33 protein-coding genes, 1 tRNA gene and 7 pseudogenes (1 of these 41 cut by a window edge) are annotated in these 42,993 nt (G+C 71.7%); 22 read left to right on the forward strand and 19 right to left on the reverse strand.

Going from position 1 to position 42,993, the window contains the following annotated elements:
- From WBK50_RS32530 to WBK50_RS32550, 5 genes and pseudogenes are all read left to right on the forward strand, one after another.
- Positions 1-104, forward strand: partial view of a phosphatase PAP2 family protein gene (locus WBK50_RS32530; protein WP_341339580.1) — the final stretch only. Its footprint begins 442 nt before the window's first position; the window shows 104 of its 546 coding nt (coding positions 443-546); its start codon lies beyond the left edge, outside the window; its stop codon occupies positions 102-104.
- A gap of 22 nt (positions 105-126) precedes the next feature.
- Positions 127-1,026 (forward strand): annotated as a pseudogene (locus tag WBK50_RS32535) (decaprenyl-phosphate phosphoribosyltransferase); the annotation flags it as partial.
- 74 nt (positions 1,027-1,100) lie between these two features.
- The gene (locus WBK50_RS32540; RefSeq protein ID WP_341339207.1) at positions 1,101-1,682 is read left to right on the forward strand and encodes a class I SAM-dependent methyltransferase; all 582 of its coding nucleotides are present in this window, start codon (positions 1,101-1,103) and stop codon (positions 1,680-1,682) included.
- 85 nt (positions 1,683-1,767) lie between these two features.
- Positions 1,768-2,499 (forward strand): glycosyltransferase family 2 protein, encoded by a 732-nt coding sequence (locus WBK50_RS32545; RefSeq protein ID WP_341339581.1) that lies wholly within the window; start codon positions 1,768-1,770, stop codon positions 2,497-2,499.
- A complete protein-coding gene (locus WBK50_RS32550) occupies positions 2,499-2,984 on the forward strand; it encodes a DUF2304 domain-containing protein (protein ID WP_341339208.1) in 486 nt (161 codons plus the stop codon). The genes WBK50_RS32545 and WBK50_RS32550 overlap by 1 nt, the downstream gene beginning before the upstream one ends.
- On the opposite strand, the gene WBK50_RS32555 is transcribed toward WBK50_RS32550, so the two are convergent.
- Genes WBK50_RS32555 through WBK50_RS32565 form a run of 3 tightly spaced genes read right to left on the reverse strand, consistent with a single transcriptional unit; the run spans position 2,954 to position 7,258 of the window.
- Positions 2,954-3,964: a glycosyltransferase family 2 protein gene (locus WBK50_RS32555; RefSeq protein WP_341339209.1), complete on the reverse strand. Its 1,011-nt coding sequence runs from the start codon at positions 3,962-3,964 to the stop codon at positions 2,954-2,956. The genes WBK50_RS32550 and WBK50_RS32555 overlap by 31 nt on opposite strands.
- Entirely contained in the window at positions 3,961-5,247 is a 1,287-nt protein-coding gene (locus WBK50_RS32560) for a hypothetical protein (RefSeq protein ID WP_341339210.1), read from the reverse strand. Before WBK50_RS32560 ends, WBK50_RS32555 begins: the two co-directional genes overlap by 4 nt.
- A gap of 31 nt (positions 5,248-5,278) precedes the next feature.
- The gene (locus WBK50_RS32565) at positions 5,279-7,258 is read right to left on the reverse strand and encodes a DUF6541 family protein (protein WP_341339211.1); all 1,980 of its coding nucleotides are present in this window, start codon (positions 7,256-7,258) and stop codon (positions 5,279-5,281) included.
- 337 nt (positions 7,259-7,595) lie between these two features.
- Between WBK50_RS32565 and glf the strand changes: the two are divergent.
- Both glf and WBK50_RS32575 read left to right on the forward strand, forming a co-directional pair.
- A pseudogene (gene glf, locus WBK50_RS32570) lies at positions 7,596-8,787 on the forward strand (UDP-galactopyranose mutase).
- Between the two features lie 134 nt (positions 8,788-8,921).
- A complete protein-coding gene (locus tag WBK50_RS32575) occupies positions 8,922-10,910 on the forward strand; it encodes a glycosyltransferase (RefSeq protein ID WP_341339212.1) in 1,989 nt (662 codons plus the stop codon).
- Here WBK50_RS32575 and WBK50_RS35535 read toward each other — a convergent pair.
- From WBK50_RS35535 to WBK50_RS32590, 4 genes and pseudogenes are all read right to left on the reverse strand, one after another.
- Positions 10,907-11,296, reverse strand: a complete 390-nt coding sequence (locus WBK50_RS35535; RefSeq protein ID WP_445942418.1) for an arabinosyltransferase C-terminal domain-containing protein — start codon at positions 11,294-11,296, stop codon at positions 10,907-10,909. The two genes, WBK50_RS32575 and WBK50_RS35535, sit on opposite strands and share 4 nt — an antisense overlap.
- A 703-nt stretch (positions 11,297-11,999) precedes the next feature.
- Positions 12,000-13,973 (reverse strand): annotated as a pseudogene (locus WBK50_RS32580) (arabinosyltransferase domain-containing protein); the annotation flags it as partial.
- A 51-nt stretch (positions 13,974-14,024) separates the two neighbouring features.
- Positions 14,025-14,342, reverse strand: a complete 318-nt coding sequence (locus WBK50_RS32585) for a hypothetical protein (RefSeq protein WP_341339582.1) — start codon at positions 14,340-14,342, stop codon at positions 14,025-14,027.
- A 370-nt stretch (positions 14,343-14,712) separates the two neighbouring features.
- A pseudogene (locus tag WBK50_RS32590) lies at positions 14,713-16,119 on the reverse strand (glycosyltransferase); the annotation flags it as partial.
- 95 nt (positions 16,120-16,214) lie between these two features.
- Between WBK50_RS32590 and WBK50_RS32595 the strand changes: the two are divergent.
- Positions 16,215-18,008 (forward strand): hypothetical protein, encoded by a 1,794-nt coding sequence (locus WBK50_RS32595; RefSeq protein ID WP_341339214.1) that lies wholly within the window; start codon positions 16,215-16,217, stop codon positions 18,006-18,008.
- Positions 18,009-18,026: 18 nt separating this feature from the next.
- Here the strand turns inward: WBK50_RS32595 and WBK50_RS32600 are convergent, their stop codons facing one another.
- On the reverse strand, positions 18,027-21,230 hold the full coding sequence (locus WBK50_RS32600) for an arabinosyltransferase domain-containing protein (protein WP_341339215.1): 3,204 nt from the start codon (positions 21,228-21,230) through the stop codon (positions 18,027-18,029).
- Positions 21,231-21,466: 236 nt separating this feature from the next.
- Here WBK50_RS32600 and WBK50_RS32605 point away from each other — a divergent pair, with 236 nt between their 5' ends.
- The 6 genes from WBK50_RS32605 (at position 21,467) to WBK50_RS32630 (ending at position 27,238) form a co-directional block, all read left to right on the forward strand.
- Positions 21,467-23,128 carry an acyltransferase family protein gene (locus WBK50_RS32605; protein WP_341339216.1) on the forward strand — a complete coding sequence of 554 codons (1,662 nt, stop codon included), beginning with the start codon at positions 21,467-21,469 and terminating at the stop codon, positions 23,126-23,128.
- A 73-nt stretch (positions 23,129-23,201) separates the two neighbouring features.
- Positions 23,202-23,882: a methyltransferase domain-containing protein gene (locus tag WBK50_RS32610; protein WP_341339217.1), complete on the forward strand. Its 681-nt coding sequence runs from the start codon at positions 23,202-23,204 to the stop codon at positions 23,880-23,882.
- A 72-nt stretch (positions 23,883-23,954) separates the two neighbouring features.
- Positions 23,955-25,169: a hypothetical protein gene (locus tag WBK50_RS32615; protein ID WP_341339218.1), complete on the forward strand. Its 1,215-nt coding sequence runs from the start codon at positions 23,955-23,957 to the stop codon at positions 25,167-25,169.
- Positions 25,150-25,443 carry a hypothetical protein gene (locus WBK50_RS32620; RefSeq protein WP_341339219.1) on the forward strand — a complete coding sequence of 98 codons (294 nt, stop codon included), beginning with the start codon at positions 25,150-25,152 and terminating at the stop codon, positions 25,441-25,443. The genes WBK50_RS32615 and WBK50_RS32620 overlap by 20 nt, the downstream gene beginning before the upstream one ends.
- 10 nt (positions 25,444-25,453) lie before the next feature.
- Positions 25,454-26,104 (forward strand): nitroreductase family protein, encoded by a 651-nt coding sequence (locus WBK50_RS32625; protein WP_341339220.1) that lies wholly within the window; start codon positions 25,454-25,456, stop codon positions 26,102-26,104.
- Between the two features lie 150 nt (positions 26,105-26,254).
- Complete coding sequence (locus tag WBK50_RS32630) at positions 26,255-27,238, forward strand: hypothetical protein (RefSeq protein WP_341339221.1); 984 nt, start codon at positions 26,255-26,257, stop codon at positions 27,236-27,238.
- 21 nt (positions 27,239-27,259) lie between these two features.
- On the opposite strand, the gene WBK50_RS32635 is transcribed toward WBK50_RS32630, so the two are convergent.
- Together WBK50_RS32635 and WBK50_RS32640 are read right to left on the reverse strand one after the other, a co-directional pair.
- The gene (locus tag WBK50_RS32635) at positions 27,260-28,015 is read right to left on the reverse strand and encodes a decaprenylphospho-beta-D-erythro-pentofuranosid-2-ulose 2-reductase (protein WP_341339222.1); all 756 of its coding nucleotides are present in this window, start codon (positions 28,013-28,015) and stop codon (positions 27,260-27,262) included.
- On the reverse strand, positions 28,015-29,379 hold the full coding sequence (locus WBK50_RS32640; protein WP_341339223.1) for an FAD-binding oxidoreductase: 1,365 nt from the start codon (positions 29,377-29,379) through the stop codon (positions 28,015-28,017). The genes WBK50_RS32635 and WBK50_RS32640 overlap by 1 nt, the downstream gene beginning before the upstream one ends.
- Positions 29,380-29,484: 105 nt before the next feature.
- On the opposite strand from WBK50_RS32640, the gene WBK50_RS32645 reads away from it, so the two are divergent.
- The 3 genes and pseudogenes from WBK50_RS32645 to WBK50_RS32655 all read left to right on the forward strand — a co-directional run bounded on the left by WBK50_RS32645 (position 29,485) and on the right by WBK50_RS32655 (position 31,860).
- Positions 29,485-31,212: a hypothetical protein gene (locus WBK50_RS32645; RefSeq protein WP_341339224.1), complete on the forward strand. Its 1,728-nt coding sequence runs from the start codon at positions 29,485-29,487 to the stop codon at positions 31,210-31,212.
- Positions 31,213-31,340: 128 nt separating this feature from the next.
- A pseudogene (locus WBK50_RS32650) lies at positions 31,341-31,385 on the forward strand (hypothetical protein); the annotation flags it as partial.
- A 343-nt stretch (positions 31,386-31,728) separates the two neighbouring features.
- Positions 31,729-31,860: a hypothetical protein gene (locus WBK50_RS32655; RefSeq protein WP_341339608.1), complete on the forward strand. Its 132-nt coding sequence runs from the start codon at positions 31,729-31,731 to the stop codon at positions 31,858-31,860.
- Between the two features lie 198 nt (positions 31,861-32,058).
- Here WBK50_RS32655 and WBK50_RS32660 read toward each other — a convergent pair whose 3' ends face one another.
- From WBK50_RS32660 to WBK50_RS32680, 5 genes and pseudogenes are all read right to left on the reverse strand, one after another.
- Entirely contained in the window at positions 32,059-32,475 is a 417-nt protein-coding gene (locus tag WBK50_RS32660) for a GtrA family protein (protein ID WP_341339225.1), read from the reverse strand.
- Positions 32,476-32,588: 113 nt separating this feature from the next.
- Positions 32,589-33,503, reverse strand: a pseudogene (glfT1, locus tag WBK50_RS32665) (galactofuranosyltransferase GlfT1); the annotation flags it as partial.
- Between the two features lie 4 nt (positions 33,504-33,507).
- Entirely contained in the window at positions 33,508-34,287 is a 780-nt protein-coding gene (gene wzt / locus WBK50_RS32670; RefSeq protein ID WP_341339583.1) for a galactan export ABC transporter ATP-binding subunit Wzt/RfbE, read from the reverse strand.
- Between the two features lie 34 nt (positions 34,288-34,321).
- Positions 34,322-35,194 carry a galactan export ABC transporter permease subunit Wzm/RfbD gene (gene wzm / locus WBK50_RS32675; RefSeq protein WP_341339226.1) on the reverse strand — a complete coding sequence of 291 codons (873 nt, stop codon included), beginning with the start codon at positions 35,192-35,194 and terminating at the stop codon, positions 34,322-34,324.
- A gap of 121 nt (positions 35,195-35,315) precedes the next feature.
- Positions 35,316-35,792 (reverse strand): bacterial proteasome activator family protein, encoded by a 477-nt coding sequence (locus tag WBK50_RS32680; protein ID WP_341339584.1) that lies wholly within the window; start codon positions 35,790-35,792, stop codon positions 35,316-35,318.
- Between the two features lie 223 nt (positions 35,793-36,015).
- Here WBK50_RS32680 and WBK50_RS32685 point away from each other — a divergent pair.
- Positions 36,016-37,225 (forward strand): annotated as a pseudogene (locus WBK50_RS32685) (aminotransferase class V-fold PLP-dependent enzyme).
- Between the two features lie 27 nt (positions 37,226-37,252).
- Here WBK50_RS32685 and WBK50_RS32690 read toward each other — a convergent pair.
- On the reverse strand, positions 37,253-38,239 hold the full coding sequence (locus WBK50_RS32690) for an NAD(P)H-quinone oxidoreductase (RefSeq protein WP_341339227.1): 987 nt from the start codon (positions 38,237-38,239) through the stop codon (positions 37,253-37,255).
- Between the two features lie 55 nt (positions 38,240-38,294).
- Here WBK50_RS32690 and WBK50_RS32695 point away from each other — a divergent pair, with 55 nt between their 5' ends.
- Positions 38,295-38,951, forward strand: coding sequence for a GNAT family N-acetyltransferase (locus WBK50_RS32695; RefSeq protein WP_341339228.1), 657 nt, complete (start codon positions 38,295-38,297; stop codon positions 38,949-38,951).
- Positions 38,952-39,013: 62 nt separating this feature from the next.
- Here the strand turns inward: WBK50_RS32695 and ypfJ are convergent, their stop codons facing one another.
- Positions 39,014-39,964, reverse strand: coding sequence for a KPN_02809 family neutral zinc metallopeptidase (gene ypfJ / locus WBK50_RS32700; protein WP_341339229.1), 951 nt, complete (start codon positions 39,962-39,964; stop codon positions 39,014-39,016).
- Between the two features lie 100 nt (positions 39,965-40,064).
- Between ypfJ and WBK50_RS32705 the strand changes: the two genes are divergently transcribed.
- The 3 genes from WBK50_RS32705 to WBK50_RS32715 all read left to right on the forward strand — a co-directional run bounded on the left by WBK50_RS32705 (position 40,065) and on the right by WBK50_RS32715 (position 41,441).
- Positions 40,065-40,556 carry a MarR family winged helix-turn-helix transcriptional regulator gene (locus WBK50_RS32705; protein ID WP_341339230.1) on the forward strand — a complete coding sequence of 164 codons (492 nt, stop codon included), beginning with the start codon at positions 40,065-40,067 and terminating at the stop codon, positions 40,554-40,556.
- A 10-nt stretch (positions 40,557-40,566) separates the two neighbouring features.
- Positions 40,567-40,654, forward strand: a tRNA-Ser gene (locus tag WBK50_RS32710).
- 379 nt (positions 40,655-41,033) lie between these two features.
- Entirely contained in the window at positions 41,034-41,441 is a 408-nt protein-coding gene (locus tag WBK50_RS32715) for a hypothetical protein (protein ID WP_341339231.1), read from the forward strand.
- A 104-nt stretch (positions 41,442-41,545) separates the two neighbouring features.
- Here the strand turns inward: WBK50_RS32715 and WBK50_RS32720 are convergent, their stop codons facing one another.
- Positions 41,546-42,751: a tyrosine-type recombinase/integrase gene (locus tag WBK50_RS32720; RefSeq protein ID WP_341339232.1), complete on the reverse strand. Its 1,206-nt coding sequence runs from the start codon at positions 42,749-42,751 to the stop codon at positions 41,546-41,548.
- Positions 42,751-42,993, reverse strand: a 243-nt coding sequence (locus WBK50_RS32725) for an excisionase family DNA-binding protein (protein WP_341339233.1), incomplete at its 5' end; no start/stop codon positions are given. The genes WBK50_RS32725 and WBK50_RS32720, both read right to left, overlap by 1 nt.

Below are 42,993 nucleotides of genomic sequence, written 5' to 3' on the forward strand. Positions count from 1 at the left end.
ACCCCAGCGACGTCGCCGCGGGTTCCGCGCTCGGCGCCGGCGTCGCCCTCGTCTACCGGCGCGTGCTGCGCCGTCGTACCGCCCGGAGGAAGATCCGCTCATGACCAGCACCGACGTCACCCCGAAGGTGGGGGCAGCCCCGCCGGATCCCCGAGGGACCTGGTCGCCGGCGTGGTCCGGACGATGCGCCCGCGGCAATGGGTGAAGAACGTCCTGGTGCTGGCCGCACCGTTCAGCTCGGGTGATCTGTTCCAGGGGCCGATCGCGCTCAAGCTGCTGATCGCCTTCGTCGCGTTCTCCCTGGCCGCGTCGGGCGTCTACCTGGTCAACGACGCGAAGGACGTCCTGGCCGACCGCGCGCACCCGACGAAGAAGGACCGGCCCATCGCAGCCGGGATCGTGCCGGTGAAGGTGGCCTACGCCGTCGCGGTGGTGTTGTTCGCCGCCTCGATCGCCCTGAGCCTGCTGGCGTCGGTCCAGCTGCTGATCGTGCTGGGCGTGTACATGGTGGTGCAGCTGGCGTACTGCTTCTGGCTCAAGCACCAGCCGGTGCTGGACATCTGCATCGTGGCGTCCGGCTTCCTGATCCGCGCGATCGCCGGCGGCGTGGCCGCGGCGATCCCGCTGTCCCAGTGGTTCCTGCTGGCCGCCGGCTTCGGCTCGCTGTTCATGGTCGCGGGCAAGCGGTACGCGGAGATGATGCTCGCCGAGAAGACCGGCGCAAAGATCCGGAAGTCCCTGGAGAGCTATTCCCCGTCCTACCTGCGGTTCGTGTGGGCGCTCTCGGCCACGACCCTGATCATGACCTACTGCCTGTGGGCCTTCGAGATCCGCGCCGCACACCACAACTCGGTGTGGTCGGTGATCTCGATCGTCCCGTTCGTCGTCGCGGTGCTGCGGTACTCGGTCGACGTGGACAACGGCAACGGCGGGGAGCCCGAGGAGATCGCGCTCGGGGACCGGGTGCTGCAGGTGCTGGCGCTGGTGTGGGTGGCGACGCTGACTTTGGCGGTCTACACGGGCTGACCGGCGCGTGTCACACAGCTGTCACCCGCACGTCGTCGCGAGGGTCGCCCACTGTGCGCGGTAGGGTCCGCTCCGTGGTGGGATCGGCAGATACGGCATCGGCGGCGTACTCAGAGCGGTTGGCCGACCTGTCGGGCGCGCGCTGGAAGCAGGTCCTGGACGTGCAGCGGCCCTACCGCTGGAACCTTCGCCGGCTGCTCGGTGAGCGCCGAACCCTGGATGTCGGGTGCGGCATCGGCCGCAACCTCGTGAATCTCCCGCGCGGCAGTGTGGGCGTGGACCACAACGCCAAGTCCGTCGCGATCTGCAACGAGAATGGCCTCGAAGCCCGTACCGTCGACGATTTCCTCGCCCTGCCGGTCGATGAGCGTGGCCGGTTCGACGGCATGCTCGCCGCCCACCTCATCGAGCATCTCCCCGAGGGCGCAGGCCCGGAGGTGCTGCGCCCCTACCTTCCGTCGCTTCGGCCGGGGGCTCGGGTCGTGCTGATCTGCCCTCAGGAGCGAGGCTTCGCGTCTGACGAGACGCACACCGTTTTCACCGACCACGCGATCCTGCGCTCCGTCTGTGAGGAGGTCGGCCTGGAGGTCGAGCGGGAGTTCTCCTTCCCGTTCCCCGGGCTACCGGCAAGGTCTTCACCTACAACGAGTTCGTGACCGTTGCACGAGTGGCGCAAAGATCATGACCACCGAGAATCTGGAGCGCAGGCACGTGGTCGTCCCGTCGTCCCCTGCGGCTGGGATGCCGTCTGCACAGGTGCCTCCCACGGCTCGGTTGCTGGTGGTCCTGCCCGCTCTGAACGAGCAGGAATCCGTCGCGCGAGTGATCAACGAGGTCCATGCCGCGTGTCCCGGTGTGGATGTCCTGGTGGTCGACGACGGTTCGACGGACCTGACGGCGGAGCGCGCTGAGCGTTCCGGCGCGATGGTGATGCGGCTACCGTTCAATCTCGGGGTCGGAGGAGCGATGCGAGCGGCGTACCGCTACGCCGTATCCGCCGGCTTCACCTCGGTGATCCAGGTCGACGCCGACGGTCAGCACGATCCGCGCGAGATCGCGCACCTCATGGCCGTCGAAGGCTGTGACGTGGTGATCGGCGCACGGTTTGCCGGCCGCGGGCAGTACGCCGTCCGTGGGCCCCGTCGGTGGGCCATGCGCTTGCTCTCCGCGGTGCTCAGCAGCATCGTCCGGAGCCCGATCAGCGACCCGACTTCTGGGTTCCGACTCGTGCACGGTCGGGCGCTGGCACTGTTCGCCGAGCACTATCCGGAGGAGTACCTCGGGGACACGGTCGAGTCCCTGGTAATCGCGCACCGCGCGGGTATGCGAATCGCGCAGGTTCCCGTCGTGATGCGCCGCCGTGAGACCGGTGTCGCGAGCACGAACCCGATTCGCTCCGCCGTCTACCTGCTCCGTGTCGTCGTGGCGATCGGGCTGGCGCTCGTCCGACGTCGTCCCGAGAGTGTCGGCTGATGCCCAGCATCAGACTGACGATCTTCTCGGTCGTCGTGGCGATCGCGGCACTCGTGTTCGTCGTCGAGATGCTTCGGCGGCGCCGGCTGCGTGAGAAGTACGCCGTGATCTGGGTGATCATCTCGATCGGCACGTTGGTCGTCGCGATCTTCCCGGGGTTGCTGGGCGGTATCGCGCAACTGATCGGCATCCAGACCCCGAGCAACCTGCTGTTCTTCGCCTCGCTGATCGTCTTGTTCGCGGTGTCCCTGCAGCTCTCCCGGGAGGTCGGGCTGCTCGAGGAGCAGAGCCGTCGCCTCGCCGAGGAGGTCGGTGCACTACGGCTCCGGCTGGGCGCGGTTGAGAGCACCCTCGCGAGCCGCGCCGAAGCGCCCGCCACGGCGGCCCCCGCGGTCACGGATGCGGCCGAGCCGGGCGAGGTGTCGTCGGCCGCCGAGTTTCCGACGGCCAAGGGTCAGAGCAGCCGCCGCACCGCCCCCCAGTAGGCCCGGAAGAACACGTTCGCCACCGGAGTGACCGGGCCGAACGCCTGCGCGTCCAGCTCCGGAGTCAGGCGCAGCATCCATTCCGAGTCGGGCCGCAGCTTCTCGGCCTGCACCGCCCGGCGCCGCTCCGCGACGTGTGCGCGGTGATGCCACATCCACACCCATCCGCGGAGCTTCCCGGCGCCCCAGCCCGAGGCCAGCGCGTAGACAAGCAGCAGCACCTCGGTCGCCAGCAGCACCGGTGCGAGCACGAGCAGGGAGCGTCGTCCCCAGAGGGTGGCCAGCATCTGCAGGCGGTTACGTTCCAGCAGATACATCTTGTGCGCGTTGCGGGAGAACTCGTAATGGTGCAGCGCGACCGCGGTGGGGACACAACGTGCCGAGAGGCCTAGGCGCCAGCAACGCAGGCTGAGCTCTGTGTCCTCGAGGTAGGCGAAGTATTCCTCGTCGAAGCCACCCAACTCGGTCCAGAGCGCCCGTCGTAGCAGAAGGCAGGCCCCGCTCGCACCCGTCACGTCGAAGGGCTCGGTGCGTCGTTCCGGCATGTTCATCTCGCCGGCCCAGGAGAGGCCGACGAGATGCACGGGATTCCCCGCGCTGTTGAGCAGGTCGGGAGAGTCCGCGAGTCGGATGCTCGCCATCACGGGGCCGACGCTCTCGTCTTCGGCCTCGGCCGCCAGCAGCTCGAGGGCGTCCGGCGCGACGATGCAGTCCGAGTTCACCAGGGCGAGGAAATCGGTCTCCAGCTTTTCGGCACCCAGGTTGCAGCCACCGGCGAATCCGGTGTTCGTTCCCGGGACGACAATCTCCACTCGGGGGTCCGGTCCGACGGCGTCGAGGTCCGCCGGGCGGCAGCCGTTGTCCACCAGGACGACCCGCACGTCGACCCCGGTCGAGGCGAGGACGGCGTCTATGCAGTCGGCCAGGTACGGCTCGTCCTGCCAGGCCAGGACGACGACTCCGACGGTCGGCAGGCTCACGGCTTCGCTCCTGTCGTGGGTTCTTCGGGGGTTTCGGCCGGTCGACGGCGCACTATCGTCAGGACTATCAGCACGACGATGGCGCCGATCAGTTGCCCCAATGTGGCCGCAGTCAGTGGTGGCACCAGCAGCAGCCCCAGGAGGACCAAGACCCCGAGCCCGGCGATCCAGGCGGCCGCCGCGGCAGCGGGCCGACGCGCGGCGACCAGGTGTGTCTGACCGATCTGCGCCCCGGCGCCCACGACCGTCGACACCGCGAGCAGGCCGAGCACCCAGAGGGGTGGGGTGACCGTCGCGCCGAAAACCAGGTGCGACACGAACGGCACGAGCACTACGCCCACGAGCACCCAGACGACGCCGGCACCGATCATCAAGAGGCCGAGGCGTCGCGTCGTCCGGCGGACGGCTGCGTCGTCGCCGGTGCTGACCATCGCGGTGAAGGCGGGCAGCAGCAGGGCCTGGACGGACGGGAACAGCAGCACCGGCGCGCGTAGCAGCACCGCCACTGTCACGAACCCGGCTGCCAGTGCGGGCTGGTCCGTGAGCCGGGACGTGACGAGGACGGGCGCCAGGTTCCAGACGCCCTGTCCAGCGAGAAGCAGAGCGGCGGACCAGTAGACGCCACCCCGTGCTCCGGAGCCCGGATCCACGAGGTCCGCCGTCGTCGGAGTGGCCGCTTTCGGGCTACGGACCTGGCTCGCGGCGCGGCCCAGAACCGCAGCGGCGACGAGTGGCGCGGCGGCGAGCGCGGCGATCCACGCTGTCGTCTCGGACACCCCGTTGACTGCGAGTAACACCGCCGCGACAAGACCGGCCGCGGACTCGAGCCAGAATGTGCTCGCGTAGAGACCGTAGCAACGGTGTCCGGCCAGCGGCCCCCGCAAAAGGTAGGAAGCGGCCATAGCGACTGCACCGGTCGCGAGGAGCCCTGCCGCCCCGGTTCCGGAACCCAGCGCTTTGCTCAGGAGCGGGGTGCTGCCGCCGACGAGCACCAGCGCCCCGGCTAGTAGCACCAGCGTGTGTCGGACGGACGCGCGGCGGGCCGGGCCGTCGGTCCTGCCGAACACGTCCGCCTCGGCGACCGCTCGCGTCGTCTCTAGTTCGACGGCGGAGAAGAGCCCGCGGCCGAACGTGTTGACCAGAAGGTAAAACGAGCTCAGCGCTGCAAAACCCGCCGGGTCCAGATTGCGCGCCGCGATCGCGAGCACGAGGTAGTTCGATCCTGCGAGCGCGATTTGGCTGCTTGCGACCTGAGCGGCGGTTCCGGTCGTCCGGCGGTTCATAGCAATGGTTTCGGATTTACTTTCGTGACCATCAGCCATTATGGGCCGCCGGCTCACCTATCTCGTAGATGCGAGCGTCGTTGTTTTCGAATACGAGTCGGAGCGATGTGGCTGCCTCGATGTTCTGCATCCCGGGAGCATGCCCCCTCGCCGGTCCGATGAAGCCGTCGCACACGATCACGTAGCGAATCCCTAGCTGTTTCACGGCCCCTTGCACCGCCGGCATCGTGTCGATCTGGTCAAACGAATCGAAGAGGACCCGACGTTCGGTAGCCATCGTGACGAGCTCTTGGGGGGCGATAACCGGCGAGGCGAAAACCGGTCGGACATCGTCAAGTGCCCACATCAGCGCAGACCCGTCATAGGAGTCGTTCATCACCAATTGGCCCTTCGGCACCAGTCGGGCAAGCTGCTCGAAGGCGAGACGCTCCTCGGTGCTGACCGTCGGACCGTCCGTGAATGCCGCCGCCAACCTGGTTTGGTTGCGTTCCTGGTACAGGCCGCCGGTCACGGTCCAGATTCCGATAAAGAGAACCGCCAGAACTGCACTGGAGACGACGAGATGTCCTCGGCTTCCTGGGGCGACGGGACGAAACCTGCTCCGGCTGAGAAGGTTGAGTACCCCGTCATGGATCTCGACCGCTCCGGCACCGGCTAAGAATAGCGCCGCTACTGACCAGAGAGCGGCGAACCGCCATCGATCGTTCCACCAGGCGCGGGTCAGGAGGCTGACGATCTCACCCTCGTAGGCAGCCGCCAACACGAACAGTCCGCCGAAGAAGATGCCGGCGACGACCAGCCAGATCATCGGGCGGATGACGCGGCGACTGACCAGCCCGACAGCTACGAGGAGCACGAGCCAGTACTGAGGAAAGCGCTGATCATGGGAGAGGAAGAAGAGTTGCCCCAGCGCGTCCGCCGGGCTGAATACGGCCGGCCAGTCGTAATCGGCGCTCGATGAGGCGCCGAACGAGGCCAGGAGCAGGGGCAGGCCGAGCAGGCCGGCGGCCGCGACGGTCACGACCACGGCCGTGAGATCCCGGATGCTCGGCCGCCGCTGAAGCCAGGTCTGGATCACGAGGGCCACGCCGCAGATCACCACTGCCACCGCAACGCTCGGATGCAGTGCCAGGAGTCCGATCCCGCCGAGACCGAGCGCGATCGGCAGCACGATCGAGTACTGCTCGCGGCGAAGGATCGTGGCGGCGATGGCGAGGAACGCAGCCATCAGCGTCAGCGCCGTGATGAAGGGGAGGAGTGTTCCCCACGGCAGTAGGTCCCACGGGAACGCCGTGAAGGCGCATGACAGCACCGCGGTGGCGAACGCGAAGGCGGGTCGGCCGCCGCAGCTTCGGATCAATGCCACCGCACCGACCGCGAGCATCGGGACGAACAGCGCGACGCCGGTGGTGATGACCGTCGGTACGTCGGCGCCCGTCACCATGACGACAGTCGCCGCGAGCACGTGAAAGGCGTTGGGGTAGTAGTAGGAGGCGACGACGGGATCGTTGAGATTGCGAAGGGCGTCAGGGTTGGACTGCCCGGAGTCTGCGATGTAGCGGATCGCGTTCGAGTGGAACACCGAGTCCCACACCTGAGGTACCGCGGTGAACTCACGCGTCGCCTGAACAGTGACGACGAACCCGACGGCTGCGGCAAGGAGGACTGCTGCCGCGATTCCGGCGTGATGGGTTGCAGCCCAGTGGTTCGGGCTGCGATCGACTACCGGGGCGGCTGACCGGTCGCGGTGAACCCGACGAACTCCGAGTCGCGCCCCCGCGACGACCGCGGAGAAGGCGAGGCTGACCGCGGCGAAGGCGGCGGGGGACCACAAGATTCCGATCGCCGGGAGTACCGGTCCCGCGGCCCCGACGATCCCGTAGGTGAGGAGCGGCGCAGTGGCAGCGGCGAGCCAGCCTCGGAGCCCGAACGCTGCTGCGGTCAGCAACCCGGGCAGCACGAGCATCAGCAGCGAGACAACGAGGACGACGAGAGCCGTGGTCGCGGGCATCGATGTCCTCTCGTCTGACGGACACGGAACTGTCCAGCACGGACGTGCGTGTAGTGACTGATGCTCCGCACCGCGGCAACGTACTGCGCGAGACGAGGAGAACCGCTCCGATGGAGCCGCATGCTATCCGTGCAGCGGGCGGCACCCGGACGTGACGTGCCTGTAGGCATCCCCGAGCACCCCATCGGCGCCGGCCGGATGCCAGCGTCGGAAGGTTGCCTGGACGACGGCCACGTCCGGAAATGCAGGAACGCTGCAGCTCACGCCGCGCCATCCCTCCCGGCGTTCGTCCGTCCCCGTGCGGGTGACGCCTGACGCATCGCTACCCTCGACCCCCGTGGACTACGCAGGGTTCGATCTGGTCGTCGTCGGCTCCGGGTTCTTCGGGCTGACCGTCGCCGAACGCGCGGCGGCCGAGCTGGACAAGAAGGTCCTCGTCCTGGACCGGCGCTCGCACATCGGCGGCAACGCCTACTCCGAAGCCGAGCCCGAGACCGGCATCGAGATCCACCGCTACGGCGCGCACCTCTTCCACACCTCCAACGAACGGGTCTGGAAGTACGTCAACCGGTTCACCGACTTCACCGGCTACCAGCACCGGGTGTTCGCCCGGGTCGGCGAGCAGGTCTACACGTTCCCGATGAACCTGGCGCTGATCAACCAGTTCTTCGGCAAGTCCCACACCCCGGACGAGGCCCGCGCCCTGATCGCGGAGCAGGCCCGCGAGGTCGAGACCAGCGAGGCGTCGAACCTCGAGGAGAAGGCGATCTCGCTGATCGGCCGCCCGCTCTACGAGGCCTTCGTCAAGGGCTACACCGCGAAGCAGTGGCAGACGGACCCGACGAAGCTCGCGGCGTCCATCATCAGCCGGCTCCCGGTCCGCTACACCTTCGACAACCGCTACTTCAACGACACCTACGAGGGTCTGCCGGTCGACGGCTACACCGCGTGGCTGGAGAAGATGGCGGACCACCCCAACATCACGGTCCAGCTCGACGTCGACTACTTCGACGTCCGGGACCAGCTCCCCCGGCGTCCCGACCGTCTACACCGGGCCCCTGGACCGCTACTTCGACTTCGCCGAGGGCGAGCTCTCCTGGCGCACGCTGGACTTCGAGACCGAGGTCCGCCGCGACACCGGTGACTTCCAGGGCACCCCCGTCATGAACTACAACGACCAGGACGTCCCGTTCACCCGGATCCACGAGTTCCGCCACTTCCACCCCGAGCGGGACTACCCGAAGGACAAGACGGTGATCGTCCGCGAGTACTCCCGCTTCGCCGAGTTCGGCGACGAGCCGTACTACCCGGTCGGCACCCCGGAGGACCGGGCGAAGCTGGAGCGGTACCGGGAGCTGGCGCGCAAGGAGACCGCGGACCGCAACATCCTGTTCGGCGGTCGTCTGGGCACCTACAAGTACCTGGACATGCACATGGCGATCGGGTCGGCGCTGACGATGTTCGACAACCGGATCACGCCGTTCTTCACCGACGGCAAGGCGCTGTCGGGCACCGAGGCCGAGGACTGATCCGTGACGGCGTCGCATCGCCCGCCTCCCGGACCGGTCTGTCCTCGCCGATACCCTGCTCAGGCCGCAGGAGATGTCACCCGGGCGCGCCGTGCCGCGCCCCGCACCCGTCGAGGACCGAGGCCAAGCTGAAGATGACCACCGCCCCCACCGCCGAGAAGCGCCGCACGTCGGACGAGGCCGCGCAGGCGGACACGCTCCTGCAGCGCGTCATCCTGCCCCGGCCCTCCGACCCGACCGCCGTGCGTGCGCTCTACGTCGACGAACGCGCGGGGGTGAAGCTGGAGCCGACCACGCCGGTGCCGGGCGAGAAGTCCACGCCGATGACCCTGACGGTGTCCGGGACGTCCGGCCGCCGGCTGCGGGTCACGTCCCGTACCTCCGCGGTGGTGCCGGAACAGAGCGAGGTCAGCTTCGGGGCGTACTTCAACGGCCTCGCCGCCGGCTACTGGCGGGCGTGGTCCACGCTCGACGAGGTCCGGCTGCGGCTGCGGCTCGAGGGCGCCGGCCGGGTGGACGTCTACCGCTCCAAGGCGGACGGCTCGCAGATCTACGTGCGGGGCGAGGTCGTGGACCGGCCCGGCGTGCACGATCTGGAGTTCGCGCTGGACCTGCACCCCTTCGAGGACGGCGGCTGGTACTGGTTCGACCTGACGACGGACGCCGGCGAGCTCGTCCTGCACGAGGGCGGCTGGCACGCCCCCACCGCGGCGCCCGGCCGCGCCGCCGTCGCCGTCGGGATGCCCACGTTCAACCGCCCCGCGGACTGCGTCGCGACGCTCGCCGCGATCGGTGAGGACCCGGCGGTGCTCGCCGCCGTCACCGCGGTGATCCTGCCGGACCAGGGCACGAAGAAGGTCCGGGACCAGGCGGGGTACGAGCAGGCCGCGGCCGTCCTCGGGGACAAGCTGCGGATCATCGACCAGCCCAACCTCGGCGGCTCCGGCGGCTACGCCCGGGTGATGTACGAGGCGCTCGGGTCGACGGACTGCGAGCAGATCCTCTACATGGACGACGACATCCTGCTCGAGCCGGACTCGATCCTGCGGGCCGTCGCCTTCTCCCGGTTCGCCCGAGAGCCGATGCTGGTCGGCGGGCAGATGCTGTCGCTGCAGGCCCGTTCGCAGCTCTCGACCATGGGCGAGGTCGTCGACCGCAACCAGTTCCTGTGGCGGGTCGCGCCGGACACCCACCCGCACCACGACCTGGCCGAGCAGACCCTGCGCCAGACGCCCTGGCTGCACCACCGCGTGGACGTGGACTACAACGCCTGGTGGATGTGCCTGATCCCGCGGGCCGTCGCCGAGGACCTGGGCCTGCCGCTGCCGCTGTTCATCAAGTGGGACGACGCCGAGTACGGACTGCGCGCCCGCAGCCGCGGCTATCGCACGGCCACCGTCCCCGGGATCGCGATCTGGCACATGTCCTTCATCGAGAAGGACGACTCGAGCGACTGGCAGGCCTACTTCCACTACCGGAACCGGTTCGTGGCCGCCGCGTTGCACGGCCCGGACGACCCGAAGGCCATGCTGCTCGAGACGTTCAAGCGCACGCTGCGGCACCTGATGCTGATGGAGTACTCGGCCGTCGCGCTGCAGATCAAGGCGTTCAAGGACTTCCTGGCCGGGCCGGAGGCGCTGTTCCCGAAGCTGCCCGTCGTGCTCGGGGAGATCCGGGCCGAGCGCGCGGAGTACGACGACGGCCGGCCGCTCAACTCGGCCACCGACGTCCCGCTCGCCGATCTCGACGCGCTGGGCGCCCAGCTCTTCCCGGAGCCTCCCGTCGGCCGGTTGAAGGCCGGTGCGGGCCTCGTGCGCGGGGTCCTCCGGAACCTGAAGGCCGTCGACCCGGCGCACCACGACCGCCCGCAGCGAAATGTGCCCTGGAAGAACGCGCAGTGGTTCGTCCTCGCCGGCCTCGACTCGGCCACCGTCTCCACCCCGGACGGCCGGGGCGTCACGTTCCGCCGCCGGGACCCCGAGATGTTCCGCCGGATGGTGAAGGAGTCCCTCGCGCTGCACCGCGAGGTGGCGCGCGAGTGGCCCACGCTGCGGGAGCGCTACCGGGCCGCGGCACCCACACTGACGAGCCGCGACGGCTGGAAGCACCTCTTCGAGGACTAGCGCCTGTCCTGAGTGGCGGGACCCGTGTCCCGCCACTCAGTGGGCTGCGCCCCCGGGGCGTCCAGGCCGGGAACCCTCGCGTGCCCGTCGGCGGCCGTCCCCCAGCGGGTCTCCTCGGTGATCGTCGGGGTGGCCAGGGTCATCGGAGCGACCGGAGTCCACCGGTAGACCTGCGCGGCATCCCGGGTCGGATCGCCGTCGAGATAGGTCGCCATGCGACGTTCGGCCACGAGCAGGCGGGGGCCGACGAACGGCCCACCGAACCCGGCGGCGTAGGTGATCCCGACCGAGCCGTCGGCCTGCGGGGGGCCGACGCGCCATTGCGGCAGCCCGGCCGTGCCGGGCGGGAACGGCGCCGGGTCGAGGCACGGAAAGAAGAACGCCACGGGCCAGTCCAGGATCGCGTCCGTGCCGGGGGAGGAGCGCGTCCATGCGGGTCAGCCGCGGCACCCGCGGCATCGACGCGATCGCGCCGCCGGGCTCACCGGCGTCGGCACGCCCACTGCCGACCAGCCGGACGAGCTCGGCCCCGCCGGGCGCCATCAGGCGTACATCCCGCGGAGTGGTCCCGGACGCCGGGACGGCCCGCTCGTCGATGACGTTCCCACCCGGACCGCCGAACTCCGCGCGGAGGCCGTCCCCGGGACGCGACCCACCGTCGACGGTCACCACCACGGGCAAGGACCCGTCGCGTTGCGCGGGATCGAGCCGGTACCAGGCCGTGCGGCCGTCGCCGGACACCTCGATTCCAGGCAGCTCGGTCCCTCCGACGTCGACCGGACGAACCGGTGACGCGTCGGGCGACGGAGCCGCCTCGGGCAGCAGGCCTGCTGCCGGGTCCGTCTCGACCGAGAGCCGTTCCTGCAGGGCGCAGGACTTGCCGCCGACGGCCGCAAGGGCATCGGACGCGAGCGTGTAATCGTCCCGGTGAGAGATGCTCGTGCGCGTGAACGTGGCCACGGGCAGCGTCACGCCGACGGCGACGAGCAGCGCACCGACCGTCGCCGGCGACGGCTGCCAGCGGGGCTGGTCCGGCGTCCGCTCCGCCGATGCCCGCCACACCAGCCGGCCGAGCAGGACCGCGAGCAACACGACCCCCGCACCGAGCCAGAGCGTCGCCACGGGGAGCCCGGCCGCCAGGGGCGGGACATCGCTCCAGGTCAGGCCCCACCAGTTCGAGGCGTACGGCCAGATGTTGTACCCGGCCAGCACCAGTGAGCCGACCACGATGAGCGCACCGAGCCCCAGCAGCGCCGGCGACCCCGAGCGGGTGCGTGCCCTCAGCACCGCTCGGGAGCCCACGACGAGCCCGAGCAGCAGCAGGGCGGCACCGACGCCCGCGAGATCACCGAAGTGCTGGGTCCACTTCGTCGGGGTCGCGGTCATGGCGGCCAGGCCGAGCAGGAACGTCACCGCGGTCCGTCGGGCCGGGCCCGTCGCGATCCCGGGGACCCGGCGCGCCGTCGTCCACAGCACGGCTACCGCTGCGAGGATGCCGAGGAGCACCGGGAGCCGCTTGGCGAGCGACCCCTGCATGTCGCCGGGTTCGAGCAGCAGCGCGTACCGCGTGTACTCCTCGTACCAGGGCTGGCCGCCGCCGATGAGGGTCCGGACGCGCGTCGCCTCGAGCATCGAGGCCAGGCTCTGGTCCGACAGCATCAGGAACACCGCCGAGGCGGGAGCCGCGAGCACGACCACGACGAGAGCGATCCGCCCGATCTCGGGCGCGCGGGCCCGCAATGTGCGCAGCACCGGAACGGCAGCGGCCAGGAACGGCGCGAAGGCCATCAGGCCGCCCGGCGTGACGGCGGTCGTCACCGCAGCGATCAGCAGGCCCACCACCAGCGGGAAGAGCCGCCGCGTGGCCACCGTCCGCTCCACCGCGACGACGGTGAGCAGCAGGCCCAGGCTCACCCACGGCTCCGGGCGCAGGCCGACGGTGAACGGCAGGAACCACGCCAGTGCGGCGAGGGCGGCCAGCCACCCGACCCGAGGCCCGGCACCGAGCACGCCGCTGCGCGGAAGCAACCGCGGGACGACGAGACGGGACAGGACACCCCAGCAGAGCAGGGCCAGCAGCACCGACGGCAGCCGCATCCATGCCGTCGAGGGGGAGATGCGCGACCAGGCGAAGTACAGGTCGTAGAACCAGCTGAACGGAGCCTCCGGGGCGTTCAGCCAGCGATAGACGTTGCCGATGAAGCCCGCGCCGGCCCGGTTCCGCACGATGCCGGAGATGTAGCCGTCATCGACCGTGACGGGCCCGACGATCCACCAGAGCGCCATGACCCCGCCGACCACCAGGTCCGGGCCGCCCGGCCGCCACCAGCCCCGGGGGAGCAGCCGGGTACGCGCGCGCCGCTCGCCGCGGGCGAGCAGGACCAGCATGGCGAGCAGGGCGACGACGCCGACCACCGCGATCGCCGTCTTGACCGGGGTGATCGCCGTCTGGAAGCGAGTGTCGGCGGTGAGCCGCACTCCCAGCCCGTCGGCGCTGGGGGCGTCGGTGAACACGCCCGTGACGGCGGGACGCACGTCTCCCGCGCGCTCGACGACAGTGACGCCGTCGACGAGGACCGCCGTCCGCGTGGGATCGGAGGTGATGCCGACCGTGCAGTCCCCGAGGGGCAGGGGTACGGGCTCGAGGTCGACACCACCCGTGGTGATCCGGAGCGCGCCGTCCCGGACGGTCGCGCGCAGCCCGTTCAGCGGGTCGGCGGCGGGGTCCGGGTTCCGCGGCACGGTGCTCAGGGCTGTTCGCTCCACCGGCCCGGCGAGCCCGCGGAGCGCCGCACAGCTCAAGGACGCCTCGAGCCGCACCGGTTGGTACGGCATCAACGGGATCGCCAGCGCCGCCGGCGAGGTGCTCCCCGCAGGCGGCCACGCGTAGTCGACGCGAGGCTGCTGCACGGGCGCGAACGGGAACGCGATGGCCGCGGCCAGCGCGATCAGGCCGAGCACGACGACCAGTCGGCCGCCCCGGGGTGCTGCGGTGCCGGTGGGGGGCCGGAAATCGGTTGTGTCCCAGGTCACCGGGGGCGCGGAGCGGACGGGGGAGACCACCCGGACAGGCTGCCAGGGGGCCGGGGGCCGAGTCTCAGGCGGGGTGTCGCCTCACGACTTCTCGACCCCGTAGAGGCGCGCCCAGTTCTCCCGGCTCGTCAGGGCCGGCTCCGCGTCCTTCCACTGCCGGGCCACGGCGGGCGCCTCCGCGTGGAAGCGGCGCAGCGTTCGGATGCCCCGCTTCGTGAGGTCCCTGAGCTTGGCCTTGTCCCGCTGCCGGATGCGCACACCCGTCTCGGCCATGTCGGTGACGACGGCCTTCTCGAACAACGCGACGTGCCACCAGTGCGCCTCGCCGGCCGGCACCATGCCCGTCCGGTGGACGAACTTGTCCCGCGCGTGGAAGACGGCGCGTTTGGCCCAGGTCATCGAGCTCGTTGGACGGCTCGCCCGGGTCGAGGTGCACTCGGAGGTCGCGGAAGTCGACGTCGATATCGGTGATCGGCACCGCCTTGGTCTCCGGGTAGGCCGACCGGATGCGCCGGATCTCCGCGGCGGCCGCGGCGGACCCGTCCTTCAGGATCCGCGGGCCCTCCATGAAGTCCTCGACGGCCTGCAGCAGCGTTGCGGCCAGCCCGTACTGCATGCCCACGAGGTACTGGGCGAGGAGCTGCGCGATCGTCCGGGAGAGGGTGCGCTCGTCGAACCCGGTCCGCAGGGCGGCGGTGATCAGGCCGTTGCGCTGGTTGAAGTACCGGTGCCACTCGTCCCAGTCCTTCCAGCCGAAGTCGGCGTGCCAGACGCCGGCACCGGGCAGGGCGACCGTCGGGAAGCCGTGCTCGCGGGCGCGGTAGCCGAACTCGATGTCGTCCCACTGGAAGAACAGGGGAAGCGGGTAACCGATCGCGCGCACGATCGACGCCGGGATCAGGCAGGACCACCAGCCGTTGTACTCGGTGTCCACCCGGCGGTCCTGCACCTGCGGCAGTTGGCGCTCGTCGCGGCCCAGGAGGTAGGACTCCTTCACCGCCCCCTCGACCGGGATGCCGACCTTCAGCCGGCTCATGTCCGCGTACTCGGCGCTGATGTGCAGGTGACCCGGGTGCAGCAGGTTGAGCATCTGCCCGCCGACGATCGTCGGCGTGGTGGCATAGGCGGCGAACGCGGTGAGCCGCACCAGGATCTCGGGCTCGAGCAGCACGTCGTCGTCCATCAGCAGGATGTCCTGGTCGTCCTCGGGCGCGCCGGAGGTGGCTTCGAACAGGCCGCGGGTGAAGCCGCCCGCGCCGCCGAGGTTGGGCTGGCGCACGTAGTCCAGCCGGTCCCCGAAGTCCTCGCGGATGGTGGCGAAGCGCTGGCGGGACTCCAGCGGGTCGCTGCCCTGGTCCACGACGCGCACGGTGCCGACGACCTCGAGGGCCTCCGGGTCGTCGAGCATCGCCTGCAGGGTGTCGAGGCACTCCTCGACGCGGTTGTAGGTGCAGATCACGACGCTCGTGGTACGGACCGGGCGCGGCAGCTCTACCGGGTCGGCGGTCCAGCGGACGTCGGAGACGGTGAGCTCACCGGTCTCGGTGGTCAGGTCGAGCCAGAGCCCGCCGCCGTCGAGGAAGCGGTCGACGCTCGCGGTCAGCCGGACCGTCCGGGCCTCGGGCTCGGCCACATCCACTGCCGCGACGACGCGCTCCACCTTGTTGGTGTCCGACGCCAGCAGCCGGACTCGCCCACGCCCGGCGGCCGTGAACTCGACGACGACGTCGCCGACCCGGGTCCAGCGCTGCCAGTACGTGGCGTGCAGCCGGCCGAAGTAGGTGTTCGTGCTGACGTACGAGCCGGGCGTGAGCCGGACGCGGTGGCGCTCGCGTTCCGCGACGCCGGCCCTGACCTCGGCGTAGAGGGCCTCGGGCACCAGAGGCGATGGACCGGCGAACGGTCCGCGCTGCACCACGACCCGACTCGCGCGCCCCGGCTCGTCGACGCGTCGACCGTGTGATGCAGCAATGGCCGAGGGCGGATCGGTGATGCCGGGAGTGCGAAGCATGTGAACGGGATCCTCCGGTCGGACCTCATCGGGACGTGGATGCGCGACGCCATTGTCGGTCAGCGCCCCGGGGCGTCTGGCACGGGTGGGGTACGGGCGACCACGCGCAGACCGCCGGCAACGGTATCCGGTAACTCGTAGAACCTGCGGCCCCGACACCCGCATCGGTCCGAATGACGCCGCCCGAAGGCGGCCCCATAAGATCACGCCTCCCCGAGCCGTTGGAGGGCACGATCAGTACGGCCGTCTCATCGGGTGTGGTGCCCGAGGCGGAGCTTCCCGAGCCTTCCGCCGCCTCCCCCTCCCGGTCGGCTCCTCGCCTCACGGCGGTCCGGGCCTGGAACGTCGGCGTCTGCGTCGCACTCCTCGTCGTCTTCGCCGTCCTGATCTGGAACCGCCGCTGGATGAGCGACGACGGGTTGATCGTCCTGCGCACCGTCCGCAACCTGCTCGCGGGCGACGGCCCGGTGTTCAACGCGGGCGAGCGCGTCGAGTCCAACACCTCGACGCTCTGGACCTACCTGTTGGCGGTGCCCGGCCTGCTCCCCGGGATCTCCCTGAACTGGGCGTCGGTGGTGGCGGGGTTGGTGTTCTCCGTCGCGGGGCTCGGCTTCGCGTTCGACGGGGCGCGCCGCCTGTTCGGCGCCGCCGGCCCCCGTGCCGTCGTACCCCTGGGTGCGCTGGTCGTCGTCGCACTTCCCCCCTTCTGGGACTTCGGGACGTCGGGGCTGGAGACGGGGCTCATCGTCGGCTGGCTCGGCCTGACCTGGTGGCTGCTCGTGCGCCGGCTGGAAGCCTGGCGGCGGGGCGACGGAGCCGGGCGCGATTGGCCGCCGGCCTTCGTCCTCGGCCTCGCCCCGCTCGTCCGGCCGGACCTGGCGCTCTTCGGCGTGATGGCGGCGCTCGCTCTGGTCGTGCTCGAGTATCGCCGGGGATGGCGGCGGATCGTCGGGCTCGCGGTGGTCGCGGCGGCGTTGCCGGCTGCCTACGAGTTCTTCCGGGCCGGGTACTACGGCCTCCTCGTGCCCTCGACCGCGTTGGCGAAGGAGGCGAGCGAGGCCCGTTGGCAGCAGGGCACCTACTACCTGCTGGACCTCCTCGGCACCTACCGGCTCTGGATCCCCGCGGTCGGGCTCGTGCTCGCGGCGGCCCTGCTCGCGGTCCGCGCGCTGACGCGGCGCCGGCAGCCCGGTCCGGAGCTAGCCCTCCGGGGCCGGACCGCCGTCGTGGTCGCCGTCCCGCTGGTCTCCGCTCTACTCCTCGCGGTCTACGTGATCCGCGTCGGCGGGGACTTCATGCACGGCCGGATGCTGCTGCCCGCGCTGTTCTGCCTCGCGATGCCGGTGGCGGCGGTCCCCCTGGGCCGCTGGACCACGCTGCCCGTTCTCGGCACCGCCGCCTGGGCCGTGTTCGGCCTGCTGGCGCTCCGCCCCGCCTACGGCGCGACGCTGGGCCCGAACTGGATCGCCAACGAGCGGCTCTACTACGTCTCACTGCTCGGCAACCCGCACCCGGTCACGGCCGAGGACTACTCCACGCACCCGATGGTGGCCGAGGGGGTTGCGGCGCTGGAGGCGGCGGACGGGCACTCGCTCGCCATCGTCGGCGCGAAACCGGGCGGGGCCGGCTGGTGGGTCTACCCGGGGGAACGGGACTCGCTGGTCTGGCTGAACCTCGGCGTGGCGGGCGAGCTAGCACCGCTGGACGTCCGGGTGCTCGACGGCGTCGGGCTGGTCAACCCCGTTGCCGGACACGCCACGGGGCTCCCGAACGGCCGGATCGGGCACGACAAGGACCTGCTGCCGGAGTGGTTCCTCGCGGACGCCGGAGTCCGCGGCGACACGGGCTTCGTCGGACCCACCTATGTCGCCGACGCCCGCGCGGCGCTGGCGTGCCCCCGGACCGTGGAGATGCTCGCCTCGTATCGGGCGCCGCTCACCGCGGAGCGGTTCCGGGACAACCTCACCGGCTCCGTCGAACGTTCGACGTACCGCTTCTCCCGTGACGCGGCGGAGGCGGCGACCTGTGCGCAGCTCCCCGCTCTGCCCGAGTAGCCGCTCCCGGACCGGCGGCTACTCGCGGTCCGTCGGCGGGTTCGGCGGCGCCGGACCCGCCGGGCCCGGGTTCGCCCAACCCCACATCGTCCTCGTCCCGCGGGTGACATCGGGAGAGCCCGCGCCGGGGACGTACGGCTCCATCAGCCGTAGCTGGCCCCAGTCCCAGTCCCACTGGCCCTGCAGATAGGTGGGGACCACGCGTTCCCGGGCCGTCTGGTCGATCCAGGCCAGCGGCCCGCCCGTCGACGGGAAGCCCCAGTTGTCCCCGACCTCGCGCTGCTGGGTGTCCGCCATGATCCGGTAACCCGGGACCTCGGCGACGCCGCGATGGATGGCGAACGGCCGCAGGCACGGGCTGGCGAACGACGTCGGCCAGTCCAGGTAGCCGGCCTCGCCCCGCACCACGTCGGTGAGCGGGGTCAGCACCGGGACGCGCGGCTGCGCGACCGCGATCCAGCCCTCCGGGCCGAGGGCGCGGTCGTGTGCGACCACCCGGACCCGGTCGGCCGAGGCCGCCGGCGTGCCCGCGAGATCCAGCCGCACGTCGCGCCAGCCGCTGCCGGCGGCGCCGTTGCCCTTCGGGTCCGCCGTGGTGGTGACCGCCCCGGAGGCGGCGCTCGGTGAGATGCTGTCGACCACCGTGTCGTCGGAGTCCCGGGAGAACTCGAGGGTGAGCTCGTTCCCGCCGCCGACCTGCCCGGCGACCCCCAGCACGAGCGGGGCGTCACCGCGCCTCGCGGCGTCCGGCAGCCGGTACCACCCGGTGCGTAGGTCCCCGGTGCCGCCGCCGCCGACCGTCCAGCTGCCCAGCACGGGACCGCCCATCGGGCCGGTGCCGGCGACGCCGGGGTCCCGGTTCCCCTCGCCGTCGCTGTCCCGGAGCGACCCAGGACCGTTCGGCGGGAGCCCGTTCGGCCCGAACCCGTCGACGACGGCGGTTCCGCCCGCCGCCGGGAGCACCCCGGCCTGCGGATCGGTCTCGACGAGCACGTGGCCGGCGAGCCCGCAGCCGTGCCCGGCGGGGTCCGCGACGACGTCCGCCGGCATCGAGTAGCTGCCCGACTGCTTCTGCACGCCCTTGACCAGGGAGAACACCTCGAACAGCACCAGCAGACCGCAGACGACCGCGATCGGTCCCGAGTTGAGGCGGACCGAGGCGGCCCGGCTGCCGGACGGGGTGGCCGGCATCGGGCGCGGGATCGTCGGTCCGTGCAGGTGCTCGAACGCGGCGATCCCGAGCGAGACGACCGCGGCGAGCAGCAGCAGCGACGTCGCCGACACGCCGTTCACCGACACCGGCTTGTCGAACCACGGCACGCCCCAGTTGGAGACGTACCACCAGGTGTTCGGGCCGGTGAACGCCAGCGCGGTCACGGCCAGGACCGCGGCGAGGAACAGAGCCTGGTTGCGGCGCGAGCGCAGCACCCCCGTGCTGGTCGCGACGGCCGCGAGCGCGGCCAGCCCGGCGCCCAGCGCGGCGAACGCGCCGAAGTGGTGCGTCCACTTCGTCGGTGTCAGGGCGAGCACGACGAACGCCAGCAGCGTGCTCCCGATCAGCCGCCGGCTCGCACCGAGCCCGGCGCCCGGGATCCGGCCACGCCGCAGGATCACCACGGCCGAGACGACCAGGCACAGGATCAGCAGCAGCACCGGGAAGCGCCGCATCAGCGAGCCGTCGCGGCTGGCGGTGAACAACAGCTCGTAGCGGTAGAGCTCCTCGTACCAGGCCAGGTTCGGGCCGATCTCCGTGCGGACCCGGGTGGCCTCGGAGACCGCCGCCCAGCTCTGGTCGCCGAAGATCGCGACCAGCACGATCAATCCGGCGCCCGCGAGCGGCGCCAGTACCGCGAGCCAGCCCGCCGTCCGGGCGCGCTGGCCGAACAGCCGCAGCAGCGGCCGCGCCGACGCGAGGAACGGGGCCAGCGCGATCAGCCCGGTCGGTGTCGCGGCCACGGCGAACGCCCCGCTGATCAGGGCCAGCGCGATCGGCATGAGCCGCCGGGTGGCGAGCGCGCGCTCCATCGCGACCAGCGAGAGCAGCGCCGCGATGACGACGACCGGCTCCGGCCGCAGCCCGTTGTCGTAGGGCAGCCAGAAGCAGAGGAAGACCCCCGCCGCGGCCCAGCCCGCCGCGCGGCTGTGGCGGACGTGGGTCCCGAGCCGGGGGAGCAGCCCGCGACTGATCATGAACCACGACGCGACGCCCATCGCGAACGCCGGGATCCGCAGCCAGGCGATCGAGTCGCTGATCCCCGACCACAGCGAGTAGAGCTGGTAGAACCAGCCGAACGGAGCCTCCGGGACGTCGAACCAGCGGTAGTAGTTGCCGATGTAGCCGGAGCTCTCGGCGCCGCGGGTGATGCCCAGGATGTAGCCGTCGTCGGAGGTCATCCCGCCGATGACGACCCACAGCGCGAGCACGGCCACCACCGCCGCGTCGCGCAGGGTGTCGTGCCCGCGCAGGACCGCCGGGAGCCGCCCGGTACGGGGGAGCCGCCGGCCGTCGGCGTCGTCGATGCGCCGCAGGGCCAGCAGGCTGCCGATCAGCGCGAGGACCGCGACCACGCCGGCGGCGACCTTCAATCCGCTCGAGGAGCTGTCGTAGCGGTTGTCGGTCGTGATCCGGACCGAGGTCCCGGAGACCGGGTCGAGCCGCGAGTCCAGGTCCGAGTACACCCCGATCACCTGGGGTCGGCGGTCCCCGTCGAGGATCACCGCCGGTGTCCCGCCGACCTCGACGGTCGTCCGGTCGACGTCGGACGCGACGCCGAGCGTGCAGCCCGCGGGGCCGACAGCCACCTCGGCGACGCGCTCCCCGCGGTCGTCGACCGTCAGCGTCCCGTCGGTCACGCGCACGGTCAGCGCGACGGCGGCTCCGTCCGGGGAGCCGGGGGGCGTCGTCGTGAACACCGTCGCGGGGCCGGGGGACCGGGCGTCGAGGCTCGTGATCGCCGCACAGGGCACGGTCGCGTCGAGCCGTTCCGGGCGCAGCGCGACCAGCGGCGCCGTGACCGGGGCGGTCCCGTTCTCGGCGGTGGGCCAGCTGAGCTCGGCGGTGTTCTGCTGCACGGGCAGGAACGGGGTCGCGATCGCGAGGAGGGCCGCGAGGATGCCGAGGCCCGCAGCGACCCGACGCCGGCCTCTCCGCGTGGGTGGGGCGCCGGGTGCCGGCCCGGTGTCGGACCGTCGATCGGCGTCCACCGTCTCGGGGGTCAGCACGGGGCGAGGCTAGACAACCGTTGCTCACCGTCGCCGGGCGCCTCCGTTGCGTAGGTCCGCTCGAACGAGATCTCAAGGTGGATCGCCCGGTGATACCGAGACTCTGCGTAGTCAACTGGGCTGAACGGGCGCTGTTGAGGGACGCCCGTGACGCTGACACCCGATCGGTCGTTGAGGCGAACGTGACCATCACCGCAGCTCGAATCGCCCCGAAACGCACTGGGGAGCTGCGTGCGTTGACGGGGCTGCGGATCGTCGCGGCGGTGTGGGTCGTCGTCTTCCACTTCCACTTCACGGCCCTTCCGGGGGTGGCCGACGTCGTGGGGGTGTTCGGCCCGTTGATCACCGCGGGTGCGCTCGGGGTGGACCTGTTCTTCGTGCTGAGCGGGTTCGTGATCGCCTACACCTATCTGGAGCAGCTCGGTCCGCGGCTGCGGGCACGGGAGACCGGCCGGTTCGTCTGGGCGCGGGCCTGCCGCATCTGGCCGGCCTATGTGTTGGTGTTCAACCTGTTCGGGATCTGGCTGGTGGCCCGCGCGGTCCTCGGTTCGGACCCGAACATCGCGTTCCAGGGGGTCCAGCCGAAGCTCGGGCTCGGGCAGTGGCTGCAGCAGATGTTCATGGTCCAGCTCTGGGACCAGCCGTTCTTCGACGGGGCGTCGTGGGTCGGCTCCACCTGGTCGATCAGCGCGGAGTGGCTCGCCTACGTGCTGTTCCCGGTGGCCGCGGTGGTGCTGTACCGGCTGCGGAACCTGCCGGTCGTCGTCCTGGCGCTGGGGGCGCTGGGGCTGATGGCGCCGATCGCGCTGGCCTACGTGTCCACCGGCAGCCCGTACTACCCGTGGAGCTGGGTGGTGCGGATCCTGTGCGGCTTCGGCGGAGGAGCGCTGACCTACCTGGTGGTGCGGCGGCTGCGGGCGTCGGACGGGGTCCGGCGGGCGGCGTCCTGGATCGGCACGGCGACGCCCGTGCTGATCGCCGTCGGCCTGCTCGCCGGGGAGCTCGCCGGCCCGGGCCGCGGCGGCGCGGTGATCGTGCTGTTCCCGCTGCTGGTGGGGTCGCTGGCGCTGGCCGATCGGGGGATCGCCCGGCTGCTCTCGACGGAGCGGATGGTGCACGGCGGGCGCATCTCCTACGCGCTCTACCTCGTGCACATCCCGATGTTCGAGGTGTTCTGGCTGGCCCTGCGGCACTTCGGGGGATCCGACGGCGGCGCGGTGCTGGCCGGGAACACGCTGCTGGCGCACGTGGTGGGGATGCTGGTGCTGGTGGCGACGCTGCCGGTCGCGCACCTGCTGTTCGTGGGGGTGGAGGAGCCGGCCCGGCGGCGGCTGAGGGTGCTGGGGAGCGTCCCTCGCCGCGCCGGCTCGGCGGATCCGGTCCTGCACGTCGCGGCGGAGCCGGCCGCAGAGGCGCCGATGGTGGGAGCCGTCCCGAGGCAGGACCGGCCCGTCGGCAACGACGAGGCGCGGCGGGACCCGGAGACGCGGGCGATCCGCGTCGTACGGCAGCCGCTCGCGAAGCAGCCGGTGCGGGACGAGGAGGCCCGACGCGATCCCGAGACCCGGGGCATCCCGATCGCCCGGCCTTCGACCGGGCCGGTCCCGGTGGTCCCCGGCCAGCAGCGCAGCGTGATCCCCGCAGGCGTCCCGGCGGCCGCGCCGGCCGTCTCCCGCGACGACGCTCCGACCGGGGAGCCGGACGTCGCCGCGGGGGCGGTCGGCCGTGCGATCCTCGCGCGCCGGGCCGGGATCGAGCCGCGGACGAAGCTGGCCGCGGACCTCGTCGCCGCCTCCGCCGCTGCCCGGAGCGGCCCGGGCAAGCACCGCCCGGGCCCGGGCCGGGGCAAACGTGGTTGGATCGACTCGCCGCAGTTCGGGGCCCGGCCCACGCCCTGACGAGCCGGGGCGCACCGGTTCCGGGTTCGCGGCACACCCCTGCCGGTCGAGAACGGAACCCCACGAACCTGCGATGAGCGCCACATCCTCGGGTGAACGCCCCGTGCACGATCCCTCCGGCTCGACGCTGCCCCCCGAGCGTCTCCTGGGCTGGTACGTCCGGTTGATCCGGCACTACGTCGGCCGGGGTCCGTACCTGGACGCCGGCTGTGCGACGGGCGGCTTGATGCGCCGGTTGATCGAGCTCGGCCCGGTGTCCGGGCTGGCCTTCCCCAGCACCGCCGCAGCCGTGGTCCGGGACGAGGCGCCCGGGTGTCCCGTCTACACGTCCGCAGCCGAGCTGCCGACCGAGGCGTTCCGCAGCCTGGCCGCGCTGCACGTCCTGGACCGGATGGACACGGCCGCGGGGGACAAGGCCGTCGCCTGCTGGCGGCGGGTCCTGCGACCCGGCGGGCGCGCCCTGGTCGTCGTCGCGGACTCGACGGGCCGGGCACACCGCCTCACCGGGGACGCCCGGCGCACCGCGCCCTTCCCCCGCCCGCACGAGGAGTGGCGCGAGCTGCTCGCCGGCGCCGGGTTCGTCGTCTGGCACGAGGGCAGCGACGGGCTGTGGAACGGCCCCTACGGCCGGCTCCCGTCGTGGCTCGACGCCCGCGCCGAGGCCCCCGTGGCCTCCCAGCTCTCGTCCGGACGACTGGTGCTCAAGCCGGGAGCGGGGGAGTCCTCGGTGTTCGTGGTGGAGAACCCCGCCTAGGTTCCCGATACGTAACGTGACGAGCATCCACGGGATACACCCGAAAGGGGGGCGCTCGGTACCGTGCCGGGCGTGGATGTCGCCGAACGCTCACCCTCCGGCCGGAGTGGTCCGACGACCGACCCCCGCTTCCTCGCCTCCGAGAGTCCTCCGGCACGCGGGGGCCTCGTCGTCGCCGCCTTCGGCGGGCTGCTGGGGCTGGCGCTGTTCCTGCTCGCGCGCCGGGCCCTGATCGACGACGCGTACATCACGCTGGACTACGCGCGGTCCCTCGCCTTCCACGGACAGTGGGCACTGGAGCCGGGACACCAGGCCAACACGGCCACCTCGCCGCTGAACGTCCTGCTCCTCGCGGGGTTCTCGCTGGTCACCCGGGACCCGGTCATCGCGGCCGGGGTCCTGCTCGTGGTGGCGCTGGGGGTGCTCGGGTGGGCCCTCTCCTCGATCGGCCGGGTGCACGGCCGCCCGCTGCTGCTGCCCGCGCTGGGTGTCGCCGCCGTCGCGGTGTGCCCGCTCCTCGCCTCGACGGTGGGGATGGAGACCTACCTCGCCGTCGCGCTCATCGCCTGTCTCGCCCGGGCCGCCGTGTGCCGACGGCCGGTCGAGGCCGGGGCGGTCGTCGGGCTGCTGGTCCTGACCCGGCCGGACCTCGTCGCGTTCGGGCTCGCGGCGCTGCTGGTCCCGGCGCTGTTCCGGCGGGCGCTCGTCGTCGTCGGGGTGGCGGCCGCCGTCGCACTGCCCTGGTTCGTGACCAGCTGGCTGGTGCTCGGTTCCGCGTTGCCGGACACCGTCCTGCTGAAGGTCGGGGACCACTGGGGCCCCTGGAACTTCGGCAACGGGCTGCTCCTCTACCACGACACCTACCCGGCAGCGGTGCTCCTGTCCGTCCTCGCCGCGGGGGCGGGCGTGCTGGCCGCCGTGGTGACCGTCCTCGTCCGGCTGGTGCGGAGACGGGGCCGAGCTCACGCTCGTCACCGTGTGGGGCGTCGGTGCCGCGCTGCACGCCGGCGTCTACGTCGGCCTCGGCACCGCCCCGTACCACTGGTACTACGGTCCCGCGATCGGCGCCCTGACGATGCTGGCGGTCATGAGCCTCGCCCCGGCGCCCCGACCGGTTCGCGGCCTCGGCATCGCGGCAGGTGCGGCGCTCGTCGTCGTCGCGGGCGGGTTCCTGGTGCGCCACCCGTGGTCCACATCGCCGGTGACGACCAACTGGGCGACCGCCGAGCAGTACGCCGCCGTGGCCGCGGGAGTCCCGGCCGGAACCGTGGTGCTGTCACCCGGTGAACCGGGGACGATCGCCTACTACTGCGACTGCACCGTCGTCGACACGTTCTCCGACCGGGCGCTCGTCGCCAGGGCCCTCGCGGACCGCGTGGCGGCGGGCGGCCCGCTGCAACGCGCGGTCCTGAGGCTCGACTACGCCCGGCTGCGGACGGGCCCGCCGATGACCCCGACGATGCGGCTCGTGTTCTCCGAGCGCGGTCCCGGCGTGGCGACCTCGTCCCCGTGGCGGCCGCCGGGGGTGATCCGCGTGGAACCCGTCCCCGTCGGCGGGTGATGATGCAGTCATGGCAGAGCTGCTCCCGCTGGACCCCGACCAACTGCTCACGACGACCCGTTCGGTGCGCAAACGCCTCGACTACTCGCGCCCGGTGCCGATCGAGGTGATCCGGGAGGCCCTCGAGGTCGCGCTGCAGGCGCCGAGCGGCAGCAACGTGCAGGGCTGGCACTGGATCGTGCTGACGGACCCGGACAAGCGCAAGGCCGTCGCGGACTACTACGCCGAGTCCTTCGACGGGTATCGCCGGTCCGCCGGCTACGCGGGCCGGCAGGCGGGTTACGAGGGCGACCGCGCCGAGACCCAGCAGCGCGTCGCCTCCAGTGCGGAGTACCTCGCCGAGACCATGGCGGAGTGCCCGGTGCTGATCATCGGCGCGATCCAGGCCGGCGAGGAGCTGCCGCGGGGCAACCAGGCCGGCCTCTGGGGCTCGCTCCTCCCCGCCGCCTGGAGCCTGCAGCTCGCCCTGCGCGCCCGGGGCCTGGGCAGCGCCTGGACCACCCTGCACCTCAAGCACGAGAAGGCGATCGCGGAGCTCCTGGGGATGCCGGCGGACGTCCGCCAGGGCGTTCTGCTCCCGGTCGCCTACACGAAGGGCACCGACTTCAAGCTCGCCCCGCGCCAGCCCCTGGACACCGTCCTGCACGTCAATTCTTGGTAGGCCCGTGCGCGTGAAACCTCGCTAGAACGAGGTTTCACGCGCACGACCGCCACTGATCTGCGAGAACAAGTTGTCCAGACCTTGGCTTGGTTGTCCACAGGTCGGGCGGTCATCCCCCCGCCGGGCAGCATCGGCGGAATGGTCCACGGCATGCCTATCCTGTCGTCCCGACAGTCCGCCCCGACCTGGTCGGTCCTCCTGGCGGAGCAGCACGGCGTCGTCTCCCATCAGCAGCTCCGCGCCCACGGGTTCACGGTCGCCCGCATCGCCGCCGAGGTCCGTGCATGTCGCTGGCAACAGGTGCTGCCTCGGGTCTATGCGACCTTCACCGGGCCCCTGCCGCCCGAGGCACTCGTCGTCGCCGCCCTGCTCTACGGAGGCCCGTCGGCGCTGCTCAGCCACCGCACCGCCGCGGAACGCTGGGGTCTCCTCCCGCCCGGGCCGACGCTCCCGGTCGAGATCACCGTGCCCTACGGACGCTCCGCGGTCTCCCAGCTCCCGATCGTGCTGCTCCACCGGTCCCGGGCCCACCGGCATCTGGTGGCGGCGACCCATCCGCCGATGACGAGCAGGGCGGACACCGCGATCGACGTCGCCGTCGCCGAGCCCGACGCCCGGGCGGCCCGCCAGCTGCTGACGGCGGTCCTGGGGACGGGGAGGGTGAGCCCGAACGACGTCCGCCGCAGGCTCCTCGAACGTCCGCCGCTCCGGTACCGGAACGCACTGGACGAGGCGGTGCGCATGGTCTCGGGCGGCGTGCAGTCCGTGCTGGAGGAGCGCTACGCCGTCGACGTCGAACAGGCACACGGCCTGCCGGCCGGACGGCGTCAACAGCCCGTCGTGGTCGACGGCCGGGCCCTGTACGAGGACGTCGTCTACGACGGCGCGGGCGCCCGTCTCACCGTCCGGCTCGACGGCCGGTCGCACCTGCAGGCGGACGTGGCGCTGAAGGACAGGCGTCGGGGCAACGCCGCGGAGCTCGCCGGCCGGGCGAGCCTGGTGTTCGGCTGGTGGGAGGTCACGCCCACCCCCTGCGTGGTCGCGGCCGAGGTGACCACGGTCCTGCTCCGCTCCGGGGCCCACCTCGCCGCCAACACCTGTTCCCGCTGCTCAGGCGGGGTTGTGAGTGCCTAGTGCGGTGACGAGGCTGCGCACTCAAAGGGGGAGGCGGCGGAAGATCGGGCGGGGGACGTGGCGGAGCGCGGACATGACGAAGCGCAGCGGGGCCGGGGCCCAGACGAGCTCCTTCTTCCCGCGGACGGCGTCCACGATCACCTCGGCGACCGCCTCCGGGGTCGTCGACAGCGGAGCCGCCTTGAGGCCCTCGGTCATCTTCGTGTGGACGAACCCGGGGCGGACGACGCTCACCGTCACCCCGAACGGCCGCAGCGCCTCGGTCAGCCCGGTGTAAAACGCGTCCAGCCCGGCCTTGGTGGAGCCGTAGACGAAGTTCGAGCGGCGCGCCCGCTCCCCGGCCACGGACGACAGCGCGACGAGCGAGCCGTGCCCCTGCGCCTTCAGCTTGTCGCCCACGGCCACCCCGACGGACACCGCCGCCGTGTAGTTGACCTGCGCGAGCTCGACGGCGGTCGGCACGTCGGTCCACGATTGCTCGTTGTCCCCGAGCAGCCCGAACGCGACGATCGTGACGTCGACGTCCCCCGCCGCGAACGCCTTCTCGACGACCTCGGGGTGCGTGTCCAGGGCCAGCGCGTCGAAGTCCAGGGTCTCGACGGCGCAGCCACGGCTCTCGAGCCGAACCTTCGCCCCGTCGAGCCTGGCCGACGGGCGGGCGGCGAGGATCACGCGCAGCGGCCGGTCCCCGGCGAACGCCTCGACGGCGGCGAGCCCGATCTCGGACGTGCCACCCAGCAGCAGGATGCTCTGCGGGTTACCCACGGCGTCGATCATCAGATGAGCTCCAGTCGTCGTGCGAGGTCGGACGCGAACACGCCCTCGGGGTCCACGGTGGCGCGGATCTTGCGCCACTCGTCGAGCCGCGGGTAGCCGCGGCGGATGGCCTCCGGCGTCGTCCGGGACTCCTTGGCCAGGTAGTGCCGGCCGCCGGCGTCGAGCACGATCGCGTCGAGCTCCGCGCAGAGCGCGCCCAGCCCGGGCCCGATCGGGATGTCCAGGCACAGCGTCCAGCCCGGCTTCGGGAAGGACAGCGGTGCCCGGTTGCCCTCGCCGAAACGCTTCAGCACGTTCAGCGCGGACACGTGCCCGGCCGCGGTGACCCGCTCCAGCACGGTCCGGATCACGTCGCCCCGCTCCAGCGGGACCACGAACTGGTACTGCAGGAACCCGTGCGGTCCGTACCCTCGGTTCCACTCGCCGATGATGTCCAGCGGGTGCAGGAACTGGGTGATGTTCTGGATCGCGCCCATCCTGGTGGGCGACTTGCGGTACCAGGCCTCGCTGAAGATCTTCCCGGTGAGCTTGTTGAGCAGCCCGGGCGGGAAGACGTCCGGCACGGTCAGCAACTGCGGCGCGTCGAACTTCAGCGGGTCCCTGCGCTGCTTGGACGTCAGGTCCGCGAGCGTCGCGTGGTTCGCCCTGGTCAGGATGCCGCGGCCGAAGTGCTCGCCGGTGGTGACGGCGTCGAACCAGGAGACCGACTCGGCGTATTTCTCGTCGTCCCGGGTCTGGCGGTCCATGAGGTCGGCGAGGTTGTCGATCTGCTCGGTGTCGACCTTGAAGTAGGCGGTCTCGACGTGGTGCAGCTTCAGCACGGCCCGCACGACGACGCCGGTGAGCCCCATGCCGCCGACGGTGGCCCAGAACAGCTCGGACTCCGGGCCGTCCGGCGTCAGCTCGCGGACCGAACCGTCGGCCGTCACCAGCGTCATCGCCTCGACGTGGTTGCCGAAGCTCCCGACGACGTGGTGCGCCTTGCCGTGGATGTCCGCGCCGATCGCGCCGCCGATCGTCACCTGGCGGGTGCCCGGGAGCACCGGCAGCCAGAGCCCGAACGGCAGGGCGCGGCGCATCAGCGTGTCCAGGGAGACCCCGGCGTCGACGACGACCCGGCCCGAGTCCGCGTCGATCGAGTGGACCGCCGTCAGGCCGGTCATGTCGAGGACGGTGCCGCCGGCGTTCTGCGCGGGATCGCCGTAGGAGCGGCCGAGTCCACGGGCGATGATCCCGCGGGGACCCGCGGACGTGATCGCGGCGGCGACCTCCTCCGGGTTCCGCGGCGTGATCACCGTGGCCACGGTGGGGGCGGTGCGGCCCCATCCGTGCAGGGCGCGGGTCTCGCTGGGCAGGCTGGTCATCGCGGCTCAGGCTACCGGGGGACGCGCCGCGACCCGGACGGGCCGTCGGTCCGCCGCAACGACCGCCCGGAACAGCACGAACCCGGCCTGTGCGACGCTGCCCCGGTGTCCGACGCGACCGCCGTCCCCGCGCGGTCCCACCGGGCCGCCCCGGCACCGGCGATCGCGCTCGTGCTCTACCTCGCCGGCTCACTGGCCCTGCACCGCGACGCCCTGGGTCGCTTCGGGAGCGCGACGATCGGGCGCGTCAGCGCGGATCCGGACGGTTTCACCTGGTGGTTGAACTGGCTGCCCTACGCCCTCCGCCACGGGCACAACCCGCTGCTGACGGACTTCCAGCACTACCCGCTGGGCGTGAACGCGATGTGGAACACGTCGGTCCCGGTCCTCGGCCTGCTGCTCGCGCCCGTGACGCTGACGGCCGGTCCCGTCGCCGCGTTCAACACCGGGATGGTGCTCGGCCCGGTGGTCGCCGGGGTGGTGACCGTCGCGGCGTTGCGGCCGTACGTCCACCGCGTATCGCCGCGGATCGTGGCCGGCGCGCTCTACGCGTTCTCCCCGTTCACCCTCGCCCACCTGTCGGCCGGGCACCTCAACCTGGTCTGGCCGGTGTTGCCGCCGGTGCTCCTGTACCTGGCGCACCGGCTTTTCGTCGTTCCGGTGAGAAGGCCTCTCCTGACCGGCGCCCTCACCGGGCTCGCGCTGGCGGTCCAGACGGTCCTCTACACGCAGACGGTCGCCTCCGGCGCCCTGATGCTGCTGGTCACCGCCGCTGTCCTGGCGGCCCGGTATCCGCGCGAGGTCCGGGAGCGGCTGCCCGGCCTGGTCCGGGCGGGCGCGGCCTGCGTCGGCACCTACGCCGTCCTCGCCGCCTATCCGCTCTACCTCGTGCTCGCCGGCCCCGTCCGCCCGCGCGTGCCGATCCGGGTGCCGGAGTACGGCAGTACGGACCTCGCGAACGTCCTCTCGCCGACCTTCCTCAGCGCGTTCCGACCCTTCGGTACCCCGCCGATGGTCGGGAACCTGGGGGAGCAGGGCGGCTACCTCGGCGTCGCGGTGCTCGTGCTGCTGCTCGTCGCGGTCGTGACGGTCCGCGCGACGCGGCTTCCCGCCGTCGTCGGTGTGATCGCGTTCGTCCTGTCGCTCGGCCCGACGCTGCACATCGCCGCCCGCAGCACGGGCGTGACGTTGCCCTGGAAGGCCTTCACCGGGCTGCGGCTGCTCGGTGAGCTCGAGCCGGTGCGGCTCCAGGTGTTCACGACGCTGGCGCTCGCGACCGTCGTCGCCCTGTTCCTGGAGCGGGTACCCGCCTTCCCGCCGCTCCCGCGGGTGCTCGCACTGGTCGTCGCCGCGGCCGCCGTCGTCTCCTGGTATCCCGCCGACGCCCAGCGGACCCAGCCCGCCGGCTCACCGGCCTTCGTCGCCGGGCTCGCGACGCACCTGCGCCCGGGGGACGTCGCCGAGATCCACCCGCGGCCGACGAGCTGGTGGTACGGCGGCGCGGACGCCCTGCGATGGCAGGTCGCCTCCGGGATGGCGTTCCGGATGACCGGCGGCTACTTCATCGGCGCGGACGAGCGGAGCCCGCTGCTGATCGAGTCCCCGCGGAACCGCTACCAGTACGGCGCCAACTGGGCCGGGCTCGGCCTGCCGCCCCTCGACGACGCCTACGCCGCGTCCGCGGCCGCCGACCTGCGGCGATCCGGCGTGACGGTCGTGCTCGTCGTCCCGGAACCCGGCCGGGACACGGCGGAGCTGCTGGCCTGGACGCGGCGCGTGACCGGGGCCGAGGGCGAGCCGCTGGACGGCGCGTGGCTCTTCCGTGTGCACTAGGGACGCCACGATCGTGACCCGCGGCTAACCTGATCCGGGTGAGCGTGCAGCCCCATCCCGGAGACCGTCCGCGGCTCCGGATCTCCGACGCGGACCGTGAGCGCGCCGCCGCGCGCCTGCACGAGGCGATGGGCGAGGGCCGGATCACGATGGCCGAGCTGGAGGACCGGCTCGCGGTCGTCTACGCCGCCCGGTACGCCGCCGATCTCGTGCCCCCGCTCGAGGACCTCCCCGGCGAACCCCTGGAGGTCATGCTCCCGCCGCCACCCCTCTCGACGCCCGTCGGCCCGCCGCTGGTCCTGCGCGGCGGGATGGGGACGCTCCGCCGGACGGGCGCCTGGTCCGTCCCGGCGCGGCTGCGGGTGCAGAGCACGGTCGGCGCGGTCCTGCTCGACTTCTGCGACGCCACGCTGAGCTATCCGGTGATCGAGGTGGAGCTGCGAGCTCGGTGCCGGCGCGGCCCGGCTGCTGGTCCCGGACGACGCGACGGCGGACGTCGACGACCTGGTGTCGGGCATGGGCAGCGTCCGCAGCCGGGTCCCGGTCGTCCCCCTCGCGGGCCGCCCGCACTTCCGGATCTACGGCCGCACCGGCATGGGCTCGGTCCTCGTCCGCCGCCGCTTCCATTTCGCCGGGAGGGCCTTCTAGCGGATCCCGACGAACGCGCTGACCCCCGCCCCGGGCCAGGGACAACCGCCGCCGTTCCGCAGGATGCCGCCGCCCGGGGCCCACGCCGTCGAGTAACCAGAGCACGCCGATGCCCGGCCGGAGGGCACCCGAAGAGCACGTACTTCGTAGCGCAGAGTCGGACGCCGTGAAAGGGCTCGGCGCGGGCGGGAGCCCGGGTCAGGCGCGGAAGACGACCGTCCGCAGCATGACGAAGTTGATCGCGGTGGCGGTGCCCTGGGAGATCACCCAGGCGAGCGAGGCCTTGAACGCGATCTCCGGCAGCAGCGCCAGGGCCAGCGAGTTCACCCCGACGGCGATCGCGAACGTCGTCGCGTAGAGGAGGACGAAGCCGGCGAGCCGGCCGCGGCCGCCGGCACTGTCACCGAAGGTGAACCGCTTGTTGAGGAAGTACGCCGTGGTGGTGCCGCAGATGAAGCTGACGGCGCGGGCGAGCCACGGGGCCGTACCGAAGGACAGGAACAGGTGGTAGATCCCGAAGTCGACGGCGGCGGACACCACCCCGACCGCGACGAACCGGACCAGCTGTGCGACGAGGCCGGGCGCGGCGGTCCCCTCGGATCGGGTGGCGGTCACCCGTGGAGGGTAGCGGCGCTCGCGGCCGGCCCCGGAACCGGCGCGGGGACGCGGTGAGCCGGGGACACGGAGATACCGCGACTCGGTGGCGGGAGTCCCCGACCCGCGTGGAGCTAGGGGGCGCGGTGGAACTGCTCCGCGCGGCCCTGGTTCAGCAGCTTCAGCCAGGTCAGGAACGCCCGCGGGTCCCTCCGGGTCACCAGGAAGTACCAGGCGAACCGCGGGAGCTCGAGCATGCCGATCTTCCGCATCCCCGGTTGGCTCATCAGGTAGCCGCGGTTGCGGTAGGTGTAGTAGCGCTTCGTCGCGTCACCCGGGTCCTGCGCGTGCAGCCGGCCGCCGAGCATCGGTTTGAACTCGTCCGAGCCGTACGGGTGCAGGTACGTGGCGTGCAGCGCGGTACCGAACGGCAGCCCGGAGCGGACCAGGCGGCGGTGCATCTCCACCTCGTCGCCCCGGACGAACAGGCGCAGGTCCGGCACGCCGATGACGTCGAGCGTCGAGGCCCGGAACAGGGCGCCGTTGAAGAACGAGGCGATGCCCGGGAGCAGCTCCGCGTCCCCCTCGCCGTCGGCGGCCAACAGGGCGGTGCGGGTGCGGTGCCAGGTCAGCCCGCGGCGCAGCGGGAACGCGAGGCGGTCCGGCTCCGCGAGGTCCGCGACGACGGGCGAGACGGCCGCGAGCCCGCGCCGTTCCGCGAGGTCGAGGCAGGTGGCCAGCGCGTCCTCGCCGCCTGCGTGCCCGTCGTCGTCGCCCAGCCAGACCCAGTCCGCGCCCATCGCGAGCGCCTGGAGGATGCCGAGCGCGAACCCGCCCGCGCCGCCCAGGTTCCGCCAGGACGGGAGCCAGGTGGCGGGCAGCCCACAGGCCTCGACGACGTCGCGCGCAGGCTGGTCCGGCCCGTTGTCCACGACGATCAGGTGCGCAATCGGATGCGTCTGCTTCGCCATCGCGGCGAGGGAGTCCACGAGCATGGCACTGCGATGCCGGGTGACGACGACCGCGACGACGGACCCCGGGGCAGCTGGTCCGTCACCGGGCGGCGTCCCGGCGCGCGAAGTGCTCGGCCAGCACGTCCCGGCCCTTGTAGTGGTGCAGGACCTCGCGCAGCGGGCCGTACTCCTTGATCGTGCCGTGCTCCATCCAGATCGCGGTGTCGCACAGGTCCGCGAGGAACTCGTCGGAGTGGGAGGCGAACACCAGGATCCCGGAGCGCTCGACGAGCTCGTCGAGCCGGTCCCGCGCCTTGGCCAGGAACTCCGAGTCCACCGCGCCGATGCCCTCGTCGAGCAGCAGGATCTCGGGATCGATGCTGGTCACGACGCCGAGCGCGAGCCGGACCCGCATACCGGTGGAGTACGTCCGCAGCGGCATCTCGAGGTAGTCGCCGAGCTCGGTGAACGCGGCGATGTCGTCGATCCGGGTCGCCATCTGCTTCTTCGTCATCCCGAGGAAGAGGCCGCGGATCAGGATGTTGTCCAGCCCGGAGATCTCCGGGTCCATCCCGACGGCGAGGTCGAAGACCGGCGCGACCTTCCCGCGCACGGCCGCCCGGCCGCGGGTGGGCTCGTAGATGCCGGACATCAGGCGCAGCAGCGTGGTCTTGCCGGCGCCGTTGTGCCCGACGAGCGCGACGCGGTCCCCCTTGCGCAGGGAGACGGTGACGTCCCGCAGCGCCTCGATGATCGGCACCTTGCTCTCGGTGCCGATCCGTCCGCCCGCGCGGCCGAGGACGGACTTCTTCAGCGAACGCGTCTTCGCGTCGAAGATCGGGAAGTCGACGCACGCGGCGTCGAGGTCGATGCTCGGCACCGGTGCGGGGCCAGGAGAGTTCACGGACACGTCCTCAGACCCAGTAGGCGACGCGGGCGCGGTAGTTGCGCAGGCAGAGCATGCCGACGACCCAGCCGACGACGGTGATGACACCGACGACGGCCCAGAACCGCCAGATCGTCGGTTCGCCCAGCAGCGGGCGGCGCAGGATCTCGACGAAGTGGAACACCGGGTTCAGCTCGACCAGCCGGGCCCGTTCGGCGACGGCGGCGTTCGCGCTGAGGATGTCCACGGACCAGACGATGGGGGTCATGTAGAACACCAGCTGCACGACGCTCGCGATGATCGGCGGGATGTCCCGGAACCGCGTCGCGAGGATGCCGGAGAGGATCGCGATCCAGCCGCCGTTGAGCATCAGCAGCAGGAACGCCGGGATCGCCAGCAGCAGCGACCAGCCCAGCGGGTGCGGGAACACGATCATCAGTACGATCCAGATGACCAGGTTGTGCAGGAAGAACAGCGTCTGCCGCCACACGAGCCGGTAGACGTGCAGGCTCAGCGGGGCCGGCAGAAACTTGATCAGGCCTTCGTTGGCGATGAAGACCTCGCTGCCCTCGAGGGTGCAGCCGCTGACGAAGTTCCAGATCAGCAGGCCCACCGCGACGTGCGGCAGGAAGGTCGCGATGGGGAGCCCGAAGAGCACCGAGTACAGCAGCCCCAGACCGAGCGCGATGACGCCCATGCTGATGCTGATCCACAGCGGCCCGAGGACGGAGCGGCGGTAGCGCTGCTTGATGTCCTGCCAGCCCAGGTGCCCCCAGAGCGCGCGCTGCTTCCAGCCCTGGGACAGATCCCCGAACGCCCGCGACCAGCTGCGTGAACCCGGGGCATCGGCGATGACCGGGCGCACACGCCCGGTGCTGCTGTCGTCGACGGTCACGGCCACCCGGTGAGGGTACCCACGGCCGGGGGAAGGACTTTGCGCCGGGCCGCGACCGGTCGGCCGAGGCGTGGCGCCGCCACCCCCACAGCCGACGCGACCGCGTTTCTCATGCGGAAGAGGCAGATCAGAGGTACTGGCCGGTGCCGCGGCCCGTGCCCTCGGGCACCTGCCCCGGCTGCCCACCGAGGCCGGGCGGGAGCCCCTTGCGCATCTGCTCGAGCTGGGCGCGCGCCGCCATCTGCTGCGCGAAGAGCGCGGTCTGGATGCCGTGGAACAGGCCCTCGAGCCAGCCGACGAGCTGGGCCTGCGCGATCCGCAACTCACCCTCGGACGGGACGCTGTCTTCGGTGAAGGGCAGGGTGAGCCGGTCCAGCTCCTCGCGCAGCTCCGGCGCGAGGCCCTCCTCCAGCTCCTTGATCGAGTTCTGGTGGATCTCCTTGAGCCGGGCGCGGGAGGCCTCGTCCAGCGGAGCGGCGCGGACCTCCTCCAGCAGCTGCTTGATCATCGTGCCGATGCGCATGACCTTCGCGGGCTGCTCGACCATGCCGCCGACCCCCTGGTCCTCGCCCTGGTTCTCGGCCCCCTGGGGCACGCGCGCCATACCCACCGGCCGGCCGTCCGGCCCGATGACCATGACCTGCTGCTCCTGGCCGTCTCCGGTGCTGTCGTCTCCTGGTGCGGTCATGCGCCCATTCTGGCCCCGGGCGGCGGCGCGCGCGGATCGGCCGGGCCCTGCCGGCGACGCCAGGCGACGCCGGGCGCGCCGTTCGCGCCGGTCGGCGCTCTGCGGCACCCGCGGAACGGGCCCTCGCTAGCGTGTCGCCATGGTCTTCGACGTCGCCCGGGTGCGCGGGCTGGTCCCCGCCGTGGGCGACGGCTGGATCCAGCTCGACACCGGCGCGGGCATGCCGATGCCCGAGCCCGTCGCGTCGGCGACGATCGCCGCGCTGCGCGCCCCGGTCGGGACGCCCGGCGGCGGGTCCCCCGCCTCCCAGGCGGTCACCCGGATCGAGTGGGCGGCGCGCGAGGCCGTCGCGGACCTGGTGGGCGCGGACCCGCGGGGGGTCGTGCTCGGTCCGGGCCCGGCGTCGCTGCTCCTGCGGCTGGCCGGTGCCGTCTCCGAGACCTGGCTGCTCGGCGACGAGATCGTGCTGACCAGCCTGGACGAGCCGGCCAACGTCGTCCCGTGGGAGCGGCACGCGCTCCGCACCGGGACGTCCGTGCGCCGTGCGGAGATCGACATCGAGACCGGCGAGCTTCCCGGACTGGCAGTTCGACCGGCTGATCACCCGGGCCACCCGGGTCGTCGCGCTGACGGCCGCCTCGCCCCGCCTGGGCACCCGCCCGGACGTGGCCGCGGTGGCGGACCGGATCGAGGGCGTGCGCGGGAGGCCCCCGCTGCTCGTCGTCGACGCGAGCGCCGCGGCCCCGTACGTCCCGCTGGACATCGACGAGCTCGGCGCGGACGTCCTGATCCTCGACGCCGGCGCGTGGGGCGGCCCGCGGGTCGGCGCCCTGGTCGTCGCCGACCCGGCGCTGCTGGACCGCCTGCCGGCCCGCGCGCTCGACCGGGCAGCCCGCGGTGCCGCCCGGCTGGAGCTCGGCCCGCACCCGTATCCGCTGCTCGCGGCCCTGACCGAGTCCGTCGAGCACCTCGCCTCGCTGGACGACGCCGCTACCGGCACGCGCCGCGAGCGGATCGTCGCGTCCATGACCGCGCTCGAGAAGCACCACGCCCGGCTGTTCGCGATCCTGCTCGGCGAGCTGGACCGCCGTACCTCGGTCCAGGTGCTGGGGGCGCCCACGGACCGGATCCCGACGCTCGCGTTCACCCATCCCGCGATGAAGGCGCCCGAGGTCGTCGAGCGGCTCGCGGAAGCGGGGATCTGCGCCCTCGCCGATCCGGGCGACGACGGCGCCCTCGAACGGCTGGGTGCGGCCGAGGTGGGTGGCGCGGTCCGGGTCGCGCTGACCCACACCACGAACGCCCAGGAGCTGCAGGCCCTGGTCCGGGCGCTGAGCGCGCTGGACTGAGCTACCTGGTCACCGGGCCACTCGTGGCTACTCGTTCACGAGCAACAGCTTGCCGACGACGCCGCCCGCGTCGAGCATCCGGTGCGCCTCCGCCGCGTCCCGCAGCGGGAACCTCGCGTGCACGATCGGCTTCACCCGGCCGTCCGCGAACATCGGCCAGATCTCCTCGCGCACCCCGGCCACCACCGCCGCCTTGCTGTTCGGGCCCTCGACCGGCCGTCCGCGCAACCCCATCGCCGTCACGCTCGCGCGCTTGCTGAGCAGCACGCCGAGGTTGAGCTCGGCCTTCACCCCGCCCTGCATGCCGATCACCATCAGCCGGCCGTCGCTCGCGAGCGCCGCGACGTTGTTCGGCAGGCCCTTGGCGCCCATGTTGTCCAGGATGACGTCCGCGCCGTGCCCGTCGGTCGCCTTCTCGAGCTGCTCGGCGATGTCGTCGTGGTAGTCGATCGCGATGTCCGCGCCGAGGTCCAGGCACGCCTGCAGGCGCTCGGGGCTGCCGGCCGTCGCCGCCACACGTGCGCCGAGGGCCTTCGCGACCTGGACCGCGTGCGTCCCGATCCCGCTGCTGCCGCCCTGGACCAGGAACGTCTCGCCGGCCTTCAGCGCCGCGTGCGAGACGACGTTCGACCAGACGGTGCACGCGACCTCCGGCAGGCTCCCCGCGGTCACGAGGTCGACGCCGTCGGGCACGGGCAGGACCTGCACCGCGGGGACCTTCACCTTGGTCGCGTACCCGCCGCCGGCGAGCAGCGCGCACACCTCGTCGCCCACCCGCCAGGTCTCCACACCCTCCCCGACCTCGGCGATCCGCCCGGAGCACTCGAGCCCGAGGATCTCCGAAGCCCCGGGGGGCGGCGGGTAGTTGCCCTGCCGCTGGAGGAGATCGGCGCGGTTGACGGCGGTGGCGGCGACGTCGATGACGACCTCACCGGGCCCCGCCTCCGGGTCCGGGACCTCGGTCCACTCCATGTTCTCCGGGCCGCCGAACTCTTTCAGGGTGATCGCGTACATGGGCACGGACGCTATTCCGTCGTGTCCGGGCACGCAGTCCGGCACCCTTGCTCCCATGGATCACCCGGAGCAGTGGCCGCAGCAGCACCTGGTTCTGCGTACTCCCCGGTTGGAGTTGCGCCCCGACGACGACGCGGGCCTCCTCGAGCTCGTCGACGAGGCGTACCGGGGGATCCACCCGCCCGAGCGGATGCCGTTCCTGGTGCCCTGGACGGACGCCGACCCGCGGTACCTCGGCCGCGGGATCCTGCAGTACCACTGGTCGGAGCGGGCGAAGCTGGCACCGGAGAGCTGGAGCCTGCACCTCCTCGTGCGCCTGGACGGCCAGGTGATCGGCACCCAGGGCATGACCGGGTTGGACTTCGGCGTCACCCGGGAGGTGGACACGGGTTCGTGGATCGGGCAGCGCCACCAGGGCCGGGGCATCGGCACCGAGATGCGCGCGGCCGTCCTGATGTACGCCTTCGACCACCTCGGCGCCGAGCACGCCCGCTCGGACGCCTTCTCGGACAACCCCGCGTCCCGCCGGGTGTCGGAGAAGCTCGGCTACCACGAGGACGGCCTGCGCCGCCTCGCCGTCCGCGGCACGCTCGCCGAGAACCTCCGGCTCCGCCTACCCCGCGAGGACTTCGTCCGCCCGGACTGGAAGCTGCAGGTCGAGGGCCACTCGTCGGCCCTCGCCGACCTCCTGGGCGCCCCTGTGCGTGCCTAGCCTCGCTCTAACAGGAATCGCCACGCACGACCCCGGTTGACCTGCGGCGAAGCAGGGATCGCTCAGCCCAGGTTGTTCGTGCCGAACGTGTCGCAGCGGGCCGGGTCGCCCGTCCGGAATCCCGTGGTGAACCACTTCTCGCGCTGTGCCGACGTGCCGTGGGTGAACTGGCTCTTGTCGACCCTGCCGCCGCCGAGGTTGCTCTGGATGTAGTCGTCGCCGATCCGCTCCGCGGTGTCCAGCGCGGCGTTGACGTCGTCCTGCGTGACGTCGGTGATCAGTGGCCGGCCGCTCGCCGTCGGGGTGGTCGTCGCGTGGTTGCCCCAGACGCCGGCGTAGCAGTCGGCCTGCAGCTCCAGGCGGACCGAGCCGGACGTGGGCCCGCTGTCGCCCGCGCGCACCCGGCTGTTCGTGCCGAGCAGGTTCTGGATGTGGTGGCCGTACTCGTGCGCGAGGACGTAGGCGCGTGCGAAGGGGCCGCCCCGCGCGCCGAACCGGGTCTCGAGCTCCTTGAAGAAGCTGAGGTCGATGTAGATCTCGGAGTCCCCGGGGCAGTAGAAGGGGCCGACGTCGGAGGTGGCGCTGCCGCAGCCACCCGTGCTCACCGAGCCTTCGAAGAAGTTGGTGCGCGGCGGGGTGTAGGTCTGGCCGGACCGGGCGAAGGTGTCCGACCAGTAGCCGTCGAGGGAGTTGACGACGGCGGTGACCTCGCACTCGAGGCTGGTGTTCGCGTCGGCGCCGGTGCGACAGGTCTCCGCGATCGCGGTGTTGTCCGCCGTCTGGCCCTGCTGCAGTCCCGACAGCCCGCCGGGGAGGGCGAAGCCGCCACCGGTCCCGGTGCCCCCTCCGCCGCCGAGTGCGGAGACGACGAAGAAGAGGATCAGCCCGACGATGCCCAGACCGCCGCCACCCACTGCGACACGGCCGCCGAGGCCGCCGCCACCCCCGCCGCCGGAGCCGCGCAGGTCGTCGATGCGGGACGTGTCGAGGTCCGCGTTCTCGTCGAACCGCATGGCCTGCTCCCTCCGTGCCGCCGGCCTCGTGCCCGGCGAGCCGAATCCCACCACAGATCGACTGGAGCGGTCGAACGCACCACCCCGCTACGCTCCGGGTATGACCGCGAACGTGCCGTCGCCGCAATGGCTCGACGACGAAGAGATGCGGTTCTGGCGTGCCTGGATCATCTCGTCGACCCTGATGGACGCGCGGCTGAACCGCGACCTGCAGGAGGCCCACAACCTCTCGCACACGGACTACGGCGTCCTCGTCGTCCTGTCCGAGCAGCCCGAGCGCCGGATGCGGATGAGCACGCTGGCGGACTTCCTCGCCCTGTCCAAGTCCCGGCTCTCCCACCAGGTGTCCCGGCTGGAGAAGGCCGGCCTCGTGATGCGGCACGACGACACCTCCGACGGCCGGGGCATCTTCGCCTGCCTCACCGAGGCGGGGTTCGCGCTCCTGCAGAAGGCCGCGCCCGTCCACGTCTCCGGGGTGCGCCGCTACATGGTGGACCTGCTGAGCCCCGAGGAACGCGAGCAGGCCGCCACCTTCATGGAGCGGGTCATCGACGAGCTGCGCGCGGACGGGCCGGGGGATCCGGGGCGCTAGGCTGCGCGACGGAAGCGTGGCAGAGCGGCCGAATGCACTCGCCTTGAAAGCGAGAGTCCCGAAAGGGTCCGGGGGTTCGAATCCCTCCGCTTCCGCCAGGTCAGAGGCTTGATCGCTGATTCTCCTTTCGCCCGTTACGGAGCGCTGACAGCAACCGGTGACAGCAACCTCGCTGAGGAGTGCTCGGCGCTGCCCACGTCTGGCTCCCTCAAGACTCGCCACGTATACGCGGTCCGGGCTGGCATGCGGCGTCATCTCGCGACCCAGCGCTGCCTTCGCGTAGGAGCTGGGTCGTCCTTGTAGGCGCTTGGTCGTCGTCGCCGCCGACGATCTGGACTCTGTCGTCGCGCCCCGGTCCTGATCTACGCGTGAGGAGTTGCGGACGAGAGGAGCGCGAGGAGAATATCGAGCTTGACAGAGAACTCTGAGCAGATCATAGTTCTCAACATGCTGAATATGCTCACCACGGAGGCTGAGATGCCCAAGATCGACATTGATAGCGACACCGATGCGAAGCTGACCTTCGCCAGCGCTGTCGCTGGGGTCTCCAAGACCGAGATCATCGCGAGGCTCGTCGCTCAGGCGACTCCGAAGATGTTCGCGACTCCGCCGCCCTCGGGCGGCAGTAGCCCGGAGTCCGCGCCGGACGGGCACGTCTACGTCTATGGCGACTACGAGGGGCACCGGACCCGCGGGACGTTCAACCTGACCACTCACCGGGTCGATGTGATGGACGGACCGCTCTCCGGAAAGTCCTTCAAGACCCCGAGTGCTGCCGCTTCTGCGGTGGTCGCCAGCTTGAACCCTGCAGTCTCGCCCAACCGCAACGGCTGGGGCTTCTGGCGGATCGAGTCGTCGGGCGAGATCCTCCAGACGATCCGGTAGGCGGATGCCTGGGGTTGCTGTCTGATGGTCAAGAGGACGCAGCGGGCGGACACCTGCCGACAGCAACCCCTAGGCACGCCGGCCGAAGAGGACAGGTTGCACCTCTAGTAGACCCGGCTCGTGGTTGTCGGCGATCTCGGCGGTCCGCTCAGAGTCGCGCCGAGTTGGGACAAGGCGCGAGCTTTCTCACTCAGGTTGCCATGCGCGTAGACGGTCATCGTGACCTTAATGTCGCTGTGTCCGGCGATCTCCCGAACGACGTGCGGGGGCACACCCAACGCCAGGAGCAGGGACACTGCAGTGTGGCGGAGGTCGTGGAAGCGCAGCGTTCCCAGGCCCGCGGCGTCACGGAGATTCCGCCAGTACTTCCCCAGCGTGTAGGGCGACAGGGCCGCGCCATGGCGGGCGGTGAAGACGAACCCGGTGTCCTCCCAGGCCTCGCCCGCCGCGAGCCTCTCGTCGTCCTGACGCTTCTGGTGATCGCGCAGCGCGGTGACGACCACCTCGGGCAGCGGAATCACCCGGCGCGAGGCCCTGGTCTTCGGCGGCAGGAGGACCGCACGGCCCTGGACCCAGCTCAGCGACTGGCGGACCACGAGCCGGTGGCCATCGAGGTCGACAGCGTCCCAGACCAGCCCGAGCAACTCGCCCCGCCGCATGCCGAGCACGATCGCGCAAAGGTAGAGCGTGAACAGCCGGTCGTCGGCGATGTGCTTGAGCAGCGCGCGGGCGGCGATCGGGTCGAGACCGGCGCCGACGTCGTACTCGGGGTTCGACATCTTGACCAGTTTCGCCGCGTTGCGGCTGACCAGCTCTTCGCGGACGGCGTTGGAAAGCGCGTTCCGCAGGACCGCGTGGGCGAACTGGACCATGCGGTGTGAGAGCTTGCGAGGTCCTCCGCCGCGTCCCGAGGTCTCCTTGTCCCGCAGCACACTGAGCAGGTGCCGGACCTCCGCCGGGCCGACCTCGTCGAGCTTCTTCTTGCCGAGCACGGGCTTGATGTGGACGCGCACCATGGTCTCGTAGCCGGCGTACGTCGTCGGCCGCCGCTCCGGCTTTACGACCTGCTCAAGCCAGTAGTCGAGGTACTCGCCGAGCGTCTGCCGCTTGAGCGGGCGTCGCACCCCGGCCTTCGTGTCGCGGAACAGCTCATCAAGCGCATCACGGGCCTCTCGACGGGTATTGCCGTAGACGGAGCGACGGCGGCGACCACCACCAGCGACCGGTACGAAGGCCGACCCGACGTAGCGACCATCAGCGCGCTTGTAGATCGACCCCTCGCCGTTCGCACGCTTCTTTCCGGCGGCCATCAGCTCGCCTCTCGTTCGAGCTGGACGAGGCGCATGGCGTACTCGTGTACGGCGTCGACCGGGATGCGGCGCAGATTGCCGATCTTCACCGAGGTGATCTCGCGCGCCGCGAGAAGCGTGAACACTCGGGTTCGGCCGATCTGTAGGGCTTCGGCGACCTCCTCGACGGTGAGGAACACGCGGGCGATGGCCGGGCTGTCCTGCTGACTCATGCCGTCCCCCTCGTGGTGCTGCGCTGCTCT

This window comes from Pseudonocardia sp. T1-2H (assembly GCF_038039215.1).
Taxonomy (GTDB): domain Bacteria; phylum Actinomycetota; class Actinomycetes; order Mycobacteriales; family Pseudonocardiaceae; genus Pseudonocardia.

Bases quoted from the DNA above. Each gene is read 5' to 3' on its own strand.
- WBK50_RS32720 (WP_341339232.1), bottom strand. From the start codon at position 42,751: ATGGCCGCCGGAAAGAAGCGTGCGAACGGCGAGGGGTCGATCTACAAG.
- WBK50_RS32565 (WP_341339211.1), bottom strand. From the start codon at position 7,258: ATGCCCGCGACCACGGCTCTCGTCGTCCTCGTTGTCTCGCTGCTGATG.
- WBK50_RS32695 (WP_341339228.1), top strand. From the start codon at position 38,295: ATGGATCACCCGGAGCAGTGGCCGCAGCAGCACCTGGTTCTGCGTACT.
- WBK50_RS32560 (WP_341339210.1), bottom strand. From the start codon at position 5,247: ATGAACCGCCGGACGACCGGAACCGCCGCTCAGGTCGCAAGCAGCCAA.
- WBK50_RS32655 (WP_341339608.1), top strand. From the start codon at position 31,729: ATGGGCAGCGTCCGCAGCCGGGTCCCGGTCGTCCCCCTCGCGGGCCGC.
- WBK50_RS32575 (WP_341339212.1), top strand. From the start codon at position 8,922: ATGACCACCGCCCCCACCGCCGAGAAGCGCCGCACGTCGGACGAGGCC.
- WBK50_RS32550 (WP_341339208.1), top strand. From the start codon at position 2,499: ATGCCCAGCATCAGACTGACGATCTTCTCGGTCGTCGTGGCGATCGCG.
- WBK50_RS32625 (WP_341339220.1), top strand. From the start codon at position 25,454: ATGGCAGAGCTGCTCCCGCTGGACCCCGACCAACTGCTCACGACGACC.
- WBK50_RS32585 (WP_341339582.1), bottom strand. From the start codon at position 14,342: ATGACCTGGGCCAAACGCGCCGTCTTCCACGCGCGGGACAAGTTCGTC.
- WBK50_RS32705 (WP_341339230.1), top strand. From the start codon at position 40,065: ATGACCGCGAACGTGCCGTCGCCGCAATGGCTCGACGACGAAGAGATG.
- WBK50_RS32680 (WP_341339584.1), bottom strand. From the start codon at position 35,792: ATGGCGCGCGTGCCCCAGGGGGCCGAGAACCAGGGCGAGGACCAGGGG.
- WBK50_RS32640 (WP_341339223.1), bottom strand. From the start codon at position 29,379: ATGACCAGCCTGCCCAGCGAGACCCGCGCCCTGCACGGATGGGGCCGC.
- WBK50_RS32630 (WP_341339221.1), top strand. From the start codon at position 26,255: ATGCCTATCCTGTCGTCCCGACAGTCCGCCCCGACCTGGTCGGTCCTC.
- WBK50_RS32635 (WP_341339222.1), bottom strand. From the start codon at position 28,015: ATGATCGACGCCGTGGGTAACCCGCAGAGCATCCTGCTGCTGGGTGGC.
- WBK50_RS32715 (WP_341339231.1), top strand. From the start codon at position 41,034: ATGCCCAAGATCGACATTGATAGCGACACCGATGCGAAGCTGACCTTC.
- ypfJ (WP_341339229.1), bottom strand. From the start codon at position 39,964: ATGCGGTTCGACGAGAACGCGGACCTCGACACGTCCCGCATCGACGAC.
- WBK50_RS32610 (WP_341339217.1), top strand. From the start codon at position 23,202: ATGAGCGCCACATCCTCGGGTGAACGCCCCGTGCACGATCCCTCCGGC.
- WBK50_RS32545 (WP_341339581.1), top strand. From the start codon at position 1,768: ATGCCGTCTGCACAGGTGCCTCCCACGGCTCGGTTGCTGGTGGTCCTG.
- WBK50_RS32690 (WP_341339227.1), bottom strand. From the start codon at position 38,239: ATGTACGCGATCACCCTGAAAGAGTTCGGCGGCCCGGAGAACATGGAG.